Here is a 57,671-nt window from a genome sequence, read left to right on the forward strand (position 1 = left end):
GCGGATCCATTTGGCGAAGTCGTTCGTGCCGCGCGGCGTGGTCGTGGCGAGTTGGAAGCCGTCCTTCGCGTCGAACGACGAGGGCACCCACTTGTAGAGGCCCACGGACACCAGCCCGGCCTGCAGCACGCGGTGCGTCCAGAGCCGCACGGTCGCCGGATCGAACGCGTAGGCATTCGCCACGGGACCGCTCGAAGCCTGGCCCCGTTCCTCCTCCGTCGCGGCAGCGGTGATCCGTCCGGTCCGGACCGGCGGTGACCATCCCTCCCCGGGGGTCAGACCCCGCTCTTCCACCGTCTCGGTGCCCGGCGTGCGTTTGGCCGACGGCTCCGGGCCGGCCTCGTCATCGGCGGCACGCTTCAGGCCCGAACCGCCCGGTGCGGATGCGGCGGGATGAGACGGACGGTCGTCCGGCCGGCCGACGACCTCGTAGACCGACGAGGCCGCGACGGTGTCCGCGGCGCCGCTCTGTTCGGTGGTCACCACCATGGCGAAGGCCGGCGCGTCGGACGACTCCAGCGGGTGGTCCCGCACAACGCCGGTGGCGTCCACCACCGACTCGATGATCTCGAGGTACCGCGCCGGCATCTCCTGGGCCGGGTCGAACGGTCCGCCCGCCATGAGCCCGTCGAACTTGACCGCCGAACGCCGCTCCATCCGCCGGATCCCGTCGCTTCCGACGACGGTCAACGTCGCCAGCCGCCGGAACAACGACTCCGGATCCACGTTCTCGTCCGGCAGCCCACCGGCGTGCGACGACTCATGCGCGAGGACGACCAGGAAGTCGCGCAGACCCCAGTGCCGGGCGTCCGGACGCGTCAGCTCGAGGTCCGGGGCGTCCGCCGTCCGTCCCGGGCGGATCTCGACGGCCTCCCCGTGATCGGGGGCGACGGCCAGCTTCACTGCCATGAACAGCTGGTCTCCCGACTGCGGGAGCTTGTATCCCCGGTTCACGTGTTTGTCGTACAGGCGGTTCAGCGACGCCTGGAGAGCCCTGACGTCGGCCTCGGTCACGCCGAACATGGGCTTGACCGGCAGCGTGACGACATGGACGCGGACCCAGGTCCCGTTCTCCGCCTGGATGCGCTGCACGTTGACCCGGATCAGCGTCTCCCACGCGGAGCCCTTCCCCGACTCGCCCGCGAGGAAGTTCACCTTCGGGTCGTACCGCTCCGTCGCGACCTTGGCCACCGGCGCGTCGAACCGCCGGTCCAGCCACTCATCGGGACTCGCCGGCCGCTCGACCTTCGCGCCCGGCTCCTCCACCGGAACCGGCACACCGTTCCGGGGGTCGGCGTCGGTACGGGTCACCGGCCACGCCGGTGCCGCGGAGGTCACGGTCGTGGGGAGGTCGTAGAGGGCCATCACCTCCTGGAGCTCCTCCACCGTGGTCCGCTGCAGGAACCCCGGACCGGACGGAAGGGTCGTCGGCCGCCCGGGCTCTCTCTCGGGGAAGTTCCAGTTGTTGATGACCTCCTGGCGTCCCTGGGCGTCCCGGGTTCCCAACGCCATCGCGACGTGGTTCATGTCGCCGAACACGACGAGATGCCCGGGCGGGATGTCCGGTGTGGTCAGCCCGGTCAGGGGATCGACGTCGTGGCGTGCGAAGTCGCCGGCCGTCATGAGTTGCTGCAGCGTGCCGTAGTACGCCTGGTCCAGCGCGTCCGCCAGCGCCCCGCGGTCCGACTGGCCGGCCCGGTGCGCCCGGTAGACCACCCCGATCGCCGCCCGGGCGGCCTGGTCGTGAATCCCCTCCAGCCAGCTCCGGTCGACCGCGCCGGTCCAGTGGGCCGTGTGGAGGAACACCTCCCAGCAGTTCATCGTGCTCTGAAACGACAGTGACGGACCTTCGCCGCGGAGCCACCGGACGAAGTCGTTGGTGCGGCCCTCCCACTCCCTGAAGAGCTTGAAGCCGTCTTCCGAATCGAACCCCGACCGCGTCCACTCGTAGAGGCCGGTCGATTGCAGCGCGGCCTCCAGGACCCGCTGCTTCCAGTCCAGGTCCGTGGCCGGAATGAGCGGGTAGACGTCCTCCTCCGCGACGCTCGCCGCCGGCCGCAGGTCCAGGGGCGCGGACGGATCGGCATGGGTCGGCGGACCCGTATGGGCCGGGGCGGTCTCCTCGCCCACGGTCTGGTCGAGCAGCCCCAGGGCGTGCTCGGCCGGGCCGGTCCCCGAGGCGCGCCGGGCCACCACCGAGTCGAGCTCCCGCTGGATGCTCGCCTGCAGCCGGTCCACGGCCTCGCTCCGTGCGCTGGGCTGTCCCTGCTTGACGTTCCGCCACCGGTCGATCGCGCGCAGGACGTCCCTGAGCTGCCGTTCGTTGAGTTCCAGCCGGGACGGGTCCAGGCGCCCCTCCTGCTGCCAGCGGTCGAGTGCCCGGTCGATCTCGCCCAGGGCCGCCGAACGCGGGTGCAGCGTCCCCAGGCTCGATTCGACCTTCCAGTCCTCGACGATGTCCCGGTGGAAGTCCGTGGCGTGCGGCTCCGCGTAGTGCCACAGCTTGTCCCAGTAGTTGGTGACGAGGTCCTGGACGGCCTCACCTTCGATGAGGTAGCCGAACTCCGCGAGCTTGTGCGGATACAGGTTGTCCGATCCGACGTAGTAGACGGCGTCATCGGCGATGTAGACCTTCGCGTGGTTCGCCGGCTCCGGAACGGTCTTCTTCGACATGGCGAACTTCGAGCCCGGCTCGTACCGTCGCGCGATGGTGCCCGCGGGCGGGTCCGGCCACGCGAATCCACGCTCGCTTCCGTCGCGATCGGTGAAGACGAAGGGCGCGACCTTCACCCTCCGCAGAGCGCTCTCGATGAGTTCGTCGCGGTCTCCCCGCGCCTCGGGATCGGCCACCGTCCGGACGAAACGCTTGATCATCGCGTACGTGCCGGGCGCGCCGAACCCCCAGCTGTACGCGCCGTTCACCGCGCCCGCCTTGGCCGATGACACGACGATGTCGACCGTGAGCTCCGGCTTGTCCACCAGCGCCTCGGCGATCCACCGGGCGACCTGGTGGTCCTTCTCCGCGGTGAAGCCGGTGAACGCCAGGTCCTGCTGGCTGATCTTCAGGCTGTGGCGCGCGTTCTTGATCACCGCTTCCTTGGCGGTGTCACTGGCCTGGTCGCCGAGGAACGCCGCCCGGCCGAGCGACAGAGCCCGGCCGCTGTGCCACTGCTCCGGAGCGCCACGGCTCAGGTCCGGCTCGGTGTGCGGCAGCTCCGCCGGGTCGACGAGGGCGATCTTGTTCCGGGCCGGGCCGGGAGACAGCGTCTTGGCTCGGTAATCCACGGTGATCTGCTCGACCTTCAGATCGCCGCCACCGCTCGTCCACAGATAGTCGGCGAAGTCTTGCGCGTGCCGGGCGCCTTCGCCGATCATCTCGACGGAGACGTCATGGACCGGAGGATAACCGCCGTACGTCTCCGCCCAGAGGTTGTGACCGCCGACCAGGGCCACCGCGCCGTCGGCTGCGACGATCTTCGAATGGTTCCAGAAGCCCCTGAGGACGTTGGACAACTGCCCAGCGAGGACGGTCATCCGGTCCATCGGCACGCCGTTGTCCTTAAGGAAACCCCTCAGATCCTTGACGAACTCGGAGAACGTGTCACGCAGCGGGACGTTCCCGAACAGGAACCGCACGAGAACAGGCCCGGAGCCCTCTCGTGACGCGACGTCGAGAAGGGCGTCCTTCACCGCCTCGTGGATCCGGCCGGTCGGCGGCAGGAGGCTGACGACGTCGATCAGCCGCGTACCGCTGCCGATGATCCCGCGCACGGTGCCGGCCAGTTCGTCGATGGCCCGGTCGCCGAACGCCGAGACGTCGTCCTTCGCCATGGGCGCGCCCCACATGTCGGGCGTCTGCACGAGCCGGATCAGGTTGCCGGTGCTCAGAGCGTGCACGCGCCGGTCGACGCCCATCCCCGTGAGCCCCTGCTCCAGCCGATCGGGCAGGCTCCTCACCGGGTCGACGCCGGACTCCTCCGGTCGCGGTACCGACGCGATGCCCATGCCCTGGTCGGCGGGGCCCGCCCGGCCCATGAGCCGGCTCACGAGTCCCTGGTCGCGCACCTCCTGGAGGACGCTGTCCGGGATGTCGGACGCCGTCCCGGTGCCCCACGTACGGCGGAAGTACCCGAGCCCGACGCTCAGGTCGCGAAGATCGGTGTCCGCCGACTCCGTCTCCGGCAGCCGGAGGTGCTCACGCCAGAGCCGCACCCGCAGATCGGCGACGAGGGAGCGCGGGCCACCCGGGTGCACCATCGCCGCGGTGACCTCGGACTCGTCGCCGACCATCGAGCGGTCCCAGAAGTTGGCCGAACCGATGGAGGCGAACTCGTCGTCGACCAGCAGGATCTTCGAGTGCACCTTGGTGTCCCTCAAGGTGAACAAGGCGAAGTTCGCGCGCTGCTCCGGCGTCAGCCCGCGCAGCACGAAGGCGTCGATCTCACCGGACACCTTGGGCGTCGCGTCGGCCGAGGACTTGGCGCCCCGGCCGGGAAAGCCCTGCGTCACGAAGATCACCTTGACGCCGCGGGCCAGTGCCCTGGAGACCGCCGGGAACAGGACCTCGTGCTTGTTGTAGACGTTCCCGACGTGGGAGGGGTTGAGCGTCTGGTCCTCGACATAGATGTACGTCCTGGCGGCGTTGATCGCCGCGGTCAGGCCGTCGGAGACCTCGCTCACTCCGCCGGCCGGCAGGGTGTGCCAGTCGAGCCGCAGGGTGTCGCCCAGAGGAGTGACCCGATGGGGCGCGTAGCTCCGCCAGATCCGTACTCCGGCGTCGGCGTACGCCCGGCTCGACGTCCGCACCAACGTGGGCGAGTACTCCGGCGTCAGCGACTCGGGCTTGGGGCTGACCGCGGCGTTGTACGGCTCCTTCTGGCCGTTCGACCAGTAGCTGCGCGCCGGCAGCGTCGCGGCCTCGTCCCAGCGGGTCCAGAAGTTCCGCAACACCTCCTCCGCGGCACGCCCCTGCAGCTGCACGCCCGCGTCGTGCGTGTAGTTGTGCTGCGGGGCCCCGGCGTGCCGTTCTTCGGTGAACCGGTTCGGCGCGTAGTCCATCCCGCCGACGAACGCGTGCAACTGGCCGGTCGTCGCGCTGTAGGCCACCGTCGTCTTCTCGTGCCGGGAGTCGAATCCGCCGCCCCAGTCGATGAGCACCCGGTCGGCGAGCGGGTGCCGGCCCTCGGCGCCCGCGCTCCGCAGCGACTCCACCGAGTAGAGGTTCGTCCGCGCGAAGCCCCCGACCATCGTCGCGTACGGCATGCGCAGGAGGTCCTGCTGGAGCGGCGGCGCTCCGGACGAGCCGAGCGAGTGCCGCGGGATCGCGACGACCACCCGCACGTCGACCCCGGCCTCGGCCAGGGCCACCAGCCGCTCGCCCAGGTTCGGCTCACCGGCCCCGGTCCGCAACCGGGTCGCGAGGTTGAGGTACCAGGAGTTGATATAGAGCCGGTCACCCGGGCCGTGCAAGGTGTCGAGGACCTTGGCGATTGCCCCGAAGTACCCGTCCCCGTCCACGTGGGGGGTGACGATCGTGTCGGCTCGATGCTCGACGCCGAGGCTCAACTCCGGCGGGAAGAACCTGGCCTCCAGGTCGCGCAGCGCGACCTGTGCCTCCTCCGGATCCCGATCGCTGAAGGCAGCGCCGAGGTCGGGCTCGACCGGCTCCGGGCCACCGGCCTCGGTCAGGCTCTGCAGGCGGGTCAGATCCGCTTCGACCGTGGCCTGCAGCCGGGCGACCGCCGCGTCCCGCCCGCTGGGCCCGTTCTTCGGCGTCCTCCACTCGTCGATCGCGTGCAGCACCGCGCGCATGGCCCGGACGTCGTCGCGATTGCCGCGCAGCCTCGCCACCGCGGCGTCGAGATCCTGCAACGCCGAGGAACGCGGTTTGTTGTCGAGCGCGGACTCCTGGAGCCAGCGGTCGACGATGTCCGGCTCCTCCGCCGGCGTCTCCACGCTCGTGAGCCCGGTCGGGTTCGTCCCGGCCGCCGGATCTTGGATCTGGGCCTGGCCGTCGGACGGGCCCACCCCGGGGTCGGCGCCGAGCAGCCGTCCGTGCGGCCACGGCTCCGGACGCACCGCCACCAGTTCGCGCGGGAAACCCTCACTGGTCGGCAGGAACTGCAGACTGCGGAAGTCGTCCGGCAGGTCGGCCTCGCCCCGCCGCTGGCCGTCGAGGAAGACGACCCGTCCCTTCCGGTTGACCGCGGTGACGATGTGGTCCACGTCCGTGCCGTGCGCGCCGATCACGACGACCCCGTGCGCGCCGTATCCCGCCGCCAGCACCGCGTCCTCGATCGCCCGGAACCCGGGCACGTCGATCGGGTCGCCCTTCTCGAGATTCGCCAGGTACTCGTACGGCGACCGGACGTCCGGCGGAACCTGGAACCAGGCCAGCAGCTCCGGATCCTCATCCGGGCTCAGCCGCGCCTCTTCCAGCGTGAGATGAATGGCGATCGCGATGAGCAGGCAGTTCGTCAGGAAGTCGCCGCCCTCGACCACCAAGGGGTTGATCTTGCTCAACCACGGGAACGCCTGCCGGGTTCCCTCGGGCCCGAGACGGAACGGCGACCACGAGGAATCTTCGTGATCGGACGACGTGAGGCGGGTGACGGGTCCCGCGGCGTCCTTGGGGACGAACGGCACGATATCCGTCTCGGTGCTGACGGCCGTCTCGGTGCTGACGGTCGACTCGGTGCTGAAGATCGACTCGGTGTCGGTGTCGGTGCCGATGGTCGACCGCGCTTCGGCGATGGCCTCGGCGCGGCCGGTCTCGAACAGGTCTGCGGTGGACTCCTCCTCCGAGGACATCGTGGCGCGGTCCAGCGGCGCCCACCACAGGCGCCACTCGTCGAAGAACTCTTCGCGGAAGGACTCGGCGGTCTCGTTCACCCACTCGGTGTCGTCCAGGTCGTGGCCCTCGCCGACGGTCTGGAACGACCGGCCCGCGGTCCTGAGCGCGGCCGGGACGGTGGCCTCGAAGGCGAGGTGGGCCGGAAGCTCGGACGTGAGGCGTTCGACCCGCTGGTCCCAGAGCGCGGCCCGCTCGGCCAGGTCCTCCGGCTTGTCGATGGCGCCGCCGAAGACCTCCTCGTAGGCCGCCATCATCCGCTCGGTCAGGCCGGTACGCGCGCGGGCGAGGTCGTCTCCGGACAGCGCCGGCTCCGGATGGCCCTGCCGCCACTCCGTGTACGCCGCCGCGAAGACCTCTCCGGACTTCGCGGCCACGCCCTGCCGGGCCGTCTCTCGCGCGAACAACGCGTGGAGCCGGGGCGTGCCGGTGGTCTCGCCGTACCAGGACTGCCACTGTTCGAGCCGCTCCGCCGGCGTTCCGTTCCGCTCGCCGGTGAACAGCTCGCCGAACCGGTCGTTGACCGACCGGGCGATGGACTGCTCCAGCGAACGCCGTACGCCGCCGGGCAGTCCGCCGCCGAATTCGACGCCGAACCGCTGCCGGAACTCCTCGAGCGTCTCCGGCGGCGCGGTGCGCCAGGCCTCGATCGCGGTGTTCACGTCGGCGAGGGTGCGGGTCAGCGCACCCTCACGGGCGGTCTGCCGGGCCAGCCGCGACGGCAGTGACGCGGCCACCGCGTCGAACCTCGTCTTCCACTGCTGCCGCATCTCGGCGGTGACCTCGGCGCCGGGCGGGAAGATCTCCTCGTACGCGGTGTCGAGCTCGCGCCACCCGTCGGACCGGACCTGCTCACGCCCGGGCCCCGAGGGCACGGCGTCTTCGGCGGCGAACGCGCCGAGCAGGTCCCGGTCGGGCTCGGGCAGGTTCCCCCGGAAGGTCTCGGCGGTGGAGGAGACCAGCTCGGTGAACCGCTCCTGCTCGGAGGCGTGACCGGCGCGCCGGTCGAAGGCCTGCCACAGGTCGTCGCCGGTCAGTTCCCCCAGGCGGTGGCCGGCCGCGCGCTGGACGTCCGGCATGATCCGCGGCAGGGCGGCGCGGAGGTCGGAGACGCCGTCGAGGAACTCGTCCACGACGGTCTCCCACTCGCGCTCGAACCCCGCGCGCTCTCCCCCGCGCACGGATTCCGCCACGGTGTCCGTCAGCACGACGGGCAGGGCCTCGTCCGCGTCGCCCAGGCGCCGGCCGCGGTCCTCGTACCAGCTCTGGAAGGCGCGCTCGTACGCGTCCCGGCCGACCTGCAGGGCGACCTGCCGGGCGGCCTGCCGGTCCAGCTCGTCCGGCAGGCCGTCGAGGATCTCCTGCCGCTCCTGGTCGCCGGCGAGGATGCGGCGGTCGAACTCCTTCCATGCCCGGTCGCGGACCGCGTCGAGGTATCCGCCGGCCGTCTCCCGAGCGCCCTCCGGGGCCCACGACTCGAAGACCTCGTCGAACGCCTGCCGGTCGGCGGCGGTGGCCGTCCGCACGGCGGCCTCGGCGTCGTGCCGGGCGAAAGTGGCCTCGAGGGTCTCGTACAGGCGTGTCTCCGCGGCGTGCCACGCGGGGGTGCGCCAGTCACCGGGCTTCGCGTAGGACGGTTCGACGACGGGCGTCCACCCGCGTTCCTCCGTCTCCGGCGCCACGGTGGCGGCCAGGTGCTCGTCGATGTAGGGCGTGCCCAGGTCGTCGACGCGGCGGCGCAGGTCGTCGAGGTGGCGGCGAACCCAGGTCGCCGTGGCCCCGGACCGCAGCGTCACCTGGCCGTCGCTCTGCCCGGACAGGAACTCGGTGAACTCCCGCTGCGCGACGTCGCGGCGCTCGGCGATCTCACGCAGCGCGTCGAGCTGCCGCGCGTGGTCGGACGCCAGCCGGGCCTGCGTCGACGCGTCGAGCGTCCGGCCGGCCACGAAGTCGGTGATCCGTCTGGCTAGCGCGGCCTGCTCCTGGCGATACCAGGACGCTGTCTCCGGCGTCCACTCCGGATCGGGCGGACGGCCGGTGGTCACCGTCCGGACCGGGGGCTCCGGCACCGCGTCGTCTCGCCGGCCCTCGGCGCCGTCCAGGTTCGCTGCGTTCTGCGGGTCCTGGGCCGGCGGCGCGGCCTCGGACGCCTGGTCGGCGAGGAACTGCCGCCGCCAGGCGCGCGCCGCGCCGTCGTACCTCCCCCGAAAGTCCTGCACCAGCCCGGTCCGTACGTCCTCCGTCGGGGCGGGGCCGTCGGTCATCGCCTGGACGAACTCGTCCCGCAGCGCGGTGGCCTGGGGACTGTGGTGGAAGGCCAAGTCCACGGTGCGCATCCGGGGCCCGGAGAAGACGACCTCCCGCGCGAACGCGTCGCGTGCGTCGGCGACCGCCCGCGCCTCGTCCAGCCGCCGGGTGAGCTCGGTCTCCAGCCCGCTGCGGCTCTCCGGTTCCGTGGTCGTCCACTGCTGGACGAACCACTCACGCGCGCTATCGACCTGCTCGAGCGCCCCGAACATGAAGCCGCGGTCCGGCTGTTCGTCGAGCACCGCGTCGAACGCCAGGTGCGCCTGGTCGCGCTGCTCGACCTCGGCGCGCAGACGGGCCAGCCCTTCGGCCGCCCGTGCCTCGGCCACCACCAGCCTCGCCGGACGCGGTGCCGCCGGCGTCTCCCTGACCTCCGGCGGTGCCTCCTCGAGTGGCGCCTCCTGAAGGAGGATTTGGGCCTGCTCGAGGTGCTCGACGGGCACGTTCGCCTCGTCCGGGACGTCCTCGGCGTACGCCCGCCGGCCCACCGGTCCTTCCGAGACGGCAGGCACGGGCTCCGGGCGGGCCGGTTCGGGCCCGAGCCCGGCACGCCGTTCCCACTCCGCGAGCGGGGTGCGGGTCAGCTCCAGCTGCCGGAAATCCAGAGTCCACTCGGGGTTCCGGCTCCAGTCCCGGTACACCTGTTCCTTGGCGTCGACCTGCTCGCGGAGGGCCGCGAGGCCCGCGCGCGCCTCGGCCAGCACCGCGGCGCGCGTCTCCTCGGTCGCGGCCGCCTCCATCTCGGCGCGGAGACGTGTCCTGAGCGACTCCTCGCCGGTCCGGTAGTCGGCGAGCGCGTTCGGGGACCGCAGGTCCGGGCGTTCCTCCTGGAAAGTCCGGTCCAGGGCCTCCCGCGCCTCAGAGCGGGCGATCAGGTCCCGGTAGATGGTCAACAGCCGCTCGCGCGCCTGGGCGTTCTCCACCGCTGCTTGCTCGCGCAGCCGGGCCAGCCTGGGCGCGTCGGCCTCCTTCTGGAACTGCTCCCAGCTCTCCCGGTGGGCGGTGCCGAAGGCGTCGCCGCCGGACCGCTCCAGCTCCAGCCACTTCGCCACGTCTCGGTCGCGCGGCCCCATGACCTCGTGCTGGAGCTTCGCCCAGTCGGCCCGGGCGTCGTTGGAGACCGCCTCGAACGTCTCCTCGGTCATCGTGTACCGTCGCTGCGCCCGGCCGGTGAGCTCGCTCACCTCGGCGGTCAGCTCGGTGAACCAGCGGCCCGCCTCGCCGAGCTTCTGCTCGACGGTCGCCTCGAACCGCAGCCGATCGTTCAGCGAGGCGCGGTAGGGCAAGAAGTGGTCCCGGTAGAAAGCCTCCTCGCGGCTCGTGAGTTCGTCGCCGGACCAGACACCCTCCTCGGGGCGGCCGACCACGGACCGGTACGCGTCGGTCAGGGTCGTGTGAGCGTCCGCGCGGACCCGCTCGACGTGCTGTTCCGGCCTGCCGGTGCCCTCGAGCGCCTGGTCCACCCGGCGCAGCATCGCCGACAGGCCGGCCTGCTCGTCGAGCCGCGCGGGCAGTTGCTCGGCCAGGCGCTCGTGCGCCGCGGTCAGCTCCTGGACGTGGTTCTCCCAGTCGCGGGCGGTCAGCTCCGCGGGCGGGCGGCCGCCGAGGAGCCGGGAGCTCTCGGCCCGCAGGTCGGCGCGGAAGCCCTCGATCACCGCCTCGTAGTCGACGCCGTCGCGCTCCGCGCGAGGGCGCTCGGACATCTCCCGCCAGTACATCTCGTGGTCGCCGACCTCCTCTTGGGCGCGGTCGACCAGGGCGTCCTCGATCATCCGGGCGTGGAGACGGGCGGTCCAGCGTTCGTCGAGGTCCCGCAGCGCCGGCTCGAACTCCGCCGCCTGCCGTTCGAAGTCGGCGTACTCGACCGTGCGCGTCTCCCTGCCGTCGGGGAGGGTCCACGTACGGGCCTCGAACTCCGCGCCGTACTGCGTCCGCAGGTCCCGGACCTGCTCGGAGGCGGGGTCCAGACCCGCCGCCTCGGCGGTGCGCCGGAAGTGGAGGTCGGCCTCGTGTTCGAGCTCCAGCCGGGTGGGCAGGCCCCGCGACAGCTCGACGGCGCGCGCGTCGGCCTCCGTGTGGAGCAGGTCCCAGACCCCGGGGCCGCTTTCGCGAGGCCGGCCGACGTAGTCCGCGAGGGCCTCCGTGGTCACGCGGCGCGCGCGCCCGGACCGCACCGACCTGACCTCGCCCCTCGCGAGCAGGCGGTCCATCTGCGCACGCTCGATCCGGAGGCGTCGCGCCGCCTCGTTGACGGTCAGGCGCTGCGCCGGCCCGTCGCCGCGGACGTGCTCGGCGAGGGCGTCCACGGGCACGCGGCGCGTGGCTCCGGTCGTCACCGACCTGACCTTGCCGCCGTCGAGCAGGCCCTCCATCTCCGCAAGGCCGATCCGGAGGCGTTGCGCCGCCTCCGGCACGGAGAGGAACTGCGCGGGCCCCTCGTCCACCCGCTCGCCGTTGATGCCGAGCCTCTCGGCGATGCGGCGCACGTCGGCCTCGGTCTCGGCGAGGAACCGCGCCCGCAGCCGCGCCTCCTCGGCCGGCGAGTACCGGGCGTCCGTCGCGACCGCGTCGAAGTCCTCCTCGGCGCTCATGCGCACCGAGGAGACCGCGACCTCCAGCTCGAGCTGATCGTGCAGCCCCTCGACCAGGTCATCGAACCGCTGCTGGAACTGCTCCCGGGTGATCTCGCCCTTCACGTAGCGGTCGAACTCCGGCTTCCAGCGCGCGTCGAACCGGTCCCGGACCTCGAACGTCCACGGCCGCGTTCTGTCGGCGTCGAGGCGCGCCTGCTCGCGGAGCAGCCGGTCGGCCACCGCGGGGATGTTCAGGCCGTGGTCGCTACCGCCGAGCCGGGACTCCAGCACGTCGGCCAGGTGCTCCTCGAAGGGCCGGACCTCGTCCTCCTGGTCCTGGGCCCGGTGGTGCTCGGCACGGGCCGTGCGGTATCCCTCGGCGACCGCCTCCACGAGGTCGTCCGGCACGCCCGCCTTCCGCGCCCAGCCCTCCGGCTCCGAAGCCTGGTCCCGTCGCAGCAGCAGCTCGGCCACCTCGTGCGGTGACCCGGAGTAATCGTGGGTCTCGAAGACCGTCTCGAGCTTGGCGGTGAGCCGCTGCTGCAGCGTCGGGGGCTTGTCGGCCAGCACCTGTCCCCCGAGCACGCGCTGGGGCGGCTTCGCCCGCGCTCTCTCGTCCTCGGCGAGAGCGGCGCGGTAGGCCTCGGTGACCGGGCGGGTGAGGTCGTCGGGGAACCTCGCCTCGCGGAGGCGGATTCCCGGGTCGGCGTTCGCCCCCCGGTCCGGCACGCCGTGCGTGTTCGACCTGTGGTACGCGGCGATCGCCGCGTCGACCTGGTCGTCGGCCACCCACTGCTGCCGGTACCGGCGGTTCTCCTCCTGGAGCCGCCCGAAGCGCCGGCCGTTCTCCTCCACGGGCCGCCCGGTGGAGCGGGGGTCATCGTCCTCGGGCCGCCCGGCGTACCGCTCCCTCAGCTCCGCCTCGCCCGTATGCAGCCGTTCCGTCGCCGCCGGATCGTCGGGCTCGAACCCGAAGTTCGGTGTGACGTCCTCGCGCCCGAGTGCCTCCAGGTCCACCAGGACGTCGTCCGGCCGATGGCCCGCGGGCGGCGGGTCGTCCGATATGAGGTGTTCGCGCTCGGGCGCCGGGGGCGGGTCCTGCGCGGCTCCGTCGTGCCGCGCCGGCTCCGCCGACGTCGACTCCGTCCGTACGGGCGCCGGGGGCGCCTCGGTGGCGGGGGTGTTCGCCTCGCGCGGCGTCGTGAGCGGTTCTCCCTCGTCGGGAACGTCCTGCTCGGTCGCGCGCCGGTCCACCCGCCCCTGCGGTGCCGGCTCCGGGGTGTCGCGCACGGGACGGTCCCGGCCGGTGGCCGGGGGCGGGTCCTGCGGACGCTCGCCGGGACCCGCAGCCTTGGGCGTGGAGCCGGTCTCGGTGCGTACGGGCGTGGACGGCGTCTGCGATTCGGGCCGCGGACCGGTGCTCGTGGACGTGCCCGGACCTCTGCCGGCCTGCGGCCCGGCCGCGCGCTCACCGGACGCGGGCGAGCTTCCGGACTCCGTCCGGACCGGCCCGGCGGACGACTCGGCGGGCGGCTTCGTGAGCGGCTCGGCGGACGGCTCCGCCGACGCCCCGGAATCACCCGTACGCGTCGTCGTCTCGTTCGGCCGTACGGTCTCGGGCTCCGCGCCGACGTCGCCGGGGGGCGCGTTCCGTACGGATGCGGGCGACTCGGTCGCGCGGGGGTCCGGTTCGGATCGCGGTGGCGTCCCGGGCGGTGTCGTCGACGTGGTCTGCGGCCGGGACGGCGGTGCCTCGTTATGCGAGGGCACCTGAACGTCGGGTTCCGGCGTCGTGAGGTTCCGCGAGGCGAGCGGTTCGGCGGGCGACGTCAGGTCCGAGCGGGGTGCGAGGCTCTCCACCGGGGACACGGGATCCGGGCGGGATTCAACGTTCTCCGGCAGCGGGGTGAGCCGTGGAGAACGTGCCGGGTTCGGCGCGGGAGGCTCCGGCCGTACCGGCGGAGTGGTGATCGGCGTGTGCTCGGACACCGGGGTCGGTACGGGCGGCGGGAGCGACGCGCGGTTCTCGCCGATCGGGAGGGGGCTCTCGGAGAGCGCCGGATCGACGGACTGCGGAAGGTTACGGCTCGCCGACGGGATCGGGACCTCGCCGAAGCGCTCCGAGCCGTGCGAACCGTTGACGGTCAGCGGGTCTTCCAGGCCGGGCCGCAGGATCGGGTCGTTCTCCCCGACCGTGCCGATCCGCTCGGGAGGCTCGACGGACGTCGGACGCGACGCGGGTGCGGGACGCAGGTTCTGCGGCGGCGGCACCTCCAGGGAGGACTCCGGCACGGGCGCCGGCCGTCCGCCGCCCGGACCGCCGGGGCCGAATTCGTCGCCGGGTCTGGGCTCGGGGGGAGGGTCGCCGAGGCGCTCCTCCGCGATCAGCTCGGATACCCCGCCGCCGATCTTCTTCATGCTGTACCCGCCAGCGCCCAGATGGACGCCCCGGGTGATCGAGCCGAACAGGGCGCCGCCGATGCCGCCGCCGACGATCATCATCGGGTCGAAGTGCCAGTAGCCCTCGACGAGCCCGGGCGCCAGCGTCCCGGCGATGCCCGAGCCCACACCCATCTTCACGAAGTCGCCGCCGATGTTCTTCAGCTCGGTGACGATGTTGGTGTCGAGGTACTTCTTGAAATTGTCGCCGACGAGCCCGTCGAACCACTTGCCCAGGCCGCTGAGCCCGGCGCCGGTGCCGCGGATCCCCAGGTCCGCGAGGGCGCCGCCGACCGCGCCCTCGGCCACCCAGGTCCAGTTGATCGGCTTGTTCGGGTCGCCGTATCCGAGCGCGGTGGAGATCAGGCTCGCCGCCATCATGATCAGCGCGCCGATGGCCGCCTGGATCGCGGTCGGCACGATGAACTCGATGAGGCCCGCCAGCCGCTGCAGGATCATCGTCAGGCTCAGGCGCGCGGTGTTGTAGGCGACCGCCTCTTCGCCCAGGGAGGCCCCGCCGGTGAAGAAGGCCATCGCCGACATGATCGCGAGCTGGATCTGCATCGCGATCAGCGTCGAGACGATCTGGATCTGCGCCTGGCCGAGGCTCCGTGCCCAGCTGCCGAACTGGGTCGCCGCGGCCAGGGCGCCGTCCCTGATCTCGTCGATGTGGCTGCCGTAGCCGTTCGAGCCCATGAGCTCCCGGAGCATCGCCTTGTACTGGGCGATGACCTCGTCGGGCAGCGCGCCGTCGACCTTGGCCAGCGTGTCCTCGATGAGCGCCGCCAGGCCCTCCAGCTCGGCCGCCAGGTCTTCCGGGGCTTGGGCGAGGCCGAAGATCTGCCCGGGATTGGCCTCGGGCGGTTCCATCCCCATCAGGAAGAGGAACAGCCGGCGCTCGTCCTCGTTGAAGACGAATCCGCCCCACGGCTCATCGGACACGGTCGGCGTCTACTCCCTGCCGCCGAAGCCACCCGGCGTCCGCCAGCCGCCCCGGCTGTTGGCGTCCTGGACGGCCGTGAGCGCCCGGAACTGCTGGTTCAGGACGCTCCTCTGGTTCGTCCGCAGCCCCGTCGGGATGGCCAGCAGGAGCCGGCTCGCCGCCTCGGTGCCCGTGGCGATCTGGTCGACCAGCTGCATCGCGGCCCGTTTGGCCGGGACCCCGAAGGCTTGGTCGTTGCCGAAGAGATCGAAGTTGACGCCGTTACGGAACCGCGCGGCCATGTTGTAGACGTGGTTCCCGAGGTTCTCCATGGCCTCGACGGCCGCTTCGGCCTTCGCCGGGTCCGCCGTGAATTTGCCCGTCTCACCCATCGTTGCCGTCCTCCACTATCTCGTCGTGCAGGTTCACGGTCGGCCTGCCGCCGCGTGCGGTGCCCCGTCCGCGCCGCCCGGCCGCCAGGGCCGACCCGAAGATCTCCTCGAAGTCGATCTTGAAGCCGGGTAGGCCGTCGGCGTCGTCGGCGGGCGGGGTCAGCGCGGAGAAGGTGTCGATCACCCGCCGTGCCATGGTCGCCCGGCCCTTGTTCGCGGCCTCGACGATCGAGGCGGCCAGCTGCGACGCCTCCATCGTCCGGAAGTTCTCGTCCAGGAACTTGACCCGCTGCAGCTCGCCCTGCGGGCCGACGGTCACCTCCACCGAGCGGTCCTTGGACCGCGCGGTCGATGACGAGCTGCTGAGGTCGGCCCGTGCCCGGGCCACCGCGACCCTCGTCGACTCGAGCCGCTCCCTCGCCTCCGCGAGGAGCTTGTCCATCGACTCTTCGGTCTCCATCGCCTCTTCTCCTCCCCTTTACCGCGTCACTATCGGGCCCGGCCGGCTCTGCCCTGCTCAGCCGATGACCGCCGGCGCGCCGCCTTCGTCCGTGCCCCAGACGTCCTCTTCCTCCGGCACCCACGCCTCGCGCTCGCGGTCGCCGCTCTCCGTCTGCCGGCGATCCTCGCCTCCCCCGTACGGGTTGTAGGCGGAGCTGGTGGGAGTGCGGCTTCCCCCCGGCACCGTCTCCTCGTAGCCGCGGCCCCTGCGAGCGCGCCGGCCGAGGGACCCGCCGTCCGCGGGGAGGATCTCCTCGTCCTCGTAGACCTGACGCACCCGTTCGCTGTTGCCGTTCTTGTCACCGCCGCCCATGCCCCCCATGCCACCCATCCCGCCCATCATCGGCGCCCCTCCCCCTCCGGCGGGCATACCGCCGGTCGTGGTCCCGTCGATGCGCGTGGCGGGCGGCAGGACTCCGCCGGACTGGCCGACCGGGAAGGCGGTGGAGTTCGCGGCCTGGCCGCCGAGCGCCGCCGAAGGGGCTCCCAGTGGGCTCCCGGAACTCGGCAGGTCGTGCAGGGCGGCCTCATAGGAGGCCGTCGCTCCGTTGCCGAGGGGCGTGCCTGAGTACGGAAGCGACGCGCCTCCGTGGTCGAGCGGGGTCGTGATGGTCTGGCCGTTCGGCTCGTGGGTGACCGCGGTGCCCGTCTGCGGGTTCACCGTGGTGTAGCTGCCGTCCGGGTAGCGGGTCGTGACGGTCCCGTCGGGGTTCACCGTGCTCTGACTGCCGTCCGGGTTGGTCAGCGTGTGGCCGTGGGTCAGGTGGTCGGTGGTGGTCGACCCGTCCGGGTGGGTCGTCGTCTCCAGGCCCGTGTGCGGGTTGACGGTCGTCGAGCTGCCGTCGCTGTAGTCGGTGGTGATGGTGCCGTCGGGGTTCAAGGTCGAATGGCTCTGGACCTGGCCGGGCTGGAGATGCCCTGGCTGCGAGCCGAAGCCGGCCCCGTTGTGGTCGCCGTAGACGGTGGTGAGGCTGCCGTCGGGGTTCTGAATCACGTGGTTGTTCAGCTGCGAGGGCTGCAGCTGCGACCCCGGCTGCACGAGCTCATGGGACCCCGGCTGCAGGTACTGCTTGGCGATGTCCTTCTGCTGCTTCTGCTGTTCCTCGTACTGCTTCTGCTGCTGCTCGTACTGCTTCTTGGCCTCGTCCTGCTGCTGCTTCTGCAGCTGCTCCTGTTTCTGCTCCTGCTCCTGCTGTTGCTTCTGCTGCTCCTGGTACTGCTTCTTGGCCTCGTCCTGCTGCTGCTTCTGCAGCTCCTCCTGCTTCTTCTCCTGCGCCTGCTGATCCTGGCGCTGCTGCTCGTACTGTTTCCGCGCCTCCTCTTGCTGCTGCTTCTGCAGCTGCTCCTGTTTCTTCTCCTGCTCCTGCTGCTGCTTCTGCTGCTCCTCGTACTGCTTCTTCTGCTCGTCCTGTTGCTGCTGCTGTTGCTTCTGCTGCTCCTGGTACTGCTTCCTGGCCTCGTCCTGCTGCTGCTTCTGCAGCTCCTCCTGCTTCTTCTCCTGCTCTTCCTGTTTCTGCTGGTCCTCCTTCCGCATTTGCATCTGCAGCGCCATCTGCTGCTCGTTCTGCTTCCTGGCCTCGTCCTGCTGCTGCTTCTGCAGCTCCTCCTGCTTCTTCTCCTGCTCCTCCTGCTTCTTCTGCTGGTCCTCGTACTGCTTCTTCTGCTCCTCCTGCTGCTCCTTCTGCTGGTTCTGCTGCTCCTGGTACTGCTTCCGAGCCTCGTCCTGCTGCTGCTTCTGCAGCTCTTCTTGCTTCTTCTCCTGCTCCTCCTGGTGCTTCTTGTCCTCCTCGCGCTCCTTCTTCTGCTCCTCCTCGAGCTCCTTCTGGTGCTTCAGGTCCTCGTCGCGTTGCTTCTTCTGCTCCTCCTCCATGTCATGCTGATGCTGCAGGTCTTCCTTGCGCCACTCCTCTTGCTTCTTGTTCCAGTCGTCCTGGTTCTTCTTGGCGTCCGCGGCGGCCTTGTCCGCCTTGTCCTGCGCGGCCTGCGCCTTGTCGGCCTGGAGGTCCGCGCCGAGGTTGACGTTGACGGTCGTGAGCTTGGGGATGCTGTCGGGAACATGGGTCCAGGAGTTATTGATGGCACGCAGCGCCTCCTGGGCGGCCTTCCCCAGGTAGTCGTTCGTGGAATCCTGCCAGCGTTTGATGGCCTCCTCCCCGATCGCCTTCCACGTGGTGAGGGAGTTCAGGGGGCCGTAGTTCTTCGCGCCGATTTTTGTCGTCGCGTCACCGCTCCACCCGTCCTCATCGATCTGGTTCCAACTGCTGTAAGACTCATAGCCGTAGGTCTCGTGCCACCGGACCTTGGTGATGTTGTTCAGCCAGATCTGGTCGGTGATGTCGAACAGGATGTCGTAAAGCCACCGAAGCGGGTTACCCAACCGGAGCGCCCAGTCACTCCAGACCCAATAGAGGTTCTCGATCGCCTTCTGGAAACCCGACTTCGCGTTTATCAAGCTCATGGCAACTTTGGAACCACCAAACCCACCGACCGGAAGAGCATCCGTATAATTCTGATAGTTGATGCCCAGCTGGTGGATGATGTCCCAGAAGACGCCGGCCGCCTGGCCACGCCAGGCGGCGTCCTCCGATCCCAGCGCGTCCTCCCACTGCTGGATCGTGGCCCTGGCGTTGGAGAAGAAGAGCGCCGCCCGGTTGAAAGCCAGCGCGGCCTTGTCGAAGGCTTTGAGGTCGACGGCGTCGTCATCGGCGACGGTCACGTCGTTGAAGGAGAAGCCCTGGGTGGTGTACGGGTCGTACATCAGTTTTTCGAGCGCGAGGCCACCGCCGTAGCTGTACTGGGCGAGCGGCTTGGAGTTCCATCCCTTGAAACCGTCCGGCATGAGATGCGATCCCGCCCCGAACTCCGCGCCGAGGGAAACACCCCCGTGCGGGATGGTGTGCGCCGAATCGGTGCCGAGCAGGGTGATGCGCGCCCTGCGCATGTGCACTTCCGTTCCCTTGGACAGGGTGCTGGCCGACGAGTCGTCGGTCGGACCGAAGAAGGGGACGACGAAGTCGGTGTCGTTGATACGCCAGCCGGAGTTCCTCGAACGCCAGGACATGTCATTGATGGCCTCCAACTCCGCGTTGGTCGGCGAGGCACCCGAGGTGTCGATCTCCACCTTCATCAGCGGGATGTCATCGTTGCCGTAGAGGTTGTCCTTGAAGATCTCGCCGCGCTTGGCAGACGGCTTGTAGCCTGTGAGCAGCGAGATGGCGTCGTACCAATGGTCGTTCACCGAAGAGGCTGGAGGCTTGTCTCCTGCGGGGTCCGCCATGATCGGCTCTCCATTGAAGGCTTGGCGTCGGAAGTGGGGAGGAAGTCAGTGCGGTCAGGTGGTCTGGTTTCCGCCGGTCGAGTCGAAGTCACTGGGCACCGTGCCCAGGCCGTCCAGGAAGGCCTTGCCGTCGATCTTCGTCAGAGAGTCGTGCTGGCCGTCCATGAGCTTGGTGATCGTGGTGTTGAGGTACTTCTCCAGATCGGTGAAGAGCTTGAGCTGCTTCTTGTAGATGTCGGAGATGGACCCCGCCGACGCGGTGATGTGATCGACGATGTCCTTGCCCCCCGTCCCCGTGTCCTTGGCCAGGGCACCGATCGCGAGCGGCGCGTGGGTCCGATAGAAATCGTTATCCGCGGTGCTCTCGCCCTTGCCCAGAAGAAAGTCGATCGGTGGCGTTCCCTCGGTGTCGGTCTTGTTCGCGACCTTGTCGAGGGAGTCCTTGAAGTTGGCGATGTCGTGGTTGACGAAGTTCTGCAGCGAGGTCTTGTCCAGCGCCAGCTTTGTTTTGTCCGCCATGGCTCCGCTCTTCCGAGGTCTGTCAGTTCCACTGCCGGCCGTCCGGTTCACGGCCGGGGTTTTCGATGTCCGCATGCCGGCCGTCTTCGGCCGCCCGCGTGACGGGCGGCCGAAGGCGGGCGGTCAGCCGCCGATCCGCACCTCGGACCACATCTGGCTGAGGCTGTTCTCGTTGTACTTGTAGCTGCCGGAGATCTCGTCGAGCAGCTGCGAGTGACTGGTGAGGATCTGCTCCATGTTCTTGATCGCGTTGTCCCAGGCCTGCTGCTTCTGGTTGTAGACCTGGGCGTCGTCACCGACCCACTGCTTCTTGAGCTCGGCGAGCTCCATCTCCATGTTGGAGATCGTCTGCGCGATGGCCTTGGTCTGGGAGACCAGGTCGTCGGCTGCGTTGCCCATGTGGTTGTAGTCGACGTAGATGAAACCGTCGGTGAAGTCCTCGCTCATCGATGTCCTCGTTTCGCGTCAGAAGGAAAGAGCCGGGGCCGTTCCGGGGTCAGCCGTGCAGGGCGTTGAAGACGGCCTGGGCCTGCTGGTAGCCCTGGTTGATCTGGTCGTTGCTGGAGCCCTGCTGCTGGTGCTGCGCGGTGAGGGTCTGGTTGAGCTTGTCGACCATGTCCTGCAGGTTCTTGAGGATGACGTCCGCCTGCTGCTCCCAGGAGTTGACGAGGTCCTGGAACGCCTGACCGTCCGAGCCCTTGTAACCGGAGGCCAGGTTGAAGCGGGTCGCCTCGACGTCCTGCTTGATCTTGGTGATTCCGGTGTAGGCCATCTCCAGGGCCTGAACGCCGTTCTTCGTCGACCTGACCTCTGACTGCTGCATGCCTGCCACGCTGCGCCTGCCTCTCTGGTTCGGTGCTCACGGGAAACCGAGAGCGAGATCGTGCGTCGAGGTTCGCTCGGTCGGCACCGCCATCGGCGCGCGCCGCCGCCAACCGGTTCACGTCTCCTTCCGTACTCTGTGGTAGTCACCCCGACTTGCCGTCACCTTGTCGTCGCCTTGCCCGGACCGGCTTTCGCCGCCCTGCCCGGATCCGTCGTCGTCGCCCCGCCCGGAGCCGGTGTCGTCGCCCCGCCAGAATCCGGTGTCGCCGCCTTGCCTGGAGGCGCGCAGGGCGGCGCGGTGCTCGATGAGACGCCCGCCTGCGCGGCGGCCACGCTCAGGTCCGGTCCGGTCGGCAGCATGGTCAGCAGCGGCGACGGCATGGCCACCGCCTGGCCGGCCGAGTACCCGAGCGCCGCCAGGTCGGAGTCGGATCCCACCCGGTACTTGGTGCCCGTGTCGGTCACGAGGTAGGTCGCGCCGCCGACCGTGCCACCCGCCGCCGGCAGGACGCGCACCAGCGCGCCCCCTCCGGGCGGCACCGTGATCCGGTCCACGGGCGTGCACGCGGACGCGGTCGCCGCCTGGGCGACGATGCCGAGCGAGGCCGGGTCCTGCAGGGCGACGCTCACCCGAGGCCCCACGGCGGTCGACTGGATCCGGGCGCAGGCGTGCTGGTCCGGCTGAGGGTCGACCAGGCGCGGCGGCGTCTCGGGCAGCGCGCCGGCGGCGGTCGTGTCCCGCGCCAGCCGGCCGGTCATCGCGTCGGGTGCGACGCCGATCGCGTCGGGCGTCCTGCCGCCGTACGCCCTGGCGCGTACGGCGGGATCGGCAAGGATCAGGGCGGCGACGGTCGTGTTGACCTCCGTCAGGCCGTCCTGGCGCAGTTGGTAGTACCGCGGCTTCGAACCGAGCACCCCGATCTTGAAGACCTGCCCGACGCGGGTCGCGTGCCCGTCGAGCGACGGCCCGGCATGGCCCATGCCGGGGACGACCGGGGCGGCCAGGTCCGGTCCCGCCGGAAGCGCGTCGACGAACGCGGCCGACACCGGGTTCGGTGTCCGACCCCCGTAACCGAGGGCCGTCGCCGCTCCGCCCTTCGGGTCCAGCCGCAGCCTGCTGCCCTGCCACACCAGGTACACGTGCGCGTCGGGCGTGGTGACCAGCAGTCCCTGACCGGCCGTGAGCGCGCCGTCGCCGTCGGCGTCCCCCACCCCGATGGCGAGGGTCGTGACCGGCGCCGAGGAGCCCGCCGCCCCGGTGCCGGAACAGACCGCCCACGCCCCTTGGGCCAGACCGCCGGCCGACGGCAGCGCGGCGGGCGCCCCGACGATGCCCACCGGCTGGCCGTGCGGCGTCCCGTCCAGCGACTTGGTCCGGACGTGGTGCGCGATCAGCTTGGAACCGCCGATCAGCCGCGCCGACGCGTAGTTCTGGACCGGGCGCAGCCGCCCGTCCACGTAGAGATAGGACGCGCCGGTCTCCTGGTCGACGATCAGGCTCTGCGGGTTCTGCCAGGAGGCCGACCGGCCGGGCGAGATCAGGCCCCAGACGAACGCCCCGCCGCACAGCAGCACGGCGATGACGATGCCGATGATCACCCCCCGGTTCGTACGGCCCTGGGGGCTCTCCGGCGCGTCGGGATCCGCCCGGAGCATCCCCGAGGTGATGCGGCCCATGACGAACGTGTGGGCGTGGACCTGGTCGCGGCGGGACTGCATCGTCGTCTCTTCCGTCGTGCTCTCGTGTCCTGGTCAGCCGATCGCGCGCAGCTCGCCGTACACGCCGAGGACCCACAGGGTCAGCGGCAGCATGCTGATCGCGACCAGGCTCTGCAGGAGTTCGGCGGCGCGGCCCCAGTACGGCACCATCCGGCGGCCGGGCACCGTCCACGCGGCGATCAGGAGGATCGCGGTGACCGCCATCAGCCCCACCGCGATGACCACCCGGCCGGTCGGCCCGCTCCTGGCGACCTCGACGGCGGCGATGGTGGCCGCTCCCCACGCTCCCGGCAGGGCCAGGAACAGGCGCTGCCAGACGTTGCCGAGGCCGCGGCTGTGCAGCACCAGCAGCAAGGACAGCGCGGCCCCCAGCACGAGCTGGGCCAGGTCCTCGTGGTGGGCCAGTGTGGTCAGGCAGGCGGTGCAGGCCAGCCCGACCGTGCCGTACAACCCCGTCATCCAGCCGTCCGCCAGGACCGCGCGGGCGGCCACGGCCTTCGGCGAGCGCGGTTCGATGCCCTCCTGGAGCTGCTCGGGGGTGGTCGGCAGCGGCGGCATGCGCAGCCCGGACAGCCGGAACGACAAGGCCGGCACGAACGCGCCGAACACGACCGCCAGCAGGGCGACCACCGCGGCCGCCTCCTCCGGCGGGAGGCCCGCGACCATCATGAGGGCCCCCGCGAGGGCGCCGGCGAAGGCCAGCACGGTCGCGCCGACGAACACCGACGTGTACGCCGCCACCAGCGCCAGCGCGAGCACGGCCCCGCCCGCCTCGGCCGCGGACGCGGCGAGCAGCCGGGCGCCCACCACCTCGAAGCCGTCCGGCCCGGACAGCTTGCCTCCGGGCAGCAGCCACCCGGCCAGGATGAGGTACGGACCGGCCATGATGCCCAGGAGCGCGGCCGACGCGGCGTCGCCCACCGCGCGGCTCGCCGCCGCGGCCCCGGCGAGCAGCAGGAGCGCTGCGGCGCCGGCGGTCACGGCCCGCTGCCCGGTCGGTCCGCTCGGCAGCGCGAGCACCGCCAGGACGGCGATCATCACGAACACCGCCAGGCCGCGCAGCAGTCGCCGGCTCGCCTGCGGGCTCCACCCGTACGGGCTGTCCTTCATCGTGGTGGAGATGCCGTCCACCAAGTCGTCCAGCCGTACCTCGGGCAGCGCCTCGGTGCGGGGTCGCAGGTAGAGCGTGTCCCCGTCGTTCAGGTCGAGCGACCCCAAGGTGGCGTCCTCGTCGAGCGGCGGTCCGCCCAGGCGCTGCAGCACCCAGCCCTCGTGTTCGATCCCGCTCTCACCGAGATCGTCCCCGCCGTAGCCGAGCACGGCGGGGAGCAGGTCCGCGACCGGGACGTCGGCCGGTACGGCCAGGTCGATGGTCTTGGCGGGGGCGCGTACCGTCAGCCGGCACAGGTCCGCCGCCGGGCTCTTGCTCATGAAGGCTCACTCGTTCTTTACACGGACGCCCGTCGCCTGCCGAGCGGGGGCGCGCGTATGGGTCGTTACTCCACGTCGGTCCGTCTGCGCAGTGCTCTCCACTTGGGGCATACGGACGCGATCACAAAATGGTTCACCCCGATTCGCGAATGATCCGTACGACGTGCCGTTCGGGCGCGAACGGGGACGTTGAGGGCGTCCCGCCTGTACGATTCGTGGTGACGCAACCGGCCTGCTCCGCAGGTCCCCTCCGCGGCTCTCCACTCCGCCGAGCGCGCCCGGCGACGACCGTCCGCCGGCGTGGCGCTTCGTCGTACCACGCCAGGAGGCCGTTCGTTGAGTTTCGTGCTGTTCCGCAGGCCGATGCGCCGGCGTCCGCCCGAGATGCCCGACGGGGAGCTCACCCTTCAGGAGCCGCCGACGCTGCCCGAGACCGTGCCCGACAACTCCGCCGTATGGACGTACCTGCCCATGGCGCTGATGTCGGTGGCCATGGTGATGATGTACATGACGCGCGGCAGTGGGGCGAAGAACGGCTTCCTGCCGCTCGCCCTCGGCCTGATGGTCCTCGCCGCCGGAGGCATGCTGGTCGGGCAGGGCATGCGCAAGAGCAGTGAGCGCAAGGAGAAGCTCAAGGGCGCCCGCCGGGACTACCTGCGCTACCTCTCCCAGACCCGGCGCAAGGTGCGCACGGCCGTACGGGACCAGCAGCGCGCCCTGGCCTGGCGGCATCCGGCGCCGCAGACGCTGTGGTCCATGGTCGGCACGACCCGGATGTGGGAGCGCCGGCCCTCCGACCCCGACTTCGGTGAGGCGCGGCTGGCGGTCGGCGACCAGAAGCTGGGCCTGCGTCTGGCGCCCACGACGACGAAGCCGGTCCAGGACCTGGAGCCGCTCACCGCGCACGCGCTGCGCGGCTTCATCCGGGCCTACTCGACAGTGCCCGACCAGCCCACCGCCGTCTACCTGCAGTCCTGGGCGCGCGTGCTGTTCCGCGGGGACGAGACGCAGATTCGCGGAGCCGTCCGCGCCCTGATCACCCAGCTCGCTCTCTTCCACTCTCCGGACGACCTGTGGATCGCGGTCTGCGTCGCCCCGGACCGCCTGGCGGAGTGGGAGTGGGTCAAGTGGCTGCCGCACAACCTGAACCCGCACGACAGCGACGGCGCCGGCCAGGTCCGCATGATCGCTTCGGACTTCCCGGAGCTGGAGGGCATGCTCGGCGCGGAGTTCTGGGAGCGGCCGGCGTACGACCCGGAGGCCATGCCCGCCCGGGAGGAGCCCTACACGGTGCTCGTCGTGGACGGGGGCACCGTGCCCGCCGGGCACGCGCTGGACGGCCCCGGCATGCGCAACGTCGTCGTGCTCGACCTGTCCGGCGCGCTGACGTGGCGGCCCGGCCGCACCACCCTCCGCCTCGACGTGAACGACGGCGAGCTCCAGCTCGTCCGCACCGACCGGGAGCGCAAGGAGCAGCTGACCACGCTCGGCCGTCCCGACGCCCTGGGCGTGCGGACCGCGACCGCGCTCGCCCGGCGGCTCGCGCCGTACCGCCTCGGCGTCGGGGCCGAGAGCACCGAGCCGCTGTCGGCCACCACGGACCTGGGCACCCTCCTGGGCGTCACCGACCTCTACCGGCACGACCCGCAGACCCTCTGGAACAAGCGCACCGCCGCGGAGCGGCTGAAGGTGCCGATCGCGGTCGGCGCCGACGGCAAGCTGGTGGAGCTGGACATCAAGGAGTCCGCCCAGGGCGGCACCGGCCCCCACGGCATGCTGATCGGCGCCACCGGCTCGGGCAAGAGCGAGCTGCTGCGCACCCTCGTGCTGGCGATGGCGCTGACCAACTCCTCCGAGACGCTCAACTTCGTCCTGGTGGATTTCAAGGGCGGCGCGACCTTCCTCGGCCTGGACGAGCTGCCGCACGTCTCCGCGGTCATCACCAACCTGGCCGACGAGGCGTCCCTCGTCGCGCGCATGCGCGACGCGCTGCACGGTGAGCTCATGCGCCGTCAGGAGCTGCTGCGCGCCGCGGGCAACTACGTCTCCGCCCTCGAGTACGAGAAGGCGCGTGCGGCCGGGGCCGCCCTGGAACCGCTGCCCAGCCTCTTCGTCGTGGTCGACGAGTTCAGCGAGCTGCTCGCCGCGCACCGCGACTTCATGGAGCTGTTCGTCATGATCGGCCGGCTGGGCCGGAGCCTGGGCGTCCACCTGCTGCTGGCCTCCCAGCGGCTCGACGAGGGCCGGATGCACCAGCTCGAGAGCCACCTGTCCTACCGCATCGGCCTGCGCACGTTCTCGGCCATGGAGAGCCGCGGCGTGCTGGGCGTGCCCGACGCCCACCAGCTGCCGCCGCAGCCCGGCTCCGGCTTCCTCAAGACGGGCGTGGAGGCGCTCACCCGGTTCCGCGCCGCGTACTCCTCTGGTCCCTACCGGCGACGCGGCAAGGCCGACCAGGCGCGAGTGGCCAGTCAGGTGGTCCCCTGGTCCGCCTCCCGGGTCGCCCAGGTCGACCCCGTCCCGGTGCGGGAGACACCGGAGGAGCCCGAGGAGACCGCCGAGACCCTGCTGTCGGTGGCCGTCGACCGGCTGCGCGACGCCGGGCCGCCGGCCCACCAGGTGTGGCTGCCGCCGCTCGACCTGCCGCCCGCCCTCGACCAGATCCTCCCGCCGCTCGCGCCCGACGACGAGTACGGCCTGACGACCGTCGACTGGGAGCGGCGCGGCGGGCTCACGGTGCCGGTGGGCATCGTCGACCGGCCCTTCGAGCAGATCCGCGACCTGCTGGTCGTCGACCTGTCCGGGGCCGGCGGGCACGTCGCCATCGCCGGCGGCCCGCAGAGCGGCAAGAGCACGTTCGTCCGCACGTTGATCACCGCCCTCGCGCTCACGCACACCCCACGCGAGGTGCAGTTCTACTGCCTCGACTTCGGCGGCGGCACGCTCGCCGGCATCGCCGGCCTGCCGCACGTCGCCGGGGTCGCCACCCGCCTGGACGAGGAACGCGTCAGCCGCACCATCGCGGAGGTCACCGCGCTGCTCGCCGACCGCGAGCAGTTCTTCCTCCGGGGCGGCATCGACTCGATGGCGACCTACCGGCGCCGCCGGGCGGCCGGGGAGTTCGCCGACCAGCCGCACGGGGACGTGTTCCTCGTCGTGGACGGATGGTCGACGGTGCGCCAGGACTTCGACCGGTACATCCAGACGTTCAGCGCGATCGCGGCGCGCGGCCTCAGCTTCGGCATCCACCTCATCGTCACCACCGCGCGGTGGGTGGAGCTGACGGCGGCCGTGCGCGACCAGGCCGCCACCCACCTGGAGCTGCGGATGGGCGACCCGATGGACTCGGAGGTCGACACCCGCCGCGCGGCGAGCGTGCCTCGCGTTCCCGGACGCGGCATCACCCGCGACACCAAGCTGCACTACCTCACGGCGCTGCCGCGCATCGACTCGGTGGAGAGCGCCGGCGACCTCGCCGACGGCATCGCGGGCCTGGTCGCCGCGGTGCGCGAGAGCTGGGCCGGTCCGGTCGCACCTCCGGTGCGGATGCTGCCGGCGCGGCTCAGCGTGCGGGAGCTGCCGGCGCCCGAGGGCGACTTCCGGGTGCCGATCGGCCTGGAGGAGGAGCGGCTCTCCCCCGTGGTGCACGACTTCGCCGAGACCCCGCACATGGTGGTCGTCGGCGACACCGAGAGCGGCAAGACGAACCTGCTTCGCCTGGTCGCCCGGGCCGTGACCGAGCGGTACACGCCCGCGGAGGCGCGCATCATGCTGGTCGACTACCGCCGCGAGCTGGCCGAGGCGGTCCCCGAGGACTACCGCCTCGGGCACGCGGTCGCCATCGACGCGCTGCGCGAGCTGGTCACCGGCGCCGGTCAGGCGATCAAGGAGCGTGTGCCGGGCCCGGACATCACGCCGGCCCGGATGAGGCTGTGCGACTGGTGGAGCGGGCCCCGGCTGTTCATCCTGGTCGACGACTACGACATGGTCGGGGCGGGGCCCATGCAGCATCCGTTCGACCCGATCGTCGACCACCTCGCCCTTGGGTGGGAGGTCGGGCTGCACATGGTCGTCGCCCGCTCCGCCGCGGGCGCCGGGCGCGGGATGGGCGAGATGATGATGCGCCGGCTGCAGGAGGTCAACACGCCGTCCCTGCTGATGTCCTGCCCGCCCGACGAGGGATACCTCTTCGGCAACGTCAAGGGCCGCATCCTGCCGCCCGGCCGGGCCATCCGGATCGCCCGGCGCAAGGCCGTGCAGGTCCAGACGGCCATGCTCGGCTGAGGGCGAGAATGCGAGTGGCGCCGCTCGGTCCGGGCCGGCCGAGGGGCCGGCCCGGACCGGTGGTCCCGCGGGGGCTTGGAGACCGGAGCGGCGCCGCTCAGTCCATTACGGCGCGGTCTCGCAGGGACGCGCGCAGCGCGCGCATGGCGTAGTGGGCACGGGACTTGACCGTCCCTGGCGCGAGGCCGAGCATGGCGGCCGTCTGCTCCGCGCTGTAGCCGAGGTAGTAGGTGTAGATCAGGACCTCGCGCTGCTGTTCGGTGAGCTCGTTCATGACCTCGAGAACGGCCCGGAACGTGACGACGCGCTCGGCCGGATCGGGCACGGCGTATTCATCGGACTCGTCGTCGCCGACCTCGTTCGGCCGGGCCTGCCGCGCGCGGTGCTGGTCGATCACGAGGCGGTGCGCGACGGTGAACAGCCAGGTACGGACCCGGTCCGTCGTGGGGTCGAGGATCTCGCGGTGCTGCCAGGCCCGTACGGCGGTCTCCTGGACGATGTCCTCGGCCCGGTGCCGGTCGCCGTTGCACAGCCGGAGAGCGAAGTTGAGCAGCACGGTGCCGTGCCGCTCGTACAGTGCGCGGGAGAAGGCGTCGTCGCGCGCCGGATCGTGCTGCGGGGCCGGAACACGCGGGGTGTCATGCCGTCGCGGCACGGCTGCTCTCCACCCAGCCGCAGGCGGGCGGTCCAGCACTTGGCTGCGCGTCATGGAATGCGACCTCATTCTCACGATTCGTCGTTCCGGGCGGCCACGGACTACTAGACCTGGGCCGTTGATGAAGGCAACTATCGAGCCGTGGTCTTGGCGAGCCCTTGCCGCCGGCTTGCCGCCCGTGACCCGCGGAGTCAGGACGCCGCCGGCGCCCTGCCGTGCCTCCTCACCGATGTCGTCCCTCTACACGGTCCTGCCCGGTGCCGGGCCGCCCGGGCGATGGGCCAGCCACCATCGACGATCAGACGCGCCAGGCGAAGACGCGCACGAGGCGTCAAAGCGGCGTTAGCGTGGGACACGAAGGCCTCCTGTTGGCGGAGCGGTTCCTAGACAGCTCCACTCCACAACCGGAGGCCTTCACCAATCACGCGCATTCAGACCGTGTCGTCACGCAACCTCAACCAACCTGCCTGGTCAGTACACCTAGGCGGCCCGGTCCCCGGCGGGCCGCCAGCCCCGGGCCCGGCCGAGCGGGACGATCACGGCCGCGCACGCGATGAGGGCCACGATCCCGGCCCCGACCGAAGCGATGATCAACGCTCGGGTACGGGGGCCGTGCGCGGTCCGGGCCGGCATCCGCATGGCGGCCGAGGGCGTCTGCCGGGCCGTCGCCGGGGACGACACCGCCGCCACGGCGGCGTACGGGTCCAGGATGGGCCTCGCCGCGGGGTAGGCGGACACGATCAGCCGGTTCGCCACCTCGGCCGCCGTCAGCCGGGGCTGGTACGCGCGCACGAGGGCGGCCGTACCGGCCACGAATGCCGCGGCCAGCGAGGACCCGGAGCCGATGTAGTTCCCGGAGCCCTTGGGGCCGATGCTCACGACGGCGTCGCCGGGCGCGGCCAGGTCGGTGGCGAAGACGTTGGGCGCGTTCTGCGGACGTGAGCCGTCCGGCCCGTAGTCCTCGACCGCGACCACCTGCGGGATGAAGGCGGGGAAGTAGGGCCGCGCGGGCGGCGCGGTGGCCGCCGCGCCGGTGGAGGTGGGCACGGCGTCCGGCGCCGCGGGCGCGACCACGACGGCGTCGTTGCGGGTGGCGTAGGCGACCGCGGCCGTCAGCTCCGCTCTGCCCTCGGTCAGGGCCGCGCCGACGTACACGACGCGGGCTCCGCGGTCGACGGCGGTGCGGATGCCGGCCGCGACCTCTCGGGGTGTGGCGACGCCCTTCTCGCCGGTGCCGCGTACCGCGAGGATCCGCGCCCGGGGCGCGATCCCGCCGCCGGTCGCGTCCTCGGCACGCCCCGCGATCAGGCCGGCCACGAAGGAGCCGTGCCCGACGCAGTCCTGGTCGGCGTCCGCCACCGCGGTGACGCGGCCGGCCAAGGCGGGGACGTTCGTGGCCACGCCGGTGTCCACGACGCCGACCGTGACTCCGGTGCCGTCGCTGAGCTCGCGGACCCGGGACATTCCCAGCGTGCTCACTGTCCACGGCTGCGCATTGGCCTCGGTGGAGGACGCGCCGGTGCACGACCGGCCGGACGCGAGCGCCGACGGTATGACGGGCAGGCCCACGGGGCCGGGTGCGGCGCCGGGCGGCCGTTCGTACGCCGTGGCCGCCGCGGCTCCGGGAAGGGCGGAGACGAGAAGCGGGACCGTGGCGGCGGCCACCGACGCCACGGCGCGCAGGCGCCGGGGGACACGTCGCATACGCTCAGCGTAAATACCCGATCTTGTCGTTCTCTTGTCGTCCGGAACAAGGATCCCCGCTGGTCAGAGCCCCTCGCGGACGAGGGTGTCAAGTGGCCCGCGCGAACGGCATGATGGATGTCTCGTCGGCACCCCCACCGACCCGAGGAGGGTTCAAGCGTGTCTCGGCAGTTGCTCACGGTCTCCCCGGAAGAGCCAGGCGCTTTCCGGACAATCGAGGAGGCACTGGCGGCGGCACGTACCGGGTCGGTGATCCGCGTCCGGCCCGGCCGGTACCCCGAGAGCCTCTTCATCCGGACCCGGGTCACGATCGTGGCCGACGGGGACCGGGGCAGCGTCGAGATCTGTCCGCGGAGCGGTAGCGCGGTGATGCTCGTGGCGGACGCCGTGATGCTCACGGACCTCACGCTGCGCGGTGGCGGCGACGACGTACCGGTCGTGGACGCGGCGCGCGGGCAGGTCGCGATGGAGGGCTGCACCGTGGCCGGTTCCGGCTGGACGGCCATGCTGGCCCGCGGTTCCGGTTCGCTCGCGATGCGCGGCTGCCGGATCACCAACGCCGAGGGCGCGGGCATCGTCGACACCGCGGATACGGCCAGCGTCGTCGAGGACTGTCTCATCGAGAACCTCGGCACCTCCGCCGTCGTGCTCGGTGAGAAGTCCCACTCGACGATTCGGAACTGCCGGCTGCGGGACGCCCGCGGCAACGGCGTGCTCGCCAACGGCGAGGCCCAGGGCACGATCGAGGACTGCGAGATCTCCACGACCTCGAAGCCGGCCATCGCCCTCGAGGGCGACAGCGCCACCCGGGTCGTGCGGACGAGCGTTCGCGACTGCGCGGTCGGCGTGTACGTGACCAGCGGGTCGCGTCCCGCGCTGGAGGAGGTCTCGGTCACCGACATCACCGCCGGTTCCGGCATCGTGCTGGCCGCGGGCGCGGATCCGCTGCTGCGGCGCTGCCGGACGGCCCGGACGAAGGACAATGGGCTGTCCGTCACCGAGCGCTCGCGCGGCACCTTCGAGGAGTGCGAGTTCGCCGGGTCGGCCGCGCCCGCGATCAGCGTCGTGGGGTCCAGCTCGCCGACGCTGATCGGCGCGACGGTGCGCGAGTGCGCCGACGCGTCCGCGTCCGTGCTGCTGGCGGAGGACTCCGTCGCGGAGTTCGACCGGCTGGAGGTCGTGGACGCCGCCGGTACCGCGATCGCCATCCGGTCCGGCGCCAACCCGCTGGTCCGCAACGCGACGGTCACCGCGCCCGGCGGGACGGGCGTCGAGGTCACCGAGGACGGGCGCGGGCGGCTGGAGCACTGCGTCGTCGAGAGGGCCGGCGGCGCCGCCGTGCGCATCGCGAGCGGGGCCAACGTCTCCTTCCGCGACTGCGATCTCCGCTCCCCCGGCGACGCCGGGGTCGCCGTCGACTCCGGTGGGATGGCCACGATCCAGGACTGCGAGGTCTCCGGGAGCGACGCCTCCGGCGTGGTCGTCCGCGAAGGCGGCGACCTGAACCTCACCCGGGCGCGGATCAGCGGCTCCGGCGCCCACGGCGTGCTCCTCACGGCCGGCGCGCGAGCCACGCTCGGCGCCTGCGAGATCACCGGGAGCGTCGGCGACGGCGTCCGGGTCGACACCGCGGAGGCCGTCTCCGTCACCGGCTGCGCCGTACGCGACAACCGCGGTGCCGGGCTGCGGCAGTCCCGTCCCGGCGGCCGGCTGACAGTGCGCGACCTGGACAGCTCCGGGAACGCCGTCCCCGACTCCTGGGGCGACGAGGCCGCCGTGGAGCCCACCGGAGCGCCGGACGGCAAGGACACCCGCGCGCCCGCGTCCGCCGGCCCGCTGGAGGAGCTGGAGTCGCTCATCGGCCTCGAGGGCGTGAAACGCCAGGTGCGCGCCCTCGTCAACCTGAACCAGCTCTCGCAGCGCAGGGCCCGGCTCGGCATGCCGGTCCCCCCGATGAGCCGCCACCTGATCTTCGCGGGCCCACCCGGCACCGGCAAGACCACGGTCGCCCGGTTGTACGGCGGGATCCTCGCCTCCCTCGGCCTGCTGCCCTCCGGCCACCTGGTGGAGGTCTCCCGCGCCGACCTGGTCGCCCAGTACGTCGGTGCCACGGCCATCAAGACGACGGAGGCGTTCACCGAGGCGATCGGCGGCGTCCTGTTCATCGACGAGGCGTACACCCTGGTCACCGAGGGCAAGGGCGGCTCGCACGACTTCGGCCGCGAGGCCATCGACACCCTCGTGAAGCTGATGGAGGACCACCGCGACGAGGTCGTCGTGGTGGCGGCGGGTTACACCGCCGAGATGCAGGGCTTCCTGTCCGCCAACCCGGGCATGGCCTCGCGGTTCAGCCGGACCATCGAGTTCACCAACTACTCGGTCGACGAGCTCGTCACGATCACCGAGAAGATATGCGAGAGCCACCGCTACGAACTGGACCCGACCACCCGTCAGGCGCTCGCCGCGCACTACGAGCGGATGCCACGGGACGCCACCTTCGGCAACGGCCGTACGGCCCGCATGGTCTTCGAGGAGATGATCGAGCGGCAGGCGTTCCGGCTCGCGTCCATGGTCGACCCGGCCGAGAGCGACCTCAGCCTGTTGCTGCCGGAGGACGTCAGCGACGCCGCGGCCACGGACGGCGCCGTGGGCGAGGAGCGCGAGACGCTGCTGGCCCGGCTGTCGGACATGATCGGCCTGGCCGGCGTGAAACGCGAGGTGAAGGACATCGTCGACCTCCTCGCGACGGCCCGGCAGCGGGAGGCCGCCGGGCTGCCCGTACCCCGGCTCAGTCGGCATCTCGTCTTCACCGGGTCGCCCGGCACCGGAAAGACCACCGTGGCCCGGCTCTACGCCGAACTGCTGCACAGCCTGGGCGTACTCCCGCGTGGCCAGCTCGTCGAGGTGGCGCGCGCCGACCTGGTGGGCCGCTACGTGGGCCACACGGCGCAGCTCACCAAGGAGGTCTTCCAGCGCGCGCTGGGCGGTGTCCTGTTCATCGACGAGGCGTACACCCTGACCCCCGAGGGGGCGTCCAACGACTTCGGCCAGGAGGCGGTCGAGACCCTGCTGAAGCTGATGGAGGACCACCGCGACGAGATCGTCGTCATCGTCGCCGGCTACACCGACGAGATGCGGCGGTTCTTGAACTCCAACCCCGGGCTCGACTCCCGGTTCTCGCGGCAGGTGGAGTTCGAGGACTACAGCACCGACGAACTCGTCGCCATCATGCGCAACCAGGCCAACGCGGCGGGCTACGAGTGCGCTCCCGAGACGCTCGCGGTGCTACGCGAGCACCTCGACGCCCTGCCGCGGGACCGGACCTTCGGCAACGCGCGCCTCGTCCGGCAGTTGCTGGAGACGATGATCACACATCAGGCGAGGCGGCTCGGCACGATGCGGTCGCCCGGCGTGACGGACCTGCGCCTCCTGCTGCCCGGCGATCTGCCTCGTGCGAACACCCCCAGCGCACGCTGAGCCCGCCGCCTGAAGGTGGCGTAGGGAAGGCCGCCGTCAGCGGTCTCCCCTGCTTCTCTTTTAGCGGTCTTCGAAGGTGCGACGGACTTCCTTGGCGGCGTCCTTGGCCTGCTCGCCGACCTGCTTGGCGCCGCCCGCCAGCGCCAGGCCTTCGCCGTCAGCGTGCACGTGTTCGACATCGCCTTGGGCGAGTCACGTCATGACGTCACGGTGAAGGTGACCGGTGGCGTAGCCGGGAGGGTGCTCTGCCACGGGTGCAGCTCAGCACGACCGAGCGATCAGCGGTGGGTCAGGACCGCTATGTCCGAGCCGAAACCGACCACCAGCCGCCCGTCCGGCGCTATCGCCACTCCCCTGACACCGGCTGGAAAGGCGTACGCGCCGACCTGCTGCCCTGTGGTCGCGTCCCACACCCGCACGGTTCTGTCATCGCCTCCGGCGGCGACGACAAGGCGGTCGTCCAGCATCCCCGCGGCCCCTGCCTTTACCTCGCCAGCGTGTCCCGTCATGGGGGGCCCAATCGGTTCACCCGAGGCCATGTCCCACAGACGGACGGTTTGCTTCCCGCAGCGGGTAAGGATGACGTTGCGGCCTTCGAGTGCTACCAGGGCCAGGGCCCGGGCGCGGTCTTGCTGCGGCTGCACTCCGATCCATTCGCTGGCGGTCAGGTCCCACACGCGTCCTTCCCAGGTCACGGCGACGAAGCGGCCCTCCAGTGCCGCGAAGAACTCGATGGACGAGCTGGTGTACTCCGTCGTCGACCGTCCGTACAGCTGTTCCCGGGTGGTCAGGTCCCAGATCAGCACCGCGTTGGTCCGGTCGCGCGCGATGAGAGTGGGTCGTCCCTCCATTAGACCCACCGTCAGCAGGTCCACGGCGCCGGTGAGGCCTGTCAGGGGCTCACCGAGTTGTTCGCCACCGTCGAGGTCCCAGATCCGCACCTTCTTGTCCGAGTCGCCGGTGACGATGACGGAACGGCCGTCCACGACGGCCGTGGTGAACTCCTGCACAGGGCTCGCATGGCCAGTCGGCCGGCTTCCCGTCTCCCTGTCACCGTCGAGGTCCCAGATCCGAACCGATCTGTCGTCGCCACCGGTGACGGCGAGGTGACGCCCGTTCAGCACCGCCGTTGCCGCTCCTCGCACAGTCGCTTCGTGGCCGATCAGCGGCGGGTACAGATGTGTGAGGGCGGACAGATCCCACACCTCGACCTGCCCATGGCCGCCGCCGTATGCGACGAGGGCGGCGGGGCGGCCGTGGAGCACCCTCATGGCCGCCGTCTCCACGAACCCGACCGGCACGGGCTCACCGACCTGCTCGCCCGTGGCCAGGTTCCAGATGCGCACCTCGTAGGAGTCGGCGCTCAAGGCCATCGGGCACTCGAACGTCGGGTCCGTGGCCAGAACATGCGTCATGGCGGCGAGTTGCAGCGTGGCGCAGACGCGTACCTCTCCGTCGCCGTCACCGTCGGCGGCCATCGGGTGGTCGGACGCCGGTTCTGTGACTACGCCGGTCTCCTCGGCGTGGTCACTCCGGACGCCGAGCTCCCGTCCCGTGATCAGGTCCCACGCCCGGACCGTTCCGTGGGAGTGGCCGGTGACAGCGACGGGACGGCCGTCCAGCACCGCCGTCGCCAGCGGACGCACGGTGCCGATCTGAATGGTCAAGAGCTCACCGCGCCGAGTGAGGGTGGCAAGATCCCACACCCGCACCACGCCGTCGGTGCTGCCGCCGACCACGACCGGCCGTCCCTCGACCAGTCCGGTGGCGAGCGAGCTGACCCAGGAATCGTCGTTGGGGCGAAACACACCGGCCAGGTCTCCCCCAGCGAGGTCCCACACCCGGACCGTCCCGTCGGAGCCGCCGGTCACAGCGACGGGACGGCCGTCCAGCACCGCCGTCGTCAGAGCATGCACCTCGCCGGTGTGCTCGGTCACGGCCTCGCCGAGCTTCCTGCCTGTTGCCAGATCCCACCAGTGCAGCGTGCCGTCCTCGCAGCCGACGACAACGAGTCCGCGGCCCTCCACGACCACGGTCGCCACCACACCCACCTTGGCCGGCGCGGGCAACGCATACCGCAGCCGGGAGTCCAGGCCGGTGCCGGTCGCCCACTGCACGACCCAGGAATCGTCGGTTTCCTGACAGACTCCCACCTCGGCGATGTCTCTCGCCAGCTGCCGCTCTCCATACCGGGCGGCATCCAGCGCCAGTGCCTGGCGCCGCACGCCCGCACCGGCGTCACGGTGCACATGCCCTGACGCCCGGTACACGAGGGTTGCCAATATCTCCTCCCGCCCGGCAGCACCGTCCAACGCCGCCAGGACCTGCTCCGGGTCGCCATTCACCAGCCACCCCGGATCGGTCAACCGCCCGCCCACCGCCGCGACTTCACGGGCCGGACCATCGCTTGGGAGATCACTAGACATGACCGGCACCGTAACCGCACCACCCGCCTCGCCGCACAGACAGAACAAACTCCGGTGTCAGCTGACGAGGTCGACGACGCCAAGGCCGTCGGTACACCCGACGACCAGATGCGACCCGGCACCGGCCAAAGCCCTGATCGGTCGCTCCAGGATGCGGGAGCCAACCCATCGGCAGGTCAGGGGATCCCACAGCTCGATCGCGCCCCGCCTGGCGACGGCCAGCAGGGGGTGCCCGCCGGACGGCGCGATCGCGGTCATCGGCCCGCCGGTGAGTTCACCCACGAGCTCACGGCTGTCGGCGTCCCAGACGCGGATCGAGTCGTCGAAGTCCCGAACCGCCAGGAGAGTCCGGTCGCCCGCGAAGGGCATCGCCGCGAGGTGCTCCACGTACCGGTGGTTCTCGAAGGGGGCGCCGACCGGTAGACCCGTGGCCGGGTCCCACAGCCGGGCCGCCCTCTTGCCGCCCCGGGCGGGGGTGGCCTCGCTGCTTGCCAGGAGAGTGCGTCCGTCCGGCATCGGAACACGGGCCAGTGCCAGCGGTGGCCGGTCGGGCCGGTTGAAGATGTCGCTCGCGCTTTCGCAGGTCTCGGGGTCGCGAAGACGGATGATGCCGGCGTGACTACCGGTGGCCATGAGTATCCGCCCGTCGGGCGACGCGATCGGCACCATGGTGCGGATCTCGCTGGTGCGGCCGGGCGGCAACGAACCGACCAGCCCGCCCGTCGCCAGATCCCATGACTGGAGGGCACCGCTCCTGTGGCCGGTGACGAGAACGGTGCGCCCGTCCGGCAGGGTCGCCGCCGCCATCGCCGTGAGGACATCCGTATCGCCGGTGTGAAGCTGCCCGGCGGCTTCACCGGTGCGCAGGTCCCACAGCCAGACAGCGGTGTCGCTGCGGGTGGCGAGCAGCGTTCGCCCGTCGGGGACCGTCACAGGTGCCACAAGGCCGTCCCAGCCGACTCCCTCCGGCTCTGTCGGCGGCTCCACCGCGGTGGGATCCCACAACCAGACGGCCCCACTGGGCGCTTCTCCCGCGAGCAAGGTCGGGCCGTCCGGCAGCGGAACCGCTGCCACTGCGGCGGGGACGCGGTTCGTCCCCAGGTCACCGATTCGGCGCCCGGACGCCGGGTCCCACAATCCCGACCCGATCGACAGCAGTGTCGTCCCGTCGGCCATGGGGACCGGACGCAGCCCGAGACCGGTGATGGGCCCGCCGACCGGAGCACCGGTCATCACGTCCCACAGCCGCACCGTCTCGTGATCGTCGTCATTGAAGGACAAGGCCAGCAGCCTGCCTCCGTCGGGCAGCGGCACCGCCGCCAGTCCACTCGGCCGGCCCGCGTCCTCGTGCGGGCACAGCAGTGTCCGAACCAGCTCGCCCGTCACCGGATCCCACAGGCACACCACGGCGCCTTCCCCGTGACCATGGGCGGTGGCCAGCAGCGTACGGCCGTCGGCGAGCGTCACCGCCGTCATCGCGCTCGGGTCGTCCACACCCGCCGGGGCGCTCAGCGGACCGACGGCCCGCTCGGCCGTGGCCGCGTCCCACAACCACACCTCTTCCTCATCGCGGGAGGTGATGGCCAGCAGGTTCCGCCCGTCCGGCGTGGGTACGGCGGCCAGATTCGACGCCAAGTCCGGGCCTGGCAGCGGTCCACCGACCTGCTCGCCGGTGACCGTGTCCCACAGGTACACCACATGCCCGTCGTCGTCCTCGTCGTAGTGCGCCGTGGCAAGCCGGGTGTGCCCGCCGGCGAACGGCAAGGCCACCATCGCCATGACAGGCCAACCCTGTTTCGAGTTCTCCCGCAGGGGGCCACCCACCTGCTCGCCGGTCACCGGGTCCCACAGCCGCACCACGTCGTCTTCTTCATCATCGCCTGACGCGGCCAGCAGGACGCGATCACCTCCGGCAGGCACGACGACCGCCACACCCACACCGTCCCGGAATCCACGCAACGTCACCGAAGGCCGCACCCGGCCCGCCGGCCTTTCCCATACCAGGGTCAGTTGTCGTGCGCCGTCATCCCGAAGAGCATCAGACATGGCCGGTACGGTAACCGGCCCCACCGACGGTGTAGGTGCCGAATATCGTGTCGCAGGGCGTGATCTGGGGTTTTGCTGTGCTCGGTAGGTCGGCTCCGACAGGATCACAGCGGCCTTGCCGGAGTACCGAGTGTTCTCAACAGGGAAGGTCGCCGCCGAATGCCGGCGGCGACCTCGCCTGGTTGTCTCTTACCGTTCGAAGGTGCGGCGGACCTCCTTGGCGGCGTCCTTGGCCTGCTCGCCGACCTGCTTGGCGCCGCCCGCCATGCGGTCCTTGCGCCCCTCGCCCTCGAGGTACGGGTCGCCGGCGGACCGACCGGCCGCCTCCTTGCCGCGGCCCTTCGCCTTCTGCACCTTATTCCGAAGCTTGTCTAGGAAACCCATCACAAGCCCTCCTTCCTGGTCGCCCCGGCTTGTCGCCACAAGTGGGATGCCGCTGGAGGATCCGGCGGAAGTCCGACGCAACGCCGGACCGTGCGCGCCTCAGCCACACGCCGAGACCGCCGCCCTACCCCAGCGCCCCGCAGGCCTCGCACAGTGATGACTCGGCCTACCTGGTCAGCCGCCGACATGCCAGCGATGTAACCGTTACGCGTTACCCCCCCAAGCTCCCGGCAGCCTCCGCACTTGCCCGGAACCACCCACACTTCACGCCCGCCCCTGACCTGCGCTGGTATGACTTGGGCTGCTCGGCCTGGGGGTTTTCTTCGGACAGGCTGGTCCTTCAGCTTGTCCAGGAGACCCACCGGCTCCCCCTTCCGTACGAAGCTGTACGGGCTGGTCATTCCCCTTCATAGACGACCTATTCGGCCACTGGACCTCCGAGAATCACTCTCGGTGACCCAGTATTCACAGATGCTCGCGCCGGGTGACGATCTTGAACGGGGTAGGCTGGCGGCCCGTGGAGGTTCTCGATCAGCGGAGGGGCCCGCACGGGGAGCTGGTGCTGCGCGGCGACGGCGAGCACTACGAGATCATCAGCAACGGCGTGTTCCTGATGGACACCCGGGCCGGCGCGTCGGAGCGACTTCTGGTCCGTGCGGCGCTCGACCGGCTGGCCCGGCCCGCCGACGTGCTCATCGGCGGGCTCGGCGTCGGATTCTCCCTCGCCGAGGCGCTGCGCTCCCCGTACACGCGCCGCGTGACCGTCGTCGAGTGCGAGCCCGCGGTGATCGACTGGCACGGCGGCCCGCTGCGCGCCTACTCCGAAGGCGCGCTGGACGACCCGCGTGTCCGCGTGGAGTGCGCCGACCTCCTCGCCTGGCTGCGTGCGACGCCCGAGGCGTACGACGCGCTGTGCCTGGACATCGACAACGGGCCGGACTGGACGGTCAGCGAGGCGAACGCCGCGCTGTACGGGGACGAGGGCCTGGAGCTGCTGGCCCGCCGGATGCGGCCCGGCGGCGTCCTCGCGGTGTGGAGCGCCGCCGCGGTCCCGGCGTTCGAGGACCGGCTGCGGCGGAGGTTCGCCGAGGTCGGCGTTCGCCCGGTCGAGGTGGCCCGCGGCGAACCCGACGTCGTCTACCTGGCCTCGACGCGCGCCGCGTAACGCCGCTCAAGGTCCGCGGCCCGCCCGCCGCGATCGGCGCGATCGGCGTCCCGCAGCCGGTCGGCCAGCAGCTCCAGCCGCAGGTGCCAGGCGGTCAGCGCCGCGGCGCACCGACCCCGCTCCCCCGCCGGGCCGGTCTGGGTGAGGACCACGCGGGTGCCGGCCGGATGGCCCCCGGTCAGCTCCCAGCGCACCCGCCCGAGGGGCTCGCCGCCGGACGGCCAGGCGTACTCCAGGAGCTCCGGAGCGGCGACCGCCGTCACCTCGCCCGCGGGCACCGCGTCGACGACCGCCCCGGGAGGCGGGAAGCCACCGGCCTCGGGTGCTGCGGACCCCACGAGCGCCGGCCAGACCTTCTCGATCGGATGCGGGATGTTCCGTTCGAACCGGATGGTCCAGCCGTCGGCGTCCTCGCTCAGCTCGCCTTCGTCCAGGCCGAACGCCTCCGCGTACGCGTCGTGCCGCCCTGCGTAGCCGTCGGGCGCCGGCTTCAGCTCCGTCGGGTTCCCGTCCAGGGCCGACTCGAGCGCCGACAGGCAGCTGTCCCAGCCGGCGGCGAAGCTGCCGGCCATGGGCCGGTCTGCGAAGGTGTGGGTGAGGACGAAGACGCAGCCCGGCCCTTCGGGGCGCAGCTCCCAGCGCAGCGGATCGTCGTACCAGGTGAAGGCGAGCACGCGTGGCGGATCGAACTCCGTGATCTCGCCCGTGCCGACCGGGAGCTCCGGATGCGTCCCGGCGAACCGGATCTTCCCGCCGGGCCGGAGGTCGATCTCCTCCACCGGCGAGGGGAACCAGTGGGCGAGGTGAACGGGGTCGGTCAGTGCTCGCCAGACCTTCTCCATCGGGTGCGCGAACCGGCGCTCGATCCGCAGGACGTTGCGGCCGTCGGCGGTGTCCAGAGTCGGATTCATGTCTCGTCGTCCTCCATCGTGTCCAGGTGACGCTCCAGGGCGTCGAGCGAGTCCGTCCACAGCCTCCGGTAGGGCGCCAGCCAGGCGTCGATCTCGGCGAGCGGCTCGGGACGGAGCTCGTACCACCGCCGCTGCGCCTCGGGGCGCGCCCGGACCAGGCCCGCCTCCCGCAGGACCCGAAGGTGCTTCGAAGTGCCGGGCTGGGTCAGGCCGAGCTGCTCGGTCAGCTCGCTTACCAGGCGCGGGCGCTCGAGCAGCAGATCGAGGATGCGACGGCGGGCCGGTTCCGCGAGTACGTCGAAGGTAGTGGTCACCCAGGCAACATAACCAGAGATGCATATTACCGTCAAGGAATACAGGGAGATCGCTCAGTGGGCCGCCACTTCCTCGGCCGTGGTCGGGGGGTCGGTACACCGCTCGGCGCCGCCGCCGAGGATCGGCGTGCCGTGGTGGGCTCCGCCGGTGCGTACGCTTCGGGACATGACGACCTTCGACGCGTACGAGCGCGAACTGTGGGCGGGACGGGCCGAGGCGTACGAGCGAGGCTTCGCGCGGCTGTCCGGGTGCACCGTCGAGCGGCTGCTGGACGCCGCCGGCGTACGGGCGGGCCACCGGGTACTCGACGTGGGGACCGGCCCCGGTCCCGTGTCCGCCGCGGCGGTGCGCCGGGGCGCGCGCGTGTCGGCCGTGGACGCCGAGCCGGAGATGGCGGAGACCGCGGCCCGCAACGTGCCCGAGGCCGAGGTACGCGTCGCCGTCCTGCCCGAGCTGCCCTACGGCGACGCGTCGTTCGACGCGGTGGTCGGCAACTTCGTGATCAACCATGTCGGCGAGCCGCCGACTGCCCTCGCGGAGCTGCGCCGGGTGCTGCGGACCGGCGGCGTCCTGGCGCTGACCTGCTGGACGATGCCCGGCAGTGGTGTGCTCGCCCTCGTCCGGGACGCGATGGACGAGGTCGGCGTCCCCTGGCCGGACGATGTTCCGGTGGGCCCGTTCATGGAGTACGGACGGCCGGAGGCCTTCGGCGCTCTCGTCGGCGACGTGTTCCGCGACGCGTCGGTCGAGGAGCTCGACTGGGACTTCGAGTTCGAGCCGGAGGACTGGTGGCGGACCGGGGCGATGGCCAGGGTCGGGTCGAACGGCGTCGTCCTCACGCGGCAGGACCCGGCGACCATCGCACGGGTCAAGGACGCCTACGACCGCATCCTCCGCCCGTACGCCGCCGGGAACGGAACGGTGCGCGTGCCCGCGCACGCGCTGCTGGCACGCGGCGTGCGCTGAGCCGAGCGCACCCAGATCTTCCCCGGTGTGCCGGGCCGGTGGTGCGGGGACCGGCGACGGCGGCACGCCTCGGGCGGCGGGCGTCACACGGCTCGGCCCCGCCCGACGGAGACCGGCGACGGCCACCGGGTTCAGCCCCGCCCGACGGAGACCGGCGACGGCCACCGGGTTCAGCCCCGCCGGACGGAGACCGGTGACGGCCGGCCGATTCAGCCGAGCCGGTCGGCTCCTGCCTCCGGGGCGGGAGCGGACGAGGGCACGGTGAAAGGCCGTCGCCCGCCGGGGACCCCCGCCTCGGGGCCTCCGTCGATCTCGAAGCGGTCGAATCGGAACGGCACGCCGCCCGCGGCCAGGAGGTGCGGGGCGTCCATGAGCTGGAAGTGGACGTGCGGCTCGCTGGAGTTCCCCGAGTTGCCGCACTCGGCGATCTGCTCCCCGGCGGTGACGCGTTGCCCGGCGGTCACCCGGGCCGACCCGCGGCGCAGGTGCGCCAGGGCCGCGTAGCCGCCGCCGTCCATCGCGATGACGATGTGGTTGCCCAGGAGTCTTCCCGGTCCGAACAGCTCCCGGACCATGCCTTCGACGAGGAGGTAGATGACCCCCGGCACGGAGTCGCGGCTCCAGTGATCGCGGCTTCGGCGGCGTACTCGCACCACGACGCCGTCGACCGGTGCGAACACCGGCCGGCCGAAGCCGGGGAAGCTCTCGGGGCGGCGGGCCGGCGGCCACGCGGCCCGTACGCCCTTCCACTCCCGCTCGGTGTCGGGGTGGTGGACCAGGTCGATGGCGTACGTCTGGCCGTAGGCGTGCACGCCGTGGCTCGGGACCCGGTCGGCGGGACTGTTGACCGCGACCCATCTCCCCCGCACCGGCGGGCTCACCACGACCGGTTCGTGCTCGGCGTGGCGCACCCGCACGAACAGGGCGGCCACCCCGGCGACCCACACGGCCAGGGCCACCGGCCACAGCGGGCCGAGGCCCCCGAAGGCCGCGACAAGCATGAGGACCGTGCCGGGTAGGGGCAGGAGCTTGCCGAGCGCCACGGTGCGCGCCCATCGCTTGGACATCGGCGTCCTCCTCGTCATCGGCTTCATCGACGTGCCGCCAAAAGCAGAGCGAGCAGCGGCACGACGCGTTCGCCGGGGACGGCGTACTCGCCTCGACTCTCGGCGCGCAGCCAGCCCGCCGCGACCAGTTGCCGCAGGTGGTGGTACAGCTGCCCGCTGGTGCCGAGTTGCTCGTGCTCGCCCAGCGCGGCGGTCGTGCGGGTGCCGAGAAGGATCTCGCGCAGAAGCAGCAGCCGGACCGGATGCGCCAGCGCGGCGAGCGCGGCCGTGCCCTGTGTCCAGTCGGCTCCCAGCAGGTCGTCGGCGGTCCTGCCCTCCTGCCACTCGTAGTGCTCCCCGGTGGGCAGGTCGACGGTGCCGGTGAACAGCACCGATCCTGGCGCCGCGACGCGGTCCTTCAGTCCGGCCAGCGCCCACAGCGCACCCGCGTCGGCGGGGACGCCGACCGGCTCGGCGCGTGACTCTCCCGCCTCGAGCCGGGCCACGCGCTCCTCGAGCCGCGCCAGCCGCTCGACCAGGGAAGACTCGTCCGGCCGCTCCTCACTCATAGCCCGATTATTACGCAAGAACGTAGTTACGTCTATTTATCGCGATCTCTCGCCTGCGCCGAGGCGGCTCCCGGCCTGGTCCGATGCAGACATTCAGTGATCTTGAACCGTATGGTCAGACTTTTCACACCATAAGGAGACAAACCTTGGCACTCGAGTCCGCGCCGCCCGGCGTCGACATCACCCGCCCCTCCCCGGCACGCGTGTACGACTACGCGCTCGGCGGTTCGGTCAATTACCAGGTCGACCGGCAGGCGGCGGAGGAGGTGTGGCGCGTCGCACCGGAGACGCGGCAGCTCGCCAGGGACAGTCGCGGCTTCCTGATCCGCGCGGTCCGGTTCCTGGCCGAGGAGGCCGGGATCGACCAGTTCCTCGACATCGGCGCGGGCCTGCCGACGGCGGACAACGTGCACCAGGTCGCCCGCCGGACGAACCCGCGCGCCCAGGTCGTCTACGTCGACAACGATCCCACGGTCCGGATCCACGCGGAGCGCCTGCTCGACGGCGATCCGAACGCCGTCTTCCTCCCCGGGGACGTACGCCGGCCGGAGGTGATCATCGAGCGTGCGCGGAGTCTCCTCGATCTCGATCGGCCCGTCGCGCTGCTGCTCGTGGCGGTCCTGCACTTCGTCGCCGACGACCCGCGCGGCATCATCGACCGCCTCATCGCAGCGCTGCCTCCCGGAAGCCACCTGGTGATCGCCCACACCACCTCGGCGGACATGGACCCGGCGTTCCGCGAGCGACTCGACCAGACCTACGCCGGCGCACCGTCACCGCTCATCACGCGCACGCCCGAAGAGATCGAGGCGGCGTTCCGCGGCCGGACACCGTTCCCTCCGGGGTTGGTCGACGTCGCCCGCTGGCGGACCGCACATCCCCGGACCCCTGGCCCGCTGCGGGTACTCGCCGGCGTGGCGCGCCTGTGAGGCGGTTGCCTCCGCCGCAACCGGCCGGTCCCCGCCCCACAGGTCGGCTCCCTCACGCGCGTGCGTATCACGCCCCGGCTGACACGCACGCGCCCGTCAACCCAGCTTGACCAGCCTGACCGCCTGCTTGAGAAAGACGATGCCGTCGACCATGTCGAGCTGGGCCGGGTCCAGCGGGAAATAGGCGAAATCGCGGGAGACGCGCGGGGCGGACTTCGTGACGGCCTCGGCCAAGCGGCGGGCGTCGACGACAGAGTGGTCCGACGGAAGCGTGGACAGGATGCCCTCGACGGTGTCCGGTGCCGGGGTGTCATCGCCGACCGTGCCGAAGGCCGAGGCCAGGAAGGCGTACCGGTCGCCCAGGTGCGTCGCGGCGATCGCCCCCGCGCTCCACCACTCCAGCTGGTGGTCGCCGAACGACATGAAGGTCTTGTTCCGCTGCAGGTGGAGGTTGCTGGCGAAGACCAGGGCCGGGCCGCGTTCGGCGATGGCACGCAGGTTGGCGGCCATCATCGCGTCTCGCAGGGCCGACAGTCGGGCCCACCGCCCCGTGGAGTCGTCGGCCATCCAGTAGTGGTAGCGGAGCAGGCCGATGGCGGTGCGCCCGTACAGCTCCGCCCGCTCCCTGTCCTCCGCGCTCAACCGCGGCGCCTGCGTGTCGAGCAGCCCCACCAGGTCGTCGGCGATCAGTCGCAGCCGCTGGGCGTCGGCGGACTGGCCGATCGACTGGGACGGATCCATGGCCGTGGCCTCGTTCGACCACCGGTCGTCCGGGCCCAGCAGCGTGTCGAGGGCCTCCCGGGTGCAGGGAAGCGGGCCGTCGAGGAGGGCGTGGAGGGCGGTGAGCGCCTGGCGCGGGCTCGCCGCCCAATACTCCAGAGGGCCGTCGAACCCGAAGAACCGGATCTTCTCGTCATGCTCCTCGTTGTACGCCCGCATCCAGCGTACGAGCTCGCGGTTGGCCGGTGAGGTGCCGAAGTCGTGGCTGAAGCCGCGTTCCATGACGTCATCGAGCGTGCCCGCGCCGGTCGTGATGTGGTCGTCCACCACGAGGCCCATGAGGCAGTCGCTCTCGATGGCGAACGACCGGTAGCCCTCGTTCTCGACAAGGTGCCGGAAGATCTCGTTGCGCACCTCGCCCAGTTCTCCCACGAAGTGCCTGGCCTCGCCCAAGCCGAGCAGCAGGGGGCGGGCGGGAAGCGACCGAAGGAACGCCGAGATGCCCGCGCCATCGAGCGGCCGGGCCATTTCCCTGATATCCATGCCTTCGACGGTATCGTTGAACCTTCGGTGTAAACTTTTTCGCGAAAATCCCCCTCTCAGCGCGATGGACCTTCAATCGGTGATGCAGCCATGAGGCCGGTGGACCTGGCGCGCGAGCACGGCCTGTCCACTCAGGCGGTCCGGAATTACGAGGACGCCGGCATCCTGCCCGCCGCCGAACGCACCGTGCACGGCTACCGCACCTACACGCCGCTGCACGCGCAAGCCCTGCGCGCGTTCCTCGCCCTCGTGCCCGGGCACGGTCACCAGACGGCCACGTCGATCATGCAGGCGGTCAACCGGGGCGCCACCGAGGAAGCGCTACGGCTCGTCGACGAGAGCCACGGCCAGCTCCTCGACGACCGCCGCACCCTCCAGGCCGTCGAAGCCGCGCTCCGCGATCTGGCGCCCGTGCCGCAGGAGCGCGGCGACACGTTCATCGGCCCCCTGGCCAGACGGCTCGGCCTCCGCCCGGCCACCCTGCGCAAATGGGAGAACGCCGGGCTGGTCCGGCCGCGCCGCGATCCGCAGACGGGCTACCGGGTCTACAGCGCGGCCGACGTACGGGACGTCCGGCTGGCCCACCAGCTCAGACGGGGCGGCTACCTGCTGGAGCAGATCGCCCCGCTGATCGCCCAGGTTCGCTCCGCCGGAGGCGTCGCCCCGCTGGAGTCGACCCTGCGCGACTGGCAGACCCGCCTGTCCGCCCGGGGCCGCGCCATGCTCACGGGCGCCGCCGATCTGGACGCCTACCTCCGCGCCCGCGGGTGACCGCGCGCTGAGACCGCCGCTCGACCTCAGCTGATCCAGTCGAGCCAGAAGAAGACCAGCCGAGCCAGAGCGCCCGGGGCACCAGCGCCGAAGGCGACCACCATGGCCTGGCCGATGGCGACGTCGGTCGGATCGACGCCGTCCGACCAGGACAGGCGGGCGTCGATGCCGGGGATGTTCCGGAAGGGCGAGTAGTCGGCCAGGCGGCCCCGTACGGTGGCGATGGGCGCGCCGTCACGAAGCAGTCGTGCCCGCAGCAGGCCGGTAGGCCGCAGCTCATAGCCGCGATCGCCCGCCAGAACGGTGCAGGTGCGCGCCTTGCGGCGCGGGTCCCAGCCGCGGCGTGTGCCCTGCCGGGCGGGCATCCGCTGACCGTTCATGCTCATCCCGCGGCCGGGCAGCACCGTGACGGCGGGGATCCCCGGCCCGTCCACGAGCGCCAGGACCGACGGCCAGCGGTCATGACTGATCCGTAGTGGCCCGTGAGGACTGTCGACCTCATGGTGCTGCGAGAGCCGGACCTTCCGGCGCTTGGTGAAGATGGGCATCGATCGCTCCGAGCAGCGGTGTCGGCGTCAGTCGTTGGCCAGTTGCTCGGTCGCGTGCTGCCCGGCGTCGATGGTGCGGCGCAGGAAGTCGGCGAGCGTCTGGAGCTCGCCGTCGCTGAAGTCCGCGCAGATCCCGTCCATCGAGGTGCTCATCCCGGAGTAGAGCTCGTACAGCTCGGGGTTGCGGTCGCGCAGGGGGTACACGGTGACGGCGCGGCGGTCGACGGCGTCCGGGTCGCGTTGCCGGACGGCCCAGCCGCCGCGCTGGAGGCGGTCCAGGATGCCGGTCATCGTCGCCGGGTGCAGGCCGGCGCGGCGGGCGAGGGTGCTGGGGCTCATCGGCCCGTGCCGGTTGAGCAGGTCGAGGCAGTACAGGTCGACGTCTTTCATCTCGACGTGGTCGCAGATCTGGTGGTTGAGCAGCGAGAGTTGAATGACCAACTCGCGCAGGGACTCTTTGATCGTGGCGGTCGTACGCCGCCGATCCCGCGCTGAGCCGGCGTCCTGGCGCGTCGTGGACGCCATGGTCATATGCTCCTAACCGGATATGATACGTGTCACGTATTTGATGGTCTCCCGGCAATGGTAGCGCCGCGTCACAGGCCGGTCGACGTGTTCATGCGTGCCTCCTGGCGAAGAGGCGGGCGCCGAGCACCAGGCAGCCCGCGGCGGCGACGATGGCGACTCCGGCGCCCGTCATGACGGCCGAACCGGTGTAGTCGCCGTACAGGGCGGTACGCATGCCGTCGACGATGTAACGGAACGGAGTGAGCCGGGAGAGGCCGTCCAGCCATCGCGGTGCCAGGCTCATCGGGAGCAGGATGCCGGACAGGAGCATCAGCGGGACGGCCGCCGCGTTGAGCAGCGGAGTGAACGACTCCTCGTTGCGCACGAGCAGGCCGAGCCCGTGCGACAGGGCGGACAGCCCGATCGCGAGGACCGCGACGAAGACGAACATCAGGAGGACGCCGAAGACAGGCGCGCGCAGACCGAACGCGCATGCCACGGCGAGCAGAACGGCCGCCTGGACGAGCAGGACCACGGTGTCGCGCAACACCCGGCCGGCCAGCAGGGCGAACCGGCTCACCGGAGTGACCCGCATCCGCTCGAACACTCCCGATCGCAGGTCGGCGATGATGGACAGTCCGGAGAACAAGGGGCCGAACAGGCCGAGCTGGATCAGCAGGCCGGGCACGAAGAAGCGCCACGCGGCTCCGGCCGGCAGGCCGTCGACCCCGGACCCGGCCGCTTTGACCAGGAGCGGGCCGAGGAATGCCAGGTAGAGCGCCGGCTGGGTCAAGCCGATGATCGGCCACGCCGGGGAGCGCAGCGACAGCCGCATCTGTCGCATGAAGATCAGCAGGCTCGCGGGGATGACGGACATCAGGGCTCCTCTACGGTCGGGGACGCCGCCGCGCCGAGGTCACGAGCGGTTCTCGCGGAGCGAGGATCCGGTCAGGGCGAGGAAGACGTCGTCCAGCGTCGGCCGGGCGATGTTGATGGCTCGCAGGTCGAGGTCCGCGTGGTCCGCCGTCCGCAGCAACCAGGCGAGTGCCTGCTCACCGCCGCGCGCGGTCAGCCGTACGGCCTGCCCGGATACGGCGATCTCCTCCAGGCCGGGGCACTCGGCGAGCAGCGCCTTCGCGCGGTCGGCGTCGCCGCCGATCGTCAGGCTGACCACGTCGCCGGAGATCCGGCGCTTGAGGGCGTCGGGGGTGCCCTCCGCGATGACGCGTCCGTGGTTCATCACCAGGATCCGGTCGCAGAGCGTGTCGGCCTCGTCGAGGTAATGCGTGGTCAGGAAGACCGTCGTGCCGAGCTCGTCCCGCAGGCGGCGGATGTGCGTCCATAGGTCGCTGCGGCTCTGTGGATCCAGGCCGACGGACGGTTCGTCCAGGAAGACCAGCGACGGTTCGTGGACGATGCCGAGGGCGATGTCGGTGCGCCGACGCTGGCCGCCCGACAGCGTTCTGATCGGCCGGTCCGCGAGCCCTGCCAGGTCGAGACGGTCACACAGGTCCGCGACACGGCGCGACGCGTCCTGTTTCGCGATTCCGTACAGTCTCGCCTGCAGGATCAGTTCCTCGGCCACCCGGCAGTTGCCGTCGGTGCCGCCGGACTGCGCCACATAGCCGATGCGCCGGCGGACCCCGGCGGGGTCGGCGTTCACGTCGATGCCGACGACGGTCGCCCGGCCCGACGTGGGCTTGAGCAGCGTCGTCAGGATGCGCAGCGTGGTGGTCTTTCCGGCGCCGTTCGGCCCCAGGAAACCGATGATCTCACCGGGACGCACCTCGAAGTCGACGCCGCGGACCGCCTCGACGGCCCGGCCGCCGACCGTGAACGTACGGGTCAGTCCGATGGCCTGGATGATGGGCACGGCCGCTCCTCACGTGCTCATGACCAGCCCGCCGCCACCGCGACGACCAGGTCACCTTTGTGTGTTATGGAGACGTCGACGTGGCGGACGCCGACGGCGTCGGCGGCCGTACGGGCGGCGCCGTGCAACGTGACCTCGGGGGCGCCGGAGGAGGCGCGGGCGACCACGATCTCGCGCGGTGCGATGCCCTGGAACAACCCCATCCGGAACGCCTTGAGAACCGCCTCCTTGGCGGCGAACCGGCCGGCCAGGAACTCTCGCCTGCGCGCGTCGGACAGGCCTTCGGCAGCCGCGAGTTCCGCCGGGGCGAACGCGTAGCCGTCGAACCAGCGACGCGCGCGCAGCCGGTCCAGCTCGCCGATGGACATCAGGTCGACACCCACGCGCATCAGATCGCTCCCTCGTCGGCGGGTACGGGACCGGCGTCCCGCGGCGTGAAATAGTCGTCTCTCAGCAGCCCCTGGAAGACGCCGCGGCGGTGGATGTTCCCGGTCCCCTCCATGAACTCGAACGCGCGGACATCCCGGTACAGCTTGTCCAGCCATGGATGCTCGATCAGCGATGCCGGGCCGAGCAGCCGAGCGGCCAGCAGGGTGGCGTCCTCGGCGAGGTGCGCGGCGCGCAGCTTGACGCCACTGACCCGGAACGTGTTGGGCGAACCGGCGTCGATCTCGGCCGCGACGTCGTGGAGGAGACGGCGCAGCCGGTGCGACCGGTCGATCAGGCCGTCGACCTGGGCACGGTCCGCGCCCGCGAGTGCGGGACGCTGCTCCAGCACGTAGTCGCAGGCCGCTCGGCCGGCGCCCAGGGCGAACGCCGCCACACTGGGCCGGAACCACACCATGGCCTGCAGCGCTCCCTGCAGTCCGCGCCGGCTGCGCGGCAGGTCGCGGCCGAGGATCCGCTCGGGCGGGATGTACATGCCGTCGAAGCGCAAGCGGCTGATCCGCGCGCCGCGCAACCCGATGAGCGGGAGCGGTTCGGCATGGAAGCCGGGATCGCCGGTGTCCACCATGACGGCCTCGATCCCCCATGGTCCCGGGGCCCGTCGGCAGAACACCACGCCGAGCTTCGCGTGCGCACCGTTGCCGATGTACGTCTTCTCGCCGGTCAGCACCCAGCCGTCGCCGCAGGGGGCGGCGCTGAGACGGGTCGTGAGCTCGGTCGCGGCCGAGCCCTTCGCGGGTTCGGTCAGGGCGAAGAAGGTCCACGTGGGCCAGTCGGCGGTCCTGGTGAAGAACCAGTTCTGCTGCGCGTCGTCGGCCAGAGCCCGCAGGACCACGGTCGACAGGGCGGGTCCGGGGCTGGCCAGCGTCATGCCCGGATCGCCATGGGCGAGCCACTCCGCCGCGAGCACCCACTCCGCGCACGAGGCCTCGGTGGGCACGAAACGCGGCAGGAGGTCGTGCTGGTCGGCGAACCGGGTCGGGGTGAGCATGTGCTGCTGGAGGCGGACCGCGGGAAGATGCAGGAACCGGGAGATGGCGTCCGGATCGGCGTCGAGGACGGCGCCCGGTGCGCGCAGATCCCGCGCGACCTCCCGGAAGTAGTGTTCGAGCGAGCCCATCCGCTCGCCGCTCACGTTCGACGGTGCCCTCCGGCCGGGCTCAGACATCGTCATCGCCCATCTCCGTCCGCCTCCGGTTGGAGGTAGACGTTTCCCACGACCTCGGCCAGATACAGATCGGCGCCCGGCCCCTCGATGAGCATGCTGTATCCGCCGAGGAGGCGGAGCAGGACCCGTCCAGCATGGGTCAGGCGCATGTGGCGGGCCCAGCGGACGTGATGGCAGGCCTCCCCCGCCGCGGCCTCCTGCAGCTCCATCGCGACATCGGCCAGATCGGCCTGCAGCTGCGGCCGCGTCAGCAGGCTGGTGCCTTCGCTGGTTCGTTCGCCCAGGCGCACGATCGTGTGCTCCAGCGTCCGGCGGAGAATCGCGCACTGCAGCGTGAGCAGCCCCTCGGCGAACCGGTCGGCCCTCACGTCGTCGCGGGCGCTGGCGGCGGGCGCGGCCACGCACGCGAGCCCGAGGCGGGTCAGCTGTTGCGGCACGGCCGCGCCGAGCGCCTCCGCTGACGCGAGGACGCATCCGGACGGCGAGGCGACGAAACGACCGGACGCCACGTCGGCGTGCAGGGCGTCGAGCATGGCCGGGTAGGTCCCGAAGCCGCCGGTCATCGGTGCTCTCCCGGCCTGGCACGGGGCTCGCGACGGGTGAACGCGGCGACGTGGCCGGCTCCCGTACGCGGGTCGGTGTCCCCGAGCACGATCGTCCGGTAGGTGTCGGCCCACTCCGCGTGGTGCCTGGCGAGCTCCAGCCAGACACCGGTGCAGTAGGAGCCGGGAGGCGCCTGGTGGACCTTCGCTCCGGCCGGCCTGACATCGACGGAGCCGGCCCATGGACCGGTCACCACCAGCCGGTCGCCGGGGTGCCGGTCCCACGACAGGCCTGGCGGCTCGTCGAGCAGGGCGGCGAGTTCGGAGTGCGGACCCGCCGAGCCGACCCCGGCGAGTTCCCAGCGGCCGGCGGGTCCGAGTACCAGCAGCACCGCCGAGTCCACGAGGTCGCCGTCCTGGACGAACGGCTCCGGGTAGGGGAACGTCGCCTGTTCGAGGATCAGCAGGGCGACGCTGCGGCAGCGACCGGACCGCAGGTAGGCGTCGGCGATCCGTAATGCCGTGAACGGGGCGCCGAGTCCCTGTTCGGAGACCGCGAAACTCATGGGCCGGCCACCGAGCACGTGGCTGACGTGTGCCGCCAGGGTCTTCTCCACGCCGTGCGGGTCGGGAAGCGCGTAGGCGGCGATCAGCAGGTCCGGAGCGGGCAGCGGACCGGGGGCCGCCCGCAGCACTCCCTCGGCGAGCTCGAGGAAGGTCAGGTTGCTCCCACCGGCCGCCCAGGACGGATCCAGACGCATCCCATGCGGGGCGAGCACGCTCTGGTTGAACTCGGCGATGTCGGGTTCGAAGTGGCACGGATGGGTGGCCCGCGGCAGGTGAGCGACCGCGGTTTCCAATGACAGGGCCATGGCCGTTCTTCAGCCGGCGTTTCCGGTGACGACCGGGTCCGCGAGCTCCTGGAGATAGTCGACCAGGGTGCCGATGGTGCGGAAGCTGTCCATCTCCAGGCCGTCGGGGTCGATCTCGATCTCCATCGTGTCCTCCACGGCCATGAGCAGCTCGAGGATCGACGTGGAGTCCAGTTGGAGGTCGTCGAACAGCCGGGTGTCCTCCGTCGCGTCGGGCACCTCCCGCTGGAGGACCTCGGCGATGGATCGGACGACGCCTGCGACGATCTCGGATCGGTTCATTGCCCGGTTTCCCTTCTCACTCTGAGACCTGCACTCGTGGGCCTGCCGGCCGGATCCGGCGGGTCGACGAGGACCTGCCTGTCCAGCAGGTCGTCGACGGTGTCGCGGCGCCGCACGAGATGTGCGGTGGCGCGTGAGACGAGGACCTCGGCCGGGTAGCCGTGGCTGAGGAACAGCACCGGTGACGAGGTCGGCCCGTAGGCGCCCGAGCGTTCGACAGCGATCAGGTCGCCCGGTCGTACCTCCGGCAGGGCCACCCGGCGGGCGAGCACGTCGTCCGGCGTACACAGCGGGCCGGTGACGGTGTACCGGCGGTCGGCGAGCTCGCCGGGGCGGTCGATCGAGTGGATGGGGAAGTTCCGCTTGACGAAGCTGCCCACCCCCACGGCGGCCATGTGGTGGTTCATCCCGCCGTCGGTGACGGCGAACCACTCCCCCTTGGAGCACTTCACGTACCGGGCCCGGACGACGTACGTACCGCAGCGGCCCGCCAGGTACCGGCCGAGTTCCATGATCACCCGGCAGCCCGGGTGGTCCGCCACGAACTCCGCGACGACCGCGTTGACCCCCTCGGCCAGCCGATCGAGGTCGAGGTCCTTCTCGTTCTCGAAGTACGCGATGCCGAGGCCACCGCCGATGTCGACGGTCTCGAGCGGGAAGCCGAGCTCGGCGCTCAGCTCACGCGCGGCGGCGAGAATGCCGGCGGTGTTCTGAACGATGCCGTCCGCGTCGAGGATGCGGGTGCCCATGTAGGCGTGTACTCCGGTGACGCGCACGTTGCGCAGCGCGCGCAGAGCGGGGCCGCTGCGCAGCAGCAGCTCGTGATCGATGCCGAACTGCCGGGGCTTTCCGCCCATGGACAGGCGGGCGCCCTTGGTGGTGAACGCCGGATTGACCCGCAGCATGACACGGGTCCCCGGCCGGCTGAGCCGGTCGAGCGTGGCCAGCTCGTCGAGCGATTCGCAGACGACGGCCGCGATCCCGTACTTCAGGCAGGCCCGCAGTTCGTCCTCGGACTTTCCCGGCCCGAGGAAGATGACGTCGGCCGGGTCCCCGCCGGCCCACCGTGCCGTGGCGAGCTCCGCCAGGGAGGACACTTCGAAGCCGGCACCGAGCGATCGCAGGACGGCGCAGACGCTGACGTTCGGGTTGGCCTTCATCGAATAGAAGATGTCGATGGCCGGGTGAAGGCGTCGCCGGAGCGCCGTGTAGGCGTCGGCCAGCACCTCCGCGTCGTAGATGTACACGGGGGTGCCGAACCGGTCGGCGAGATCGGCGACCGGGATGCCCTGCACGGTGTACGCGTCGGTCATGCGCCCTCCCTGGGCTGTATCACACCGGCGAGGGCGGCCCGAGCGGCCCCGTCGAGCGCCGCCAGCCGGTCGTGGTCAGGAGCGGTGAGCAGGGTGTAGAGCCGACCCGCGTACGGCGGCGGGCCGTCACCGGCACCGGCGTTGACGGTGCCGAAGCAGGTGACGATGACCCGGGCGCCGGGCGCCGGGGACAGCAACGTGCCAAGGACCCGGCGCACGTCGTCGAAGACGATCGGCGCCGTGGATCGCACCGGGTAGTGCCGGGCGAGGGCGATGTGGCCGGGGCGGTGGAACAGCTCGGTCATCCCGCCTTGATAGGTCGACATGTTGAACCTGGCGTTGATCTCGAGGACGGGATAGAGCCGTCCGTCGGTCGCGACAATCGCGTCGATGCCCGCCACCCCGAAGAACCCGTCGGCAGCCAGCCGGCCGCCCACCTCCGCGGCGGCGTGGCGCAGCAGTGCGTGCTGGTCGGCGCCGAGGTCGGCGGGCATGAGGTGCCCTTGGTGAACGCCGCGCTCGGTCAGCGCCTGCTTGACGAAGTCGAGCCGCACGTCGCCGCGGCGATCGATGGTGATCTGGTAGTTCAGATCGAAGCGCCTGGGGATCCAGTGCTCGACCACCAGCGCGAGGCGGTCGTCGCCGGTACGCGCCGCACGCCGCTCCAGCATGCGCGACAGCCGGTCGGTCTTCGCCACGGAGTCGAGCACGACCAGCCCTTTGCCGGAGACTCCGTAGGCGTCCTTGACCACCACCGGTCCCTGGACGCCGGCGGCCTGGGTGAGCGCGTGCCGCAGCTCGCCGAGCGTCTCGCAGCACCATCCGGGCACGGCGGGCAGCCCGAGCTCCTCGGTGACGCGGCGGCTGTAGATCTTGCTGTTGACGCTCTCGAACGTCGCCGCGTCCGGCACGGCCAGCCGCACCTGGGCGGCGACCGCCAGCTTCTCCTCGTACTCCGAGGTCCCCATCGGCATGAGCCGGGTCCCCCGCCGGCCGAGACGGGTCAGCCGATCGAGCGCGCGCGGCGAATCCAGCAGATCCTCCGCAGTGGACCTGCCCTCGGCCGTCCTCTCCGGCACGAGCACCGCAGGGAGGCCGATGCCGAGATCTCCGTCGAGGTAGCGGAGGTATCCCGGATCCGGCGCGTATTTGGCGACGATATGGTCGTCAGGCCCGGCGAGCAGGACGCCGAGCTCCTCCATACGCCGGACCACGGCCGTGGGCGCCGCCGCCGGCGCTGGGCAGGCCGACATGGTGTCGAGCCCACTGGGTCTCCACCTCGAAGTTGCACAGGAACGCCAGCGGCGTGGCCGGATCCCCGGTCAACGCGGCCTTCAGCCGCCGGAGGTAGTCCGTGCTCCCACGTGTCATCGCGTGCCCCCTATCCGCCGATCACCATCGCGGCGTACGTCGCGCCCAGGCCGACGGCGGCGAGCAGATAGACGCCGTCATCGCGCAGCCGGCCCTCGTCCCGCATACTGGCGAGGTTGATGAATGGGTCCGACCCGAAACAATGGCCGTACCTGGGTACGTTTTCGAGGTATATTCGATCGCCGTCGAAGCCCAGCTCCCGGATTACGCTCCGCCAGGATGACTTGTTCACGTTGTGCGGCACGATCATCGTTATTTCCTGTGGGCTCAGACCGGCCTCACTGATGGCCTGGCGAAGGACCTCGGCCACGGTCGGCGTGTAGGAGGCGAAGAAGTCCGCGAGCACGTCGGGATCCGGGCGATACAACTGTGCGTATTCGCCACGCGTCCGCACGGCGTACGACCGGATGCGCCTGCGCCCGCCACACCGACCAGGCAGGCGGCCGCCCCCTCCCCCATCAGCGTCGTGTTGGGGATCACCGAGAAGATCCGCGACGACGGTTTCTCACCGGTCACGACGAGGGCGCGCTGTCGTGTGTCGCCGGCCGCCACCAGCAGTTGTACCGCGACGTCGACGGCGGCCAGCCCGCTGGCGCAGTTCTGCTGCGTGACCGCGAACGCCTCGGCTCTGGGCAGGTCCAGCCTGCGGCAGAGCTCCTGAGCCGCGCTGATGTGCGCGGGCGCGACGTCCGGCGCCGTGTGCGCGTAGATCAGGTAGCGGATCCGATCCCGGTCGGCCGCGGAGGGGAGAAGCGCCCGCGCCGGCGTGCTCAGCAGATCGATCAGGTCGAGATCCGGGTCCATAGGCAGCCGCGCCAGACCGTGGACGCGCTGGAACAGCCTTAGCTGGTGCCGGTTGATCCCCAGCCGGTCGGCCACCTCCTCGACGGCGACCGAGCGGCGCGGGACGAAACCTTGCACCGCCTCGATGACCGGGACGGGCGCGGTGGACATGACGCGTGCCTCCAAAGGCGTCACTTGATTCGACGAGGCACACGTTAGGCCGGACCGTCTCGAAACAATATTGGGGTTTTCCCTACCATCGCACATCGGCCTGCGAGGCCGGGAGATATAGGGATTTCCCCAATAGGCCGGAAACCCATTCGATGATTACCCTCCGTACCAATTTCTCGAACGCCCGGGGAGCACAGGAGGCGGCGTGGGTGGCCTGATATTCACCGAACGCAGATACGCGGAATTCGCCGGGGAACGCGCGGTGGAAGCGCCGTTGACGCTCGGGCAGATCAACACCCTCGACTGGCTCGGCGACGACACGCGGGCCGGGATGTACCGGATGATGGAATGGGCCGTCACGGTACCGGCCGGGACCACGCTCGACGACGTGGCCGACACCCTCGCGGTCCTGGTCGAGCGCCATGAGTCGCTGCGGACCTCTTTCGTCACCGGAGACCGGCCACGCCAGTGCGTGTCGGGCTCCGGTCAGGTGCCGATCGACGTGTACGAGACCGAGGCCGCCGCCGGCTCGCCCGTCGCCCCGGAGGAGATCACCGACCTCATCGCGGGGCTGCAGAGCACGGCCGTGGACGACGTGGGGGATCCGTCGCTGCGCGCGGCCGTCGCCGTACGCGACGGCGTCATCAGGCTGGTGCTCATCGCGTGCAGCCACCTGGCGGCCGACTGCGAGAGCCTGGCCGTGGTCGTCCGGCAGTTCAACCGGCTGATCCGCCACCCGGCCGAACGCCGCGCCGGACCGCGTACGCACCAGCCCGCCGACCAGGCGGCCGTCGAGCACTCCCCCCGTGGCCGGCGCCGCGCCGAGGCGTCGCTCCGATACTGGCGGCGCCACCTGACGCGGATGCCGCAGGGGGTCTACGCGATGCCCCGGCCGGCCGACGGCGACGAACGCGAGATACGCCTCGACTACGCGGTTCCGGCCGACCCCGGCCAGGGGCGCCCCCTCGGCTGCTGGCTCGACTCGCCGGCGCTGCGACTCGCGCTGCCGCATATCGCGGCGCGTACCCAGACCACACTGCCCATGGTGCTCGCGGCCGCGTTCTGCGCGGTACTCGCCTGGCGCACCGCCAACCCCGACCTGGTTTTCGCCTCGCTGGCGAACAACCG

At 71.2% G+C, this 57,671-nt stretch carries 39 protein-coding genes (2 of these 39 running past the window's edge); 7 read left to right on the forward strand and 32 right to left on the reverse strand.

All coding sequences use genetic code 11. The features are described 5' to 3' along the window. From ACYVF7_RS31015 to eccD, 9 genes are all read right to left on the reverse strand, one after another. On the reverse strand, positions 1-15,111 hold the 5' portion of the coding sequence (locus ACYVF7_RS31015) for a WXG100-like domain-containing protein (RefSeq protein ID WP_460347716.1). 699 nt of this gene lie to the left of the window's left edge; 15,111 of the gene's 15,810 nt are visible here — the first part of the coding sequence; the start codon lies at positions 15,109-15,111; the stop codon falls past the left edge of the window. Between the two features lie 9 nt (positions 15,112-15,120). Continuing rightward, entirely contained in the window at positions 15,121-15,483 is a 363-nt protein-coding gene (locus tag ACYVF7_RS31020; protein WP_460347718.1) for a hypothetical protein, read from the reverse strand. Continuing rightward, a complete protein-coding gene (locus ACYVF7_RS31025; RefSeq protein ID WP_460347719.1) occupies positions 15,476-15,943 on the reverse strand; it encodes a YbaB/EbfC family nucleoid-associated protein in 468 nt (155 codons plus the stop codon). Before ACYVF7_RS31025 ends, ACYVF7_RS31020 begins: the two co-directional genes overlap by 8 nt. Before the next feature lie 57 nt (positions 15,944-16,000). Continuing rightward, positions 16,001-19,261, reverse strand: a complete 3,261-nt coding sequence (locus ACYVF7_RS31030; RefSeq protein WP_460347721.1) for an AAWKG family protein — start codon at positions 19,259-19,261, stop codon at positions 16,001-16,003. A gap of 54 nt (positions 19,262-19,315) precedes the next feature. Then, positions 19,316-19,780 (reverse strand): type VII secretion system-associated protein, encoded by a 465-nt coding sequence (locus ACYVF7_RS31035; protein ID WP_460347722.1) that lies wholly within the window; start codon positions 19,778-19,780, stop codon positions 19,316-19,318. Positions 19,781-19,903: 123 nt separating this feature from the next. After that, positions 19,904-20,227, reverse strand: coding sequence for a WXG100 family type VII secretion target (locus ACYVF7_RS31040; RefSeq protein WP_460347724.1), 324 nt, complete (start codon positions 20,225-20,227; stop codon positions 19,904-19,906). Between the two features lie 49 nt (positions 20,228-20,276). Next, positions 20,277-20,603: a WXG100 family type VII secretion target gene (locus ACYVF7_RS31045; RefSeq protein WP_252844809.1), complete on the reverse strand. Its 327-nt coding sequence runs from the start codon at positions 20,601-20,603 to the stop codon at positions 20,277-20,279. Between the two features lie 161 nt (positions 20,604-20,764). Continuing rightward, entirely contained in the window at positions 20,765-22,324 is a 1,560-nt protein-coding gene (gene eccB / locus ACYVF7_RS31050; RefSeq protein ID WP_460347727.1) for a type VII secretion protein EccB, read from the reverse strand. A gap of 33 nt (positions 22,325-22,357) precedes the next feature. After that, positions 22,358-23,755 (reverse strand): type VII secretion integral membrane protein EccD, encoded by a 1,398-nt coding sequence (gene eccD / locus ACYVF7_RS31055; RefSeq protein WP_460347729.1) that lies wholly within the window; start codon positions 23,753-23,755, stop codon positions 22,358-22,360. A 336-nt stretch (positions 23,756-24,091) separates the two neighbouring features. On the opposite strand from eccD, the gene eccCa reads away from it, so the two are divergent. Further along, positions 24,092-28,039: a type VII secretion protein EccCa gene (gene eccCa / locus ACYVF7_RS31060; protein ID WP_460347731.1), complete on the forward strand. Its 3,948-nt coding sequence runs from the start codon at positions 24,092-24,094 to the stop codon at positions 28,037-28,039. Between the two features lie 97 nt (positions 28,040-28,136). Here eccCa and ACYVF7_RS31065 read toward each other — a convergent pair whose 3' ends face one another. Further along, positions 28,137-28,694 (reverse strand): sigma-70 family RNA polymerase sigma factor, encoded by a 558-nt coding sequence (locus tag ACYVF7_RS31065; protein ID WP_460347733.1) that lies wholly within the window; start codon positions 28,692-28,694, stop codon positions 28,137-28,139. 480 nt (positions 28,695-29,174) lie between these two features. Next, complete coding sequence (locus ACYVF7_RS31070) at positions 29,175-30,398, reverse strand: S8 family serine peptidase (RefSeq protein WP_460347735.1); 1,224 nt, start codon at positions 30,396-30,398, stop codon at positions 29,175-29,177. Positions 30,399-30,557: 159 nt separating this feature from the next. On the opposite strand from ACYVF7_RS31070, the gene ACYVF7_RS31075 reads away from it, so the two are divergent. Next, positions 30,558-33,875: a right-handed parallel beta-helix repeat-containing protein gene (locus ACYVF7_RS31075; protein WP_460347737.1), complete on the forward strand. Its 3,318-nt coding sequence runs from the start codon at positions 30,558-30,560 to the stop codon at positions 33,873-33,875. A 278-nt stretch (positions 33,876-34,153) separates the two neighbouring features. Here ACYVF7_RS31075 and ACYVF7_RS31080 read toward each other — a convergent pair whose 3' ends face one another. The 3 genes from ACYVF7_RS31080 to ACYVF7_RS31090 form a co-directional block, all read right to left on the reverse strand. After that, on the reverse strand, positions 34,154-36,349 hold the full coding sequence (locus ACYVF7_RS31080) for a WD40 repeat domain-containing protein (RefSeq protein ID WP_460347739.1): 2,196 nt from the start codon (positions 36,347-36,349) through the stop codon (positions 34,154-34,156). A gap of 9 nt (positions 36,350-36,358) precedes the next feature. Next, positions 36,359-38,347 carry a WD40 repeat domain-containing protein gene (locus ACYVF7_RS31085; protein WP_460347741.1) on the reverse strand — a complete coding sequence of 663 codons (1,989 nt, stop codon included), beginning with the start codon at positions 38,345-38,347 and terminating at the stop codon, positions 36,359-36,361. A gap of 189 nt (positions 38,348-38,536) precedes the next feature. After that, on the reverse strand, positions 38,537-38,731 hold the full coding sequence (locus tag ACYVF7_RS31090; RefSeq protein WP_460347743.1) for a CsbD family protein: 195 nt from the start codon (positions 38,729-38,731) through the stop codon (positions 38,537-38,539). A 517-nt stretch (positions 38,732-39,248) separates the two neighbouring features. Here ACYVF7_RS31090 and ACYVF7_RS31095 point away from each other — a divergent pair. Then, positions 39,249-39,896, forward strand: a complete 648-nt coding sequence (locus ACYVF7_RS31095; RefSeq protein ID WP_460347745.1) for a spermine/spermidine synthase domain-containing protein — start codon at positions 39,249-39,251, stop codon at positions 39,894-39,896. Here ACYVF7_RS31095 and ACYVF7_RS31100 read toward each other — a convergent pair. Continuing rightward, the gene (locus tag ACYVF7_RS31100; protein ID WP_460347747.1) at positions 39,869-40,807 is read right to left on the reverse strand and encodes an SRPBCC family protein; all 939 of its coding nucleotides are present in this window, start codon (positions 40,805-40,807) and stop codon (positions 39,869-39,871) included. The two genes, ACYVF7_RS31095 and ACYVF7_RS31100, sit on opposite strands and share 28 nt — an antisense overlap. Further along, a complete protein-coding gene (locus tag ACYVF7_RS31105; protein ID WP_460347749.1) occupies positions 40,804-41,121 on the reverse strand; it encodes an ArsR/SmtB family transcription factor in 318 nt (105 codons plus the stop codon). Before ACYVF7_RS31105 ends, ACYVF7_RS31100 begins: the two co-directional genes overlap by 4 nt. Positions 41,122-41,287: 166 nt before the next feature. On the opposite strand from ACYVF7_RS31105, the gene ACYVF7_RS31110 reads away from it, so the two are divergent. Beyond that, positions 41,288-42,088 carry a class I SAM-dependent methyltransferase gene (locus ACYVF7_RS31110; protein ID WP_460347751.1) on the forward strand — a complete coding sequence of 267 codons (801 nt, stop codon included), beginning with the start codon at positions 41,288-41,290 and terminating at the stop codon, positions 42,086-42,088. Positions 42,089-42,297: 209 nt separating this feature from the next. On the opposite strand, the gene ACYVF7_RS31115 is transcribed toward ACYVF7_RS31110, so the two are convergent. Together ACYVF7_RS31115 and ACYVF7_RS31120 are read right to left on the reverse strand one after the other, a co-directional pair. Then, positions 42,298-43,155, reverse strand: coding sequence for a M23 family metallopeptidase (locus ACYVF7_RS31115; RefSeq protein ID WP_460347753.1), 858 nt, complete (start codon positions 43,153-43,155; stop codon positions 42,298-42,300). A gap of 23 nt (positions 43,156-43,178) precedes the next feature. Next, a complete protein-coding gene (locus tag ACYVF7_RS31120; RefSeq protein ID WP_460347755.1) occupies positions 43,179-43,703 on the reverse strand; it encodes an ArsR family transcriptional regulator in 525 nt (174 codons plus the stop codon). A gap of 146 nt (positions 43,704-43,849) precedes the next feature. Here ACYVF7_RS31120 and ACYVF7_RS31125 point away from each other — a divergent pair, with 146 nt between their 5' ends. Beyond that, positions 43,850-44,632 (forward strand): SAM-dependent methyltransferase, encoded by a 783-nt coding sequence (locus ACYVF7_RS31125; protein WP_460347757.1) that lies wholly within the window; start codon positions 43,850-43,852, stop codon positions 44,630-44,632. Between the two features lie 96 nt (positions 44,633-44,728). Here the strand turns inward: ACYVF7_RS31125 and ACYVF7_RS31130 are convergent, their stop codons facing one another. Beyond that, complete coding sequence (locus tag ACYVF7_RS31130; protein ID WP_460347759.1) at positions 44,729-45,895, reverse strand: erythromycin esterase family protein; 1,167 nt, start codon at positions 45,893-45,895, stop codon at positions 44,729-44,731. Positions 45,896-45,985: 90 nt separating this feature from the next. Here ACYVF7_RS31130 and ACYVF7_RS31135 point away from each other — a divergent pair, with 90 nt between their 5' ends. Continuing rightward, the gene (locus tag ACYVF7_RS31135) at positions 45,986-46,666 is read left to right on the forward strand and encodes a TioE family transcriptional regulator (RefSeq protein ID WP_460347761.1); all 681 of its coding nucleotides are present in this window, start codon (positions 45,986-45,988) and stop codon (positions 46,664-46,666) included. A 26-nt stretch (positions 46,667-46,692) separates the two neighbouring features. Here ACYVF7_RS31135 and ACYVF7_RS31140 read toward each other — a convergent pair whose 3' ends face one another. The 13 genes from ACYVF7_RS31140 to ACYVF7_RS31200 all read right to left on the reverse strand — a co-directional run bounded on the left by ACYVF7_RS31140 (position 46,693) and on the right by ACYVF7_RS31200 (position 56,543). Next, positions 46,693-47,214: a hypothetical protein gene (locus ACYVF7_RS31140; protein ID WP_460347763.1), complete on the reverse strand. Its 522-nt coding sequence runs from the start codon at positions 47,212-47,214 to the stop codon at positions 46,693-46,695. 27 nt (positions 47,215-47,241) lie between these two features. Beyond that, positions 47,242-47,739 (reverse strand): MarR family transcriptional regulator, encoded by a 498-nt coding sequence (locus ACYVF7_RS31145; RefSeq protein ID WP_460347764.1) that lies wholly within the window; start codon positions 47,737-47,739, stop codon positions 47,242-47,244. A gap of 91 nt (positions 47,740-47,830) precedes the next feature. After that, a complete protein-coding gene (locus ACYVF7_RS31150; RefSeq protein ID WP_460347765.1) occupies positions 47,831-48,598 on the reverse strand; it encodes an ABC transporter permease in 768 nt (255 codons plus the stop codon). A gap of 39 nt (positions 48,599-48,637) precedes the next feature. Then, positions 48,638-49,588 carry an ATP-binding cassette domain-containing protein gene (locus ACYVF7_RS31155; protein ID WP_460358184.1) on the reverse strand — a complete coding sequence of 317 codons (951 nt, stop codon included), beginning with the start codon at positions 49,586-49,588 and terminating at the stop codon, positions 48,638-48,640. A gap of 23 nt (positions 49,589-49,611) precedes the next feature. Continuing rightward, on the reverse strand, positions 49,612-49,983 hold the full coding sequence (locus tag ACYVF7_RS31160; RefSeq protein ID WP_460347767.1) for a holo-ACP synthase: 372 nt from the start codon (positions 49,981-49,983) through the stop codon (positions 49,612-49,614). Beyond that, on the reverse strand, positions 49,983-51,215 hold the full coding sequence (locus tag ACYVF7_RS31165) for an acyl-CoA dehydrogenase family protein (RefSeq protein ID WP_460347769.1): 1,233 nt from the start codon (positions 51,213-51,215) through the stop codon (positions 49,983-49,985). The genes ACYVF7_RS31160 and ACYVF7_RS31165 overlap by 1 nt, the downstream gene beginning before the upstream one ends. Then, positions 51,212-51,772: a hypothetical protein gene (locus ACYVF7_RS31170; RefSeq protein WP_460347771.1), complete on the reverse strand. Its 561-nt coding sequence runs from the start codon at positions 51,770-51,772 to the stop codon at positions 51,212-51,214. Before ACYVF7_RS31170 ends, ACYVF7_RS31165 begins: the two co-directional genes overlap by 4 nt. Continuing rightward, entirely contained in the window at positions 51,769-52,623 is an 855-nt protein-coding gene (locus ACYVF7_RS31175; protein ID WP_460347773.1) for a hypothetical protein, read from the reverse strand. Before ACYVF7_RS31175 ends, ACYVF7_RS31170 begins: the two co-directional genes overlap by 4 nt. A 9-nt stretch (positions 52,624-52,632) precedes the next feature. Further along, positions 52,633-52,905, reverse strand: coding sequence for an acyl carrier protein (locus ACYVF7_RS31180; RefSeq protein ID WP_460347775.1), 273 nt, complete (start codon positions 52,903-52,905; stop codon positions 52,633-52,635). Continuing rightward, positions 52,902-54,218: a type III PLP-dependent enzyme gene (locus ACYVF7_RS31185; protein ID WP_460347777.1), complete on the reverse strand. Its 1,317-nt coding sequence runs from the start codon at positions 54,216-54,218 to the stop codon at positions 52,902-52,904. Before ACYVF7_RS31185 ends, ACYVF7_RS31180 begins: the two co-directional genes overlap by 4 nt. After that, on the reverse strand, positions 54,215-55,471 hold the full coding sequence (locus ACYVF7_RS31190; protein ID WP_460347779.1) for a preATP grasp domain-containing protein: 1,257 nt from the start codon (positions 55,469-55,471) through the stop codon (positions 54,215-54,217). The genes ACYVF7_RS31185 and ACYVF7_RS31190 overlap by 4 nt, the downstream gene beginning before the upstream one ends. Before the next feature lie 128 nt (positions 55,472-55,599). Next, positions 55,600-55,839 carry a 3-oxoacyl-[acyl-carrier-protein] synthase III C-terminal domain-containing protein gene (locus ACYVF7_RS31195; RefSeq protein WP_460347781.1) on the reverse strand — a complete coding sequence of 80 codons (240 nt, stop codon included), beginning with the start codon at positions 55,837-55,839 and terminating at the stop codon, positions 55,600-55,602. A 17-nt stretch (positions 55,840-55,856) separates the two neighbouring features. Then, a complete protein-coding gene (locus ACYVF7_RS31200) occupies positions 55,857-56,543 on the reverse strand; it encodes a beta-ketoacyl-[acyl-carrier-protein] synthase family protein (RefSeq protein WP_460347783.1) in 687 nt (228 codons plus the stop codon). A 205-nt stretch (positions 56,544-56,748) separates the two neighbouring features. Between ACYVF7_RS31200 and ACYVF7_RS31205 the strand changes: the two genes are divergently transcribed. Continuing rightward, positions 56,749-57,671 carry the 5' portion of a condensation domain-containing protein gene (locus ACYVF7_RS31205; protein WP_460347785.1) on the forward strand. 862 nt of this gene lie beyond the right edge of the window, so the window shows 923 of its 1,785 coding nt (coding positions 1-923); the start codon lies at positions 56,749-56,751; the stop codon falls past the right edge of the window.

It is taken from the genome of Actinoallomurus acanthiterrae, assembly GCF_054775715.1.

Excerpts from the sequence above, each read along its gene's own strand:
- ACYVF7_RS31020 (WP_460347718.1), bottom strand. The coding sequence starts at position 15,483 with ATGGGTGAGACGGGCAAATTCACGGCGGACCCGGCGAAGGCCGAAGCG.
- ACYVF7_RS31025 (WP_460347719.1), bottom strand. The coding sequence starts at position 15,943 with ATGGAGACCGAAGAGTCGATGGACAAGCTCCTCGCGGAGGCGAGGGAG.
- ACYVF7_RS31030 (WP_460347721.1), bottom strand. The coding sequence starts at position 19,261 with ATGGCGGACCCCGCAGGAGACAAGCCTCCAGCCTCTTCGGTGAACGAC.
- ACYVF7_RS31035 (WP_460347722.1), bottom strand. The coding sequence starts at position 19,780 with ATGGCGGACAAAACAAAGCTGGCGCTGGACAAGACCTCGCTGCAGAAC.
- ACYVF7_RS31040 (WP_460347724.1), bottom strand. The coding sequence starts at position 20,227 with ATGAGCGAGGACTTCACCGACGGTTTCATCTACGTCGACTACAACCAC.
- ACYVF7_RS31045 (WP_252844809.1), bottom strand. The coding sequence starts at position 20,603 with ATGCAGCAGTCAGAGGTCAGGTCGACGAAGAACGGCGTTCAGGCCCTG.
- eccB (WP_460347727.1), bottom strand. The coding sequence starts at position 22,324 with ATGCAGTCCCGCCGCGACCAGGTCCACGCCCACACGTTCGTCATGGGC.
- eccD (WP_460347729.1), bottom strand. The coding sequence starts at position 23,755 with ATGAGCAAGAGCCCGGCGGCGGACCTGTGCCGGCTGACGGTACGCGCC.
- ACYVF7_RS31070 (WP_460347735.1), bottom strand. The coding sequence starts at position 30,398 with ATGCGACGTGTCCCCCGGCGCCTGCGCGCCGTGGCGTCGGTGGCCGCC.
- ACYVF7_RS31085 (WP_460347741.1), bottom strand. The coding sequence starts at position 38,347 with ATGTCTGATGCTCTTCGGGATGACGGCGCACGACAACTGACCCTGGTA.
- ACYVF7_RS31090 (WP_460347743.1), bottom strand. The coding sequence starts at position 38,731 with ATGGGTTTCCTAGACAAGCTTCGGAATAAGGTGCAGAAGGCGAAGGGC.
- ACYVF7_RS31100 (WP_460347747.1), bottom strand. The coding sequence starts at position 40,807 with ATGAATCCGACTCTGGACACCGCCGACGGCCGCAACGTCCTGCGGATC.
- ACYVF7_RS31110 (WP_460347751.1), top strand. The coding sequence starts at position 41,288 with ATGACGACCTTCGACGCGTACGAGCGCGAACTGTGGGCGGGACGGGCC.
- ACYVF7_RS31115 (WP_460347753.1), bottom strand. The coding sequence starts at position 43,155 with ATGTCCAAGCGATGGGCGCGCACCGTGGCGCTCGGCAAGCTCCTGCCC.
- ACYVF7_RS31120 (WP_460347755.1), bottom strand. The coding sequence starts at position 43,703 with ATGAGTGAGGAGCGGCCGGACGAGTCTTCCCTGGTCGAGCGGCTGGCG.
- ACYVF7_RS31130 (WP_460347759.1), bottom strand. The coding sequence starts at position 45,895 with ATGGATATCAGGGAAATGGCCCGGCCGCTCGATGGCGCGGGCATCTCG.
- ACYVF7_RS31135 (WP_460347761.1), top strand. The coding sequence starts at position 45,986 with ATGAGGCCGGTGGACCTGGCGCGCGAGCACGGCCTGTCCACTCAGGCG.
- ACYVF7_RS31140 (WP_460347763.1), bottom strand. The coding sequence starts at position 47,214 with ATGCCCATCTTCACCAAGCGCCGGAAGGTCCGGCTCTCGCAGCACCAT.
- ACYVF7_RS31145 (WP_460347764.1), bottom strand. The coding sequence starts at position 47,739 with ATGGCGTCCACGACGCGCCAGGACGCCGGCTCAGCGCGGGATCGGCGG.
- ACYVF7_RS31150 (WP_460347765.1), bottom strand. The coding sequence starts at position 48,598 with ATGTCCGTCATCCCCGCGAGCCTGCTGATCTTCATGCGACAGATGCGG.
- ACYVF7_RS31160 (WP_460347767.1), bottom strand. The coding sequence starts at position 49,983 with ATGCGCGTGGGTGTCGACCTGATGTCCATCGGCGAGCTGGACCGGCTG.
- ACYVF7_RS31165 (WP_460347769.1), bottom strand. The coding sequence starts at position 51,215 with ATGACGATGTCTGAGCCCGGCCGGAGGGCACCGTCGAACGTGAGCGGC.
- ACYVF7_RS31170 (WP_460347771.1), bottom strand. The coding sequence starts at position 51,772 with ATGACCGGCGGCTTCGGGACCTACCCGGCCATGCTCGACGCCCTGCAC.
- ACYVF7_RS31175 (WP_460347773.1), bottom strand. The coding sequence starts at position 52,623 with ATGGCCCTGTCATTGGAAACCGCGGTCGCTCACCTGCCGCGGGCCACC.
- ACYVF7_RS31180 (WP_460347775.1), bottom strand. The coding sequence starts at position 52,905 with ATGAACCGATCCGAGATCGTCGCAGGCGTCGTCCGATCCATCGCCGAG.
- ACYVF7_RS31185 (WP_460347777.1), bottom strand. The coding sequence starts at position 54,218 with ATGACCGACGCGTACACCGTGCAGGGCATCCCGGTCGCCGATCTCGCC.
- ACYVF7_RS31190 (WP_460347779.1), bottom strand. The coding sequence starts at position 55,471 with ATGTCGGCCTGCCCAGCGCCGGCGGCGGCGCCCACGGCCGTGGTCCGG.
- ACYVF7_RS31195 (WP_460347781.1), bottom strand. The coding sequence starts at position 55,839 with ATGATCGTGCCGCACAACGTGAACAAGTCATCCTGGCGGAGCGTAATC.
- ACYVF7_RS31200 (WP_460347783.1), bottom strand. The coding sequence starts at position 56,543 with ATGTCCACCGCGCCCGTCCCGGTCATCGAGGCGGTGCAAGGTTTCGTC.